General features: G+C 35.2%; 49 protein-coding genes (2 of these 49 cut by a window edge). 16 read left to right on the top strand and 33 right to left on the bottom strand.

Translation table 11 applies throughout. The features are described 5' to 3' along the window. The 12 genes from MHH59_RS03260 to MHH59_RS03205 form a co-directional block, all read right to left on the bottom strand. Positions 1 to 496, bottom strand: partial view of an amino acid permease gene (locus MHH59_RS03260; protein ID WP_059037711.1) — the 5' end (the start) only. Its footprint begins 932 nt before the window's first position; the window shows 496 of its 1428 coding nt (coding positions 1-496); the start codon lies at positions 494 to 496; its stop codon lies off the left edge, out of view. 205 nt (positions 497 to 701) lie between these two features. Then, positions 702 to 1346, bottom strand: a complete 645-nt coding sequence (locus tag MHH59_RS03255; protein ID WP_002134376.1) for an amino acid ABC transporter permease — start codon at positions 1344 to 1346, stop codon at positions 702 to 704. Beyond that, positions 1347 to 2003, bottom strand: a complete 657-nt coding sequence (locus MHH59_RS03250; RefSeq protein ID WP_002090963.1) for an amino acid ABC transporter permease — start codon at positions 2001 to 2003, stop codon at positions 1347 to 1349. 87 nt (positions 2004 to 2090) lie between these two features. Next, positions 2091 to 2921: a glutamine ABC transporter substrate-binding protein GlnH gene (gene glnH, locus MHH59_RS03245; RefSeq protein ID WP_002125212.1), complete on the bottom strand. Its 831-nt coding sequence runs from the start codon at positions 2919 to 2921 to the stop codon at positions 2091 to 2093. A 12-nt stretch (positions 2922 to 2933) separates the two neighbouring features. Beyond that, positions 2934 to 3788 (bottom strand): amino acid ABC transporter ATP-binding protein, encoded by an 855-nt coding sequence (locus MHH59_RS03240; RefSeq protein WP_307838809.1) that lies wholly within the window; start codon positions 3786 to 3788, stop codon positions 2934 to 2936. A gap of 10 nt (positions 3789 to 3798) precedes the next feature. After that, on the bottom strand, positions 3799 to 5259 hold the full coding sequence (locus tag MHH59_RS03235) for an alanine/glycine:cation symporter family protein (RefSeq protein WP_002125208.1): 1461 nt from the start codon (positions 5257 to 5259) through the stop codon (positions 3799 to 3801). Between the two features lie 159 nt (positions 5260 to 5418). Next, positions 5419 to 6390 (bottom strand): phosphotransferase enzyme family protein, encoded by a 972-nt coding sequence (locus MHH59_RS03230; protein WP_340850821.1) that lies wholly within the window; start codon positions 6388 to 6390, stop codon positions 5419 to 5421. Between the two features lie 23 nt (positions 6391 to 6413). Beyond that, positions 6414 to 7100, bottom strand: a complete 687-nt coding sequence (locus MHH59_RS03225; protein ID WP_016126548.1) for a CPBP family intramembrane glutamic endopeptidase — start codon at positions 7098 to 7100, stop codon at positions 6414 to 6416. A 200-nt stretch (positions 7101 to 7300) separates the two neighbouring features. Beyond that, complete coding sequence (locus tag MHH59_RS03220) at positions 7301 to 7900, bottom strand: TasA family protein (protein WP_340850820.1); 600 nt, start codon at positions 7898 to 7900, stop codon at positions 7301 to 7303. A 258-nt stretch (positions 7901 to 8158) separates the two neighbouring features. After that, positions 8159 to 12400: a S8 family serine peptidase gene (locus tag MHH59_RS03215; RefSeq protein ID WP_340850819.1), complete on the bottom strand. Its 4242-nt coding sequence runs from the start codon at positions 12398 to 12400 to the stop codon at positions 8159 to 8161. 370 nt (positions 12401 to 12770) lie between these two features. Then, complete coding sequence (locus tag MHH59_RS03210) at positions 12771 to 13412, bottom strand: response regulator (protein ID WP_002035350.1); 642 nt, start codon at positions 13410 to 13412, stop codon at positions 12771 to 12773. A 1-nt stretch (position 13413) separates the two neighbouring features. Further along, positions 13414 to 15246, bottom strand: coding sequence for a GAF domain-containing sensor histidine kinase (locus tag MHH59_RS03205; RefSeq protein WP_002125196.1), 1833 nt, complete (start codon positions 15244 to 15246; stop codon positions 13414 to 13416). 402 nt (positions 15247 to 15648) lie between these two features. Here MHH59_RS03205 and gerKA point away from each other — a divergent pair, with 402 nt between their 5' ends. The 3 genes from gerKA to gerKC are packed head-to-tail and all read left to right on the top strand — an operon-like array spanning position 15649 to position 19343. After that, entirely contained in the window at positions 15649 to 17151 is a 1503-nt protein-coding gene (gerKA, locus tag MHH59_RS03200) for a spore germination protein GerKA (RefSeq protein ID WP_002125193.1), read from the top strand. Further along, positions 17132 to 18238 carry a GerAB/ArcD/ProY family transporter gene (locus MHH59_RS03195; RefSeq protein ID WP_000185782.1) on the top strand — a complete coding sequence of 369 codons (1107 nt, stop codon included), beginning with the start codon at positions 17132 to 17134 and terminating at the stop codon, positions 18236 to 18238. Before gerKA ends, MHH59_RS03195 begins: the two co-directional genes overlap by 20 nt. Then, positions 18219 to 19343, top strand: a complete 1125-nt coding sequence (gene gerKC, locus MHH59_RS03190; RefSeq protein WP_088265497.1) for a spore germination protein GerKC — start codon at positions 18219 to 18221, stop codon at positions 19341 to 19343. The genes MHH59_RS03195 and gerKC overlap by 20 nt, the downstream gene beginning before the upstream one ends. Positions 19344 to 19374: 31 nt before the next feature. On the opposite strand, the gene treC is transcribed toward gerKC, so the two are convergent. The 3 genes from treC to treR form a co-directional block, all read right to left on the bottom strand. Then, positions 19375 to 21036: an alpha,alpha-phosphotrehalase gene (treC, locus tag MHH59_RS03185; RefSeq protein WP_340850818.1), complete on the bottom strand. Its 1662-nt coding sequence runs from the start codon at positions 21034 to 21036 to the stop codon at positions 19375 to 19377. Between the two features lie 13 nt (positions 21037 to 21049). Next, positions 21050 to 22477, bottom strand: a complete 1428-nt coding sequence (gene treP, locus MHH59_RS03180; RefSeq protein ID WP_002010521.1) for a PTS system trehalose-specific EIIBC component — start codon at positions 22475 to 22477, stop codon at positions 21050 to 21052. A 140-nt stretch (positions 22478 to 22617) separates the two neighbouring features. Further along, entirely contained in the window at positions 22618 to 23328 is a 711-nt protein-coding gene (treR, locus tag MHH59_RS03175; RefSeq protein ID WP_002125187.1) for a trehalose operon repressor, read from the bottom strand. A 441-nt stretch (positions 23329 to 23769) separates the two neighbouring features. On the opposite strand from treR, the gene MHH59_RS03170 reads away from it, so the two are divergent. Continuing rightward, on the top strand, positions 23770 to 25167 hold the full coding sequence (locus MHH59_RS03170) for an amino acid permease (protein ID WP_002010500.1): 1398 nt from the start codon (positions 23770 to 23772) through the stop codon (positions 25165 to 25167). A 31-nt stretch (positions 25168 to 25198) separates the two neighbouring features. Here MHH59_RS03170 and MHH59_RS03165 read toward each other — a convergent pair whose 3' ends face one another. Beyond that, positions 25199 to 26902, bottom strand: a complete 1704-nt coding sequence (locus MHH59_RS03165) for a putative bifunctional diguanylate cyclase/phosphodiesterase (protein ID WP_002125184.1) — start codon at positions 26900 to 26902, stop codon at positions 25199 to 25201. A gap of 823 nt (positions 26903 to 27725) precedes the next feature. Continuing rightward, positions 27726 to 28058, bottom strand: coding sequence for a hypothetical protein (locus MHH59_RS03160; protein ID WP_340850817.1), 333 nt, complete (start codon positions 28056 to 28058; stop codon positions 27726 to 27728). A 380-nt stretch (positions 28059 to 28438) separates the two neighbouring features. Between MHH59_RS03160 and MHH59_RS03155 the strand changes: the two genes are divergently transcribed. The 3 genes from MHH59_RS03155 (at position 28439) to MHH59_RS03145 (ending at position 32876) form a co-directional block, all read left to right on the top strand. Beyond that, on the top strand, positions 28439 to 29968 hold the full coding sequence (locus MHH59_RS03155; RefSeq protein ID WP_098632682.1) for a cardiolipin synthase: 1530 nt from the start codon (positions 28439 to 28441) through the stop codon (positions 29966 to 29968). Between the two features lie 127 nt (positions 29969 to 30095). Then, positions 30096 to 30989, top strand: coding sequence for an ATP-binding protein (locus MHH59_RS03150; protein ID WP_000892986.1), 894 nt, complete (start codon positions 30096 to 30098; stop codon positions 30987 to 30989). Positions 30990 to 30992: 3 nt separating this feature from the next. After that, a complete protein-coding gene (locus MHH59_RS03145; protein ID WP_002029726.1) occupies positions 30993 to 32876 on the top strand; it encodes a vWA domain-containing protein in 1884 nt (627 codons plus the stop codon). A 40-nt stretch (positions 32877 to 32916) separates the two neighbouring features. On the opposite strand, the gene MHH59_RS03140 is transcribed toward MHH59_RS03145, so the two are convergent. The 3 genes from MHH59_RS03140 to MHH59_RS03130 are packed head-to-tail and all read right to left on the bottom strand — an operon-like array spanning position 32917 to position 35600. Continuing rightward, positions 32917 to 33339 (bottom strand): NUDIX hydrolase, encoded by a 423-nt coding sequence (locus MHH59_RS03140; protein WP_016126543.1) that lies wholly within the window; start codon positions 33337 to 33339, stop codon positions 32917 to 32919. Between the two features lie 60 nt (positions 33340 to 33399). Continuing rightward, positions 33400 to 34365, bottom strand: a complete 966-nt coding sequence (locus MHH59_RS03135; RefSeq protein ID WP_002125175.1) for an L-threonine 3-dehydrogenase — start codon at positions 34363 to 34365, stop codon at positions 33400 to 33402. Between the two features lie 44 nt (positions 34366 to 34409). Next, positions 34410 to 35600, bottom strand: a complete 1191-nt coding sequence (locus tag MHH59_RS03130; protein WP_033730999.1) for a glycine C-acetyltransferase — start codon at positions 35598 to 35600, stop codon at positions 34410 to 34412. Positions 35601 to 35812: 212 nt separating this feature from the next. Between MHH59_RS03130 and MHH59_RS03125 the strand changes: the two genes are divergently transcribed. Beyond that, on the top strand, positions 35813 to 36544 hold the full coding sequence (locus MHH59_RS03125; RefSeq protein WP_340850815.1) for a class I SAM-dependent methyltransferase: 732 nt from the start codon (positions 35813 to 35815) through the stop codon (positions 36542 to 36544). Positions 36545 to 36727: 183 nt separating this feature from the next. Here the strand turns inward: MHH59_RS03125 and MHH59_RS03120 are convergent, their stop codons facing one another. Genes MHH59_RS03120 through MHH59_RS03110 form a run of 3 tightly spaced genes read right to left on the bottom strand, consistent with a single transcriptional unit; the run spans position 36728 to position 39621 of the window. Continuing rightward, the gene (locus tag MHH59_RS03120) at positions 36728 to 37549 is read right to left on the bottom strand and encodes an ABC transporter ATP-binding protein (protein ID WP_002167083.1); all 822 of its coding nucleotides are present in this window, start codon (positions 37547 to 37549) and stop codon (positions 36728 to 36730) included. 12 nt (positions 37550 to 37561) lie between these two features. Further along, complete coding sequence (locus MHH59_RS03115) at positions 37562 to 38620, bottom strand: FecCD family ABC transporter permease (RefSeq protein ID WP_002125167.1); 1059 nt, start codon at positions 38618 to 38620, stop codon at positions 37562 to 37564. Further along, complete coding sequence (locus tag MHH59_RS03110; RefSeq protein WP_002029732.1) at positions 38617 to 39621, bottom strand: FecCD family ABC transporter permease; 1005 nt, start codon at positions 39619 to 39621, stop codon at positions 38617 to 38619. The genes MHH59_RS03115 and MHH59_RS03110 overlap by 4 nt, the downstream gene beginning before the upstream one ends. Before the next feature lie 172 nt (positions 39622 to 39793). Between MHH59_RS03110 and MHH59_RS03105 the strand changes: the two genes are divergently transcribed. Both MHH59_RS03105 and MHH59_RS03100 read left to right on the top strand, forming a co-directional pair. Continuing rightward, the gene (locus MHH59_RS03105; protein WP_002125165.1) at positions 39794 to 40762 is read left to right on the top strand and encodes an ABC transporter substrate-binding protein; all 969 of its coding nucleotides are present in this window, start codon (positions 39794 to 39796) and stop codon (positions 40760 to 40762) included. A gap of 379 nt (positions 40763 to 41141) precedes the next feature. Continuing rightward, positions 41142 to 42527: a peptide MFS transporter gene (locus tag MHH59_RS03100; protein ID WP_003187347.1), complete on the top strand. Its 1386-nt coding sequence runs from the start codon at positions 41142 to 41144 to the stop codon at positions 42525 to 42527. A 41-nt stretch (positions 42528 to 42568) separates the two neighbouring features. Here the strand turns inward: MHH59_RS03100 and MHH59_RS03095 are convergent, their stop codons facing one another. Beyond that, positions 42569 to 42748 (bottom strand): acid-soluble spore protein H, encoded by a 180-nt coding sequence (locus MHH59_RS03095; protein ID WP_059037725.1) that lies wholly within the window; start codon positions 42746 to 42748, stop codon positions 42569 to 42571. 207 nt (positions 42749 to 42955) lie between these two features. Beyond that, a complete protein-coding gene (locus MHH59_RS03090) occupies positions 42956 to 43243 on the bottom strand; it encodes an ArsR/SmtB family transcription factor (protein ID WP_001075217.1) in 288 nt (95 codons plus the stop codon). Between the two features lie 387 nt (positions 43244 to 43630). On the opposite strand from MHH59_RS03090, the gene MHH59_RS03085 reads away from it, so the two are divergent. Together MHH59_RS03085 and MHH59_RS03080 are read left to right on the top strand one after the other, a co-directional pair. Further along, on the top strand, positions 43631 to 44167 hold the full coding sequence (locus MHH59_RS03085; protein ID WP_307838409.1) for a redoxin domain-containing protein: 537 nt from the start codon (positions 43631 to 43633) through the stop codon (positions 44165 to 44167). 203 nt (positions 44168 to 44370) lie between these two features. Beyond that, complete coding sequence (locus MHH59_RS03080) at positions 44371 to 45990, top strand: lactate permease LctP family transporter (protein ID WP_002029741.1); 1620 nt, start codon at positions 44371 to 44373, stop codon at positions 45988 to 45990. Between the two features lie 37 nt (positions 45991 to 46027). Here the strand turns inward: MHH59_RS03080 and aspA are convergent, their stop codons facing one another. The 3 genes from aspA to gloA2 all read right to left on the bottom strand — a co-directional run bounded on the left by aspA (position 46028) and on the right by gloA2 (position 49435). After that, positions 46028 to 47461: an aspartate ammonia-lyase gene (aspA, locus tag MHH59_RS03075; protein ID WP_002010496.1), complete on the bottom strand. Its 1434-nt coding sequence runs from the start codon at positions 47459 to 47461 to the stop codon at positions 46028 to 46030. A 181-nt stretch (positions 47462 to 47642) separates the two neighbouring features. Beyond that, positions 47643 to 48941, bottom strand: coding sequence for a hemolysin family protein (locus MHH59_RS03070; RefSeq protein WP_340850814.1), 1299 nt, complete (start codon positions 48939 to 48941; stop codon positions 47643 to 47645). A gap of 107 nt (positions 48942 to 49048) precedes the next feature. Next, positions 49049 to 49435 (bottom strand): SMU1112c/YaeR family gloxylase I-like metalloprotein, encoded by a 387-nt coding sequence (gene gloA2, locus MHH59_RS03065; RefSeq protein WP_001017670.1) that lies wholly within the window; start codon positions 49433 to 49435, stop codon positions 49049 to 49051. Positions 49436 to 49526: 91 nt separating this feature from the next. Here gloA2 and MHH59_RS03060 point away from each other — a divergent pair, with 91 nt between their 5' ends. The 3 genes from MHH59_RS03060 to MHH59_RS03050 all read left to right on the top strand — a co-directional run bounded on the left by MHH59_RS03060 (position 49527) and on the right by MHH59_RS03050 (position 53396). After that, on the top strand, positions 49527 to 50705 hold the full coding sequence (locus tag MHH59_RS03060; protein ID WP_000668860.1) for a NupC/NupG family nucleoside CNT transporter: 1179 nt from the start codon (positions 49527 to 49529) through the stop codon (positions 50703 to 50705). A 186-nt stretch (positions 50706 to 50891) separates the two neighbouring features. Further along, on the top strand, positions 50892 to 51908 hold the full coding sequence (locus tag MHH59_RS03055) for an LCP family glycopolymer transferase (RefSeq protein ID WP_002029713.1): 1017 nt from the start codon (positions 50892 to 50894) through the stop codon (positions 51906 to 51908). 234 nt (positions 51909 to 52142) lie between these two features. Then, positions 52143 to 53396, top strand: coding sequence for a VanW family protein (locus MHH59_RS03050; protein WP_340850813.1), 1254 nt, complete (start codon positions 52143 to 52145; stop codon positions 53394 to 53396). A 5-nt stretch (positions 53397 to 53401) separates the two neighbouring features. On the opposite strand, the gene MHH59_RS03045 is transcribed toward MHH59_RS03050, so the two are convergent. Together MHH59_RS03045 and MHH59_RS03040 are read right to left on the bottom strand one after the other, a co-directional pair. Then, positions 53402 to 53674, bottom strand: a complete 273-nt coding sequence (locus tag MHH59_RS03045) for a hypothetical protein (protein WP_002091014.1) — start codon at positions 53672 to 53674, stop codon at positions 53402 to 53404. A gap of 15 nt (positions 53675 to 53689) precedes the next feature. Further along, a complete protein-coding gene (locus tag MHH59_RS03040) occupies positions 53690 to 54208 on the bottom strand; it encodes an RNase A-like domain-containing lipoprotein (RefSeq protein ID WP_002125157.1) in 519 nt (172 codons plus the stop codon). Positions 54209 to 54607: 399 nt separating this feature from the next. Here MHH59_RS03040 and MHH59_RS03035 point away from each other — a divergent pair, with 399 nt between their 5' ends. Beyond that, on the top strand, positions 54608 to 55156 hold the full coding sequence (locus MHH59_RS03035; protein WP_002125156.1) for a TVP38/TMEM64 family protein: 549 nt from the start codon (positions 54608 to 54610) through the stop codon (positions 55154 to 55156). Between the two features lie 63 nt (positions 55157 to 55219). On the opposite strand, the gene MHH59_RS03030 is transcribed toward MHH59_RS03035, so the two are convergent. The 3 genes from MHH59_RS03030 to MHH59_RS03020 all read right to left on the bottom strand — a co-directional run. Continuing rightward, entirely contained in the window at positions 55220 to 56920 is a 1701-nt protein-coding gene (locus MHH59_RS03030; protein WP_078178066.1) for a M4 family metallopeptidase, read from the bottom strand. 168 nt (positions 56921 to 57088) lie between these two features. Beyond that, entirely contained in the window at positions 57089 to 57220 is a 132-nt protein-coding gene (gene nprX, locus MHH59_RS03025) for a quorum-signaling peptide NprX (protein WP_002174820.1), read from the bottom strand. Between the two features lie 2 nt (positions 57221 to 57222). Then, positions 57223 to 57671: the 3' portion of a tetratricopeptide repeat protein gene (locus MHH59_RS03020; protein ID WP_016101848.1), read on the bottom strand. It continues 823 nt past the right edge of the window; 449 of the gene's 1272 nt are visible here — the last part of the coding sequence; the start codon falls outside the window, past its right edge; the stop codon is at positions 57223 to 57225.

Genomic DNA, 57671 nt, shown 5'->3' with positions numbered 1-57671 from the left:
ATGCAATAATTGTAACTACTTTAATACTAGAGAACCAAAACTCTAATTCAGCATAACTCTTCGCTGATATTGCATTTGAAGCATATAAAATAACTCCGAATACGAGACACCATACCCAAACATCAACATTCGGAAACCATCTTTTCATCATTAAACCGATCGATGTTAATTCTAATCCTACTGTTACTGCCCATCCAATCCAGTATAGCCAACCGATCATAAATCCAGTTCCTGGTCCAATAAACTTCGTCGCATACTTTTGGAAAGATCCTGAAACTGGCATTGCTACCGTTAGCTCTCCAAGACAAAGCATTGTTAAATACATAATAAATCCGCCCACTAAATATGAAAGGATGGCTCCCCCTGGTCCAGCCTGATTAATGGTGTAACCTGAACCTAGAAAAAAACCAGTTCCGATTACACCACCTAGTGCGATCATAAATAAATGTCTACTCTTCATCGTACGATGTAATTGCTCATTCGTTGTTTGCTGCATCTTAATCCTCCCCCTACAAGTACCCCTATCTCTTTTTAAAATTTTCTGATAATAAAAATATACACGAAAGCGATTACAATTTCTATATAAAATTAAAACTTTTCTGATAAAACAATATAAAAATTCAAATATTAAGAGCTCACAATACTAATTTGAGGAAAAAAAGGATTTATAAGGAAAAAACTCTTACATTTTTTTGTAAGAGTTAACGTATTTCTAATCTTCTAGATAAAATTGATAAACCGTAGTTTACAACAAAATACATACAGGCTGCTAGTATAAATGTTGGAATCATATAATTTACATTCTGCCCGCTAATAATTTGAGCATTATGCATAAGCTCTGGCAATGATATAACAACCGCTAATGACGTATCTTTTAACAATGAAATAAATTGACTAACAAGCGGGGGGACCATTCTTCTTAATGCTTGCGGCAAAATAATATGCCAAAGCGCTTGCACATACGTTAATCCAGAAGACCTTGCAGCCTCAATCTGCCCTTTTTCGATAGATAATAGACCGCTTCGAACAATTTCAGATATCATTGCCGCTTCAAATATTGTTAAAGCAACAATTGCAGCTGTTATAATTTCTAACTTCAATCCCGCTTCCGGAAGTGCAAAATACGTAAAAAATATAATTAAAAGTAGCGGTAAATTTCGAATGACTTCCACGATAAAGCCTAATATTTGTGAGACGACAGGTATTTTCGTATAGCGCAATATTCCTATTACACTACCAATAATAAAGCTAAGTACAATTGCTATGAGCGCTACCTCTAACGTTATGAGTAATCCTTTTAATAAAAAGAGGATATGATCACCTGTTATCGCTCCTTTAAAATCCATTTATACCGCCTCCTTTGCCAAGCGTTTTTCTAAATAACGCACTAGCATACTTAGCGGAATTGTTAATACTAAATAAAACATCCCGACAAATATATATACATCAAACGTAACGAACGTCTTCGTTGAAATTAAGTCTCCTTGATACATTAAATCCGTTCCAGCAATAATTCCGAGTATTGAAGAGTTTTTTACTAAATTGAGAAATTGATTTCCTAGAGGAGGAATGACGATTTTCATCGCTTGAGGTAAGACGACATGATACATCGCTTGCGTATAAGTTAATCCTGAAGAACGTGCTGCTTCCATTTGACCTTTCGCGACTGATAAAATACCAGCACGAATTACTTCCGCAATAAAAGCCGCTGTATAAACTGTAAGCGCAACTGTCCCTGCTACAAAACCGTTGAAAGTAATTCCTATTACAGGCAAAGCAAAATAGAAAATGAATGCAATTAATACGAGTGGAATATTTCTAACAAACTCTACATAGGCAGAGCCAATCCAATTCAAAATACGAATAGGTGAAATTCGCATCACTGCCATAACAATTCCTAAAACAAAACTTCCTATTAGTGCAACTACACTAGACATAACCGTATATTTAAATCCTTCTAAATACATATCAATGTTATTCGTTAATATAGAAAAATCAGGCACATATTCTCCCCTCTTTCTTTACAAGAAGAGGATGAGTACTCTCATCCTCTCACTCTTACTATTTATCACGAGAAATAAAGTTTCATTTTACTTCTCTTGTTTTTGACCAATCCATTTTTCATACAATTTATCGTATTCTCCATTCGCTTTCATATCTTTTAATAAACTATTAATCTCTTTCGTTAAATCGTCTGCACCTTTTTGTACTGCAATTCCATACGGTTCATCCGTGAAAATTTTCCCTACAACTTCATAATTAGAATCTTGTTTTGCCATTCCGTAAAGAATCGCATTATCTGTAGTTAAAACATCGCCTTTACCTGCTTTTAACGCTGTAAATGCCTCACTATAATTCTCAAACTCTAATACTGTTGCTTCTGGTGATTTTTGGCGAATGTTATTTGTAGATGTTGATCCTTTTACAGCTAATACTTTAACGCCTTGTTTTATATCATCAATGCTCTTAATATTGCTTCCTTTTTTCACAAGTAACGATTGTCCTGCTTTAAAATATACATCTGAGAAATCTACTTCTTTTTTGCGTTCTTCCGTAATTGTCATTGTCGCAATAATTGCATCAATATCACCATTTTTCAGCATCGGAATACGTGTTTTAGACGTTACTTCTTTCAGCTCTAGTTTCTTTTCATCACCAAGAATTTTTTTCGCAAGTGCCTTCGCGATATCAATATCGAATCCTTCTACTTGCCCTGTTGAAGGGTTTTTCAATCCAAATAAATTCGTATCATTCTTCACTCCAACTACTAACTTCCCGCGCTTCTTAATTTGCTCAACAGCTCCGCCTTGCTTCGTATTCGTTTCTTTCGCCTCGTCTTTTTTCCCCCCGCACCCAGCAACAATAAACACGAATAAACATGAGAATACGATTAGGGTAAACAACTTTTTCATCTTAAGCATGAAATTCCTCCTTTAATGATTTAATACCCGGCTTAAAAATAGACGTGCTCTTTCTTGTTCAGGATTTGCAAAAAATTGTGATGGTGTTGTATCTTCGATAATTTGACCGTCATCCATAAATAAAATTCTATCTGCTACCTCACGTGCAAATCCCATCTCATGTGTGACGACGACCATCGTCATTCCTTCTTTAGCCAGCGCTTTCATAACATCAAGCACCTCTCCGATCATCTCTGGATCAAGAGCGGACGTAGGCTCATCAAATAGCATAATTTTCGGTTGCATCGCGAGCCCTCTAGCAATAGCTACCCTTTGCTGTTGACCTCCGGATAATTGATGAGGATATACACCTGCCTTCTCCGGGATTCCTACTTTCTCTAAATAAACCATCGCTGTTTTTTCTGCTTCTTCTTTTGAAGTTTTATTTACTTTAATTGGTGCTAGTGTAATATTTTGCAGAACTGTTTTATGTGGGTATAAGTAAAAATGCTGGAAGACCATACCAATATTTCGGCGTAATTCATTCATATCTGTTTTTTTATTGTGTACATCTGTATTTTGTACGATTAACTCTCCATCAGTAATCGCCTCTAACTGATTTATACACCGAAGCAATGTACTTTTTCCTGATCCTGAAGGACCAACAACTACTACCACTTCACCTTTTTTCACTTGCACATTAATATTTTTCAAAACTTGGAAGTTACCATAATATTTATTTACATTACGAAACTCTATCACCATACTCCCCCCTCTCCTAAACAAAGCATGTACATTCTTTTTATATTCAAAAATAGGCAAAAAAATAACTTTCATCTTCATTTTGTCCATAAAAAAGAGCAAAGGGATTTCCCTTTGCTCCTTCATTTCTATTCTCTTAAGATACTTCTTCTTTCTTGTCTTTCCCGTATTCATGCTCCCAGAAATCAGCATTTTTAATTCCTAATTTCTGCGGATCGAATACTGGATCTTTTCCTTCTTTTTTCTGCTTTTCATAATCCTTTAATGCGATCAATGCCGGTTTTTGTAATAATAGAATCGCAATAATGTTAACCCATGCCATAATTCCTACACCAATATCTCCTAAAGCCCACGCTGTTGCTGCTGTTTTTACACAACCGTAGAATACAACTCCTAAGAATACAAACTTTAGTACGATAGACATCCAAGGACGGTCTTTATCACGATTTAAGTAAGCTATATTCGTTTCTGCAATGTAGTAATAAGCCATAATTGTTGTAAATGCGAAGAATAGTAAAGAGATTGCTACGAAACCGTTTCCAAATCCAGGGAAAACAGATTCTACTGCTGCCTGTGTATAACCAGGACCTGGCTGTGCACCATTTAATTTATTGACGATAAAGTTTTTTCCGCTTGCATCAAATACGTTATACATGCCTGTAATAATCATCATAAATGCTGTTGCTGAACAAACAAATAATGTATCAATGTAAACGGAAAATGCTTGTACTAACCCTTGTTTAGCTGGATGCGATACTTCAGCTGCTGCTGCTGCATGGGCCCCAGTTCCTTGCCCTGCTTCGTTTGAATAAATACCACGTTTTACACCCCAAGAAATTGCTAAACCAATAATCCCGCCAAAAGCTGCTTCTAATGCAAATGCACTTTTTAAAATTAACATGAAAGCGTCTGGTAATTTTTCAATATTCATAGCTACAATTACACAAGCTACTAAAATATAGCCAAGTGCCATAAACGGTACTACAACTTGCGCTACGTTAACAATTCGCTTAACTCCACCAAAAATAATAAGTGCTAATGCCGCTACTAATACCGCCCCGGATACAGAAGTATTAATACCAAAAGCTGTTTCTAGACTTACAGCAATACTATTCGCCTGAACACCTGGAAGCAGCATTCCTGTTGCAAGAATTGTCGCTGCAACGAATACTAAAGCGTACCATTTAACACCTAGTCCTTTTTCAATGTAATAAGCAGGTCCACCGCGGAATTGTCCTTGATGTTTCGTCTTATATATTTGTGCTAATGTAGATTCTACATAAGCCGATCCTGCTCCTAAAAAGGCCACCGCCCACATCCAAAAGACAGCTCCTGGACCACCAAAGGCAACAGCCGTTGCAACACCTGCAATATTTCCTGTTCCAACGCGCCCTGATAATGAAAGTGCTAAAGCTTGGAATGAAGAAACACCCGCATCCGATTTTTCCCCTTGAAATGTAAGTTTCACCATTTCTCCTACATGTCTTACTTGTAAAAACCTTGTTCGAATGGAAAAATATAGACCTACTCCTAAACATAAATAGACAAGTGCTGGACTCCAAACAATATTATTTATCCAACTTACGATAGCTTCCAACTTTCCCCCTCCTTCTTTATAAAGAATATTCAGAATATATATAAAATTATAAGTGTATACCGAATCTATAACAATATTATTTTAATAAAGTAAACATATTTTTGTATAAAAAAACAAAGTATATATCTATTTTATATACTTTGTTCCCTTATCTCTGTATTATGTATTCACTATTGCCTCTTGCTTTATAATTCTTTCATACAACTCATCTGATAACTTTTGAAAATCCTCTGGCATATCTTTCCCCTTAAATTTCTTTTGAATCGTACCGTATAGGCCTATATCACGTAACCGTAAAAATAACGGTAACGATTCATACCAACTATCCACCAGCCTGTGCTCATATTCGTACCCCTTTCTTAACACTTGTAACTGTTTACGAGCAAATTCCGTCTTTTTCTCCAATGTCCACGGTGTAAAAAGAACAGAGTAATAAAGAACCATTGCCAAATCATGAATGAAGTAATTATAGGCAGCGTCATCAAAATCAAAGATTGTTAGCCCTTTTCCATCATAATGAAAATTACCTGGATGAATATCGCCATGCATAAGGCCAAACGTTTCTCTTTCGATTGGAAGAGCCTTTATTTCATCCATTAATACAGTGGCAATCCCTTTCACCTTCTCATCTTCTAATCCATTAACAATGCTACTTTCATCCTCTTCCCACGTATCACGGTAGTCTGTTTTAGGATAATCCATTGTAAGGCGGTGCAGTTGTCCAATCGCTTTTCCCCACGCTTCAAAGTAAGCATCTCCCCAATAAGGCGATCCTTCTCCTTTTACTTGCTCACCTTGTGCATATGTAAATAAAGACGCGAAAAAGAAAGTGCCATCTTCCGCTCCAATTTCTTCTACAAGGTTTTGAGATATTGAATTACGAGGTCCCGCCACTTTTGCCCCATGCTCTGCAACATACCGTAAAAAATCTAGTTCGGCCTCTACCTCTTTTTTAGACCGATGAGAAGAATGGGTTAAGCGTAATACGTAATCTTCATTATTTTTACCCTTCGCCTTAAAAATATAATTTTCAAAATCACCAAGTGGCTTTTCTTCCACCGTTACATGATATGCCTTTGCTGCTCTTGCTAAAATTTCATTCGTAAAAACACGTTCTACCGCTATTTCCATTTGTATCCCTCCTATATATCTTCTTAATTCGACATAAATGTAAGAAGTACTGCTATGAAATTAAATAGTGCGTGTGCAATCATAGCCGATAAAATAGAATTTGTTTTTTCATATAACCACGCAAATACTACACCGCTTAAAAAATTCACCGGTAATGTGTTATATGTTGGAATATGAACAACGGTAAATATTATTGAACTTATAATCACCCCGCCCAATATGCCATATCTATCACGAAAAAACGTATAAAAAACACCTCGATATAAAATTTCTTCATAGATTGGTGATATAACTGCTGCTCCAATTACCGCGATACAGAACGCATATATTGATTTATCATTTTGGATCGTCTCCGTTTTACTATTTTCGAAAGAAATCCCCAGTTTCTCCATTATCATTAATACTCCAACACTCACTACAATCAAAGAAATAACCGCTACAAATGTCCACAATAAATCTTTCCATGAAAGCTTCCGAATTCCAATATCTTTCCACGACAGTTTATATCTTTTTATGCAAAAAAGATAAACTAAAAATGTAAATATCACTGCCATTATAAGTCCCATTAATACTCCAGCATATAATGAGTTCCCTATTATTTTTAAAGCATAATCATAAAAAAGAGATTCAACCATTACTGGTACAATCAGAAATACAAAAACAAATAAATATAAAATTTCTTTCCATCCCCACATACATTTTAAAGTCATCTACACCATCCCCCTATATCCTATTTTCTTTAGTATAAAAGATGACGTAACGTAACTTTCAAGCTACTTTTTTTCAAATAATCTAAGCATAATTTTCTCACAAAATAAAAAAAGGTTGATTCACTCAATCAACCTTTACACTATTAAAAATTCTATTCCTCAATTCTTCATCAATTCATTCTCATATATAATATTTATCTTTATTTCTCTTCACCTTTTGTCTGCATTGAGTTGAAGGTCCAATTTAACTTCAATGAATCCCCTTGAAATACATTTTGCTCTTCATCGTTATCTACAAATGTGAACATTACGTAGAAAGTATCATCATCACCAGGAGCAAGTCCATTTCCTTCTCGGTCTACAACACCTTTTTGTACAAGATCAGGAATACTTCCGTTTTGCGTAGCTACCTTTAATTCAGATAATGTAGTAGACCAAATTGGAACCTCATTTTTATCCAAATTCCACAAGAAATCAACACGGATATGATCACCAAAATCAGCATTTCCATTATCTCCTTTAGCATCGATTACACTGTAATCTGTCAGAAGTTTCACATCTCCTATTGCTAAGGTTCCTTTGTTTACTAATTGAAAACCACGCTCCATTTCATCACCTGGTTTAATATTGTCGACATTAATAACAACTTCAGGATTAACACTCAAATCTAAAGTACCGGCTGCAAACGTGTTTTGTGATACTTCCTTATCACTAAAATACGCATATGTCCCCCCGCCAATTAAAGATACGCCAAGCGCTGCAGTTACAACACCCATACCAAGTTTTTTCTTAATACTCATTTCACAAGTCCCCCTATTTTTAAAGTTTAAACTACAAACCTTATTTCCAGCCCACAAACAATAATAATTAAGCAACTACCTTGTCCCACAACGAAAGCGAACTAACTTTAAGCTAGTTACTTCATGTACCCAAACGACTATTACTTTTAAAATAACCGGTAATGTTACCGTAAATCATTACCGGTTATTTGTTAGCCAATCTCATTTAATTTTATATTCATTGTCTTATTGCTTTATTTACTCTAGAAGTTTGTCCACTTATTTTTTTGGCTCTAATCCAATGGAACGTAAGATTTTATCTAACGTCACTGGCCCTACATTTTCTTTCGGTTTCTGATTTTCTTTGGCATCTGAACCCTTTTTCAAGAAATTCTTCTCAATAAAACGAATATCTGTTTCATTTACAACACCATCTTGATTGACATCTCCATCTTTTACAGCCACTTTTCCTTTTTCATATGAAAGAGCTGCTATTCTAGCATCTTGAATATCTACCATTTTATCGCCGTTTACATCACCTGCAAGGCTTTCATCCATATCAGCTCTAAAGTTTTGTCCCACTAATTCTCCATCCTGCATTTTCCCTATTTTTGTAGTTAATTTACTATTTAAATGACCTGGCATTTCTACGAAAATATTATATTCTGTATCACTTACTGGAACACTATGAATTTCAAATTGCCCATTATCATCAACCGTTCCTGTATATTTCTTTCCATCCTTACCAACTGCATACACTTTTGCTCCTAGTTTTGTGTAGTCATTCTTACCTAAATACCCCTCTTCAGTTAAGAAAGCTTCTGGTCCAATATATCCTGTAACCATTGCATGTTTCGAAATAATAGAAAAGGATTTATCTTTAAATACAGGAATCTCAACGCCTTCTGATGCACCTGTTTTTGTATAAGAGAATTTATCTACTCCAAATGCTGTTAAATTATTAAAATACTCGTCACTCGTCATCTCGAATGTAACATCTACAAATGGTGCGTCTCCATCTAGACCTTTAAATTCTGTTCCTTCTAAAGATGCACCAACTTTCACCTTGTTTTCCCAGTTTCCTTCTTCATTTATCACTGGATCTTCTAATTTAATATTTAATCCATTTTGTTTTGCATATTCTGCAAGTGCTGGATTTGGTTTAACATCTACAAATTTAAACAACTGTTTACTATAAGGAATCTCAAATGTACCTGACATAAGTTGTTTCACATTATTAAGATTTAAAGTTAATGTAATTTTTTCTCCTAGTTTAACTTTATCCTTGTCATAGCTTGGGACAGCGTATTCCGTTCCCTCTTTAACAAAGACATAATCTTTAAATCCATTTGCCATATTTGATGCAGTTGCAAGATCATATCCAAATAACCTTAAATTAAGCGGTTCATTGATTTCCTCTGGAAGTACACCAAATTTAAAATCACCATTGGCTTGAATTGTATTCAACCAACCTGACGGAAAAGCAGAGTTTTGGTAATATACAATTTCATTAGTTTTTTGGTCATACTGAAGGCCTTTTGCCTTTAATACATCTATCGTAGAATCATAAATGTTACCATGTACCCATAATGCACGCTGACCATCTTCTTCTTTGAACATAGATTCATTTACCTCATGAACGCCAGGTTTTACATCGGTAAATTTCATTTCAGGTTTGATATTATCAATAATTACGCTATCTCCTTTTGTATAAGGTTTCCCTTCTTTGTCATATCCAATGAAATCAAGTTGGTAATCTCCATCAGGCAACGTAACTCGCTTGTCTCCAATTGGATGATTTGGATCTCCTGTAAACGGGAATACATAGCCACCCATACCATCGAACATGATATATTCAATATTTGGTGTTAGACTGCTAGCATTAATTGTCCCCACAATTCCTAATGCCTTTCCTGTTTTTCGATCCTTCACCACTGCATCGATAGTTTCAAGTGGACTGTTCAATTGAAATGTCAGCGGTGAACTCGGCCTTTCCATAAATGGATGGAAGTTAGATGTATCTGTTGCCATTGCATCTCTCAGCAAATCTACAGATTCAATTCCTTTTTCTGTGAATTTAACTGCAAATGGCACTTGATATACTTCTTTTTCATTTTTTTTATTTGAAATATGAATATATCCCTCATATCTACCAAATTCAGCGTTTTCTGGAATGATAATTTCAGGGCTAATTTCCCCTGATGTACTAGGAGCTACTTTAATAGAATCTTGTACGTTCAGCTTCACACCATTCTTCGCTGCATCTTGCACACCTACACTTGTTGGTGAAAACTCTACTTCTAATTTAAACTCTTTCTCGTCTGTTTTATTGCTGTTCTTAATTAAGACTTTTCGACTATCTTTAATAGGTCCATTTCCCAATTGGTTTTTATACCCGAATGCAATAGACCCTGTTTTTTCTTCAATTTCTACTTCTTCATCATTTACAACGTTTGATGTTTTATCGATAACCTCGATAGCTGTATCTGCATGAACTGCACGATACGCATCAATTCGGCCTGATCCTACCTCAAATACAGAGCGTGCCTCTTTTAAGTCAACTGCAGTATTCATAAGCGCTTCTTTTACTTCAAACGGACTATAGTTTGGATGTTCTTGTAAAATGAGTGCCGCCACCCCCGCTGTATGAGGAGTTGCCATAGATGTACCTGACATACGTCCATACGCTACCGGATAATTTTCTCCATCCTTTGGATCATTAATATATTCAGGAACAGTTGAGAAAATAGAAACACCTGGCGCTACAATATCCGGCTTAATATCATCTGTTTTACTTGCAGGACCGCGAGAGCTGAAATCAGCTAAGTGATCTCCTTCTGTTTTTGTGTTACTCAGTTCTCCAAATGTTAAAGAGACATCTCCTTGGACAGCTTTTGCTTGCAATTTCTCACCATCTGCCTTTGTTAAGCGGAACGATGGAATAGATGAAGTACTTTCCCCAAGGTAACTTGTAATTTCACCATCTACATTGTTATATACAATTACCGCCTTTGCACCTGCTTCCTTAGCATTTTTAATTTTTTCATCGAATGTAATCTCACCGCGCTGGATGAGCGCTAACTTTCCTTGTACATCTTTCCCTTTAAAATCATCTATTTTCCCAAGACCTGTATATACAACAGATAATGATTGACCTTTCAAATCTTCAATCTTATCAGTAAAGCTTTTTCCAAGTAGCATCATTTTATCCACATGTAAATCAGCTGCATCGGTGGAAAATGTCGGGATAGTCATCGCAGCATCGCTTGCTCCAACTGTAATTGGAAGTGCTGCTGCACTAGGTGATCCAAGGGTACCTTCTTCTGGACCACTATTACCTGCCGCTACTACTGTAACAACACCAGCTAACATCGCATTGTTTACTGCAATAGAAGTAGGATATAAAGGATCATTAATAGACGCACCTAATGATAAATTGATAACGTCCATATCGTCTTTCACTGCTTTATCAATCGCAGCAAGAATACCGCTTGTTTGTCCACTTCCATATGGACCTAATACACGATATGAATATAAATCTACATCCGGAGCGACTCCCGTAACTGCATAATCCACACTATTCTTTTTGTCTGCAGCAATTGTCCCAGCTACATGAGTACCGTGGGATGTATAGTATGCACTTCCATCATAAATTTCAGGATATCCTCCAGAATTTTGCCAATCCTTATACGTTGTCTCCATTGGATCAGCATCATTATTAACAAAATCCCATCCTTTTATTGAGTTCGGATCTATTTTGCTTGCATCTTCACCTTGCTTTGCACGATACCCTTTATAAGCATCTTTTAAATCAGGGTGGTTATAATCAATACCTGTGTCCAGTACACCTACCTTAATTCCTTTTCCTGTTATTTTTTCATCATGCAGCTTGTCCACACCAATTTGTGGTACACTATCTGCCATTTTCGGTTCGGCAGCCGTCTTAGCTGTTTCTTTCGGTAAATCAATTTTGACCTCACTATCTTCCCATACGCGCTTAACAATACCAGTGCGAACTAAGTCTTCAATCATATTCGCAGGTAACGAAATCGCTACACCATTAAAAGCATTCTTATATTCTCTTGTTATTTTGGCAGATTTAAAATTCGTCCCTTTATCTTTATTCTTTTGAAGCTGCTCAAACTCTGATTTAAATTCTTTATGAGATGCTTCTACCTTTTGTTCCGCAGTTGAAAGGGCTATTTTTTTCCCCTTAGCTGCTTGTTTTAACATCTCGATTTTGCTAGGTGCTTGCTTAAACTCTACAATCACATTCACATTATCAGGACTTGCTGTATTGATGCCTGGTGAAATAACAAAACCTGGTTTTGTATTTAACGTTTTTAAGGCATTACGTTGTTCCTTTGTAAGACCTTTCAATATAGCATTTGCATCATCAATCCCAGTTAAAGTAGTTGTATTTACCTCTTCGGCCAATACGTTATATGGAATTCCTTGAGACATTAACATACCAACAGTTAGCGTTCCGATAAGTATTTTTCCGAATTTCCCCTTCTTCATAGCGCATCTCCTTATTATTAAAATTATTTTTTCTAAAATAAATCCTCTGATCTCCTATTTAGCATTGGCAATTCTATCAACCTTGAATCTATTTAAAACAATCGAGAATCTCCAACACTACTAATCTTCTTTCTATAAAAGCCCCCATAAATTGTTTCCAACTACAACGATTTACAACATGAATTATTAGTAGCGTTAAGCAATAATTCTATTTTTATTATTTCACATTTTGATTTTTCTGAATATTGAACAAAAGGAGTAATTTTTTTCTAATGATTCTATGCCCAAATAGTACAAAAGAACTACCTTGCCCTTTATTCTTTGTAATATAGAATAAAGAAACACGATAGTTCTTTTAAACATCTCTTATTTAATCCAACGGAACCAATTGATTTCGAACAGCATAAATCACCGCTTGCGATCGACTTTTTACATTTAGTTTTTTAAAAATTTTATTGATGTGAATTTTAACTGTTTTATCACTAATATATAGAGCTTCAGCAATTTCTTTATTACTAAGTCCTTTTACTAATTCAAAAAGAATTTCCTTTTCACGTTCCGTCAGTTCATTTTCATTTGATTCTAATTTCATTTTTTGCTGATGATATGTAATTAATTTTTTAGTCATACGCGGATGAATAACTGAATCGCCTCGATATAACATTCGAATTGCTGCTATTACCTGCTCCGATGATGAATCCTTCAATAAATAACCATCAGCACCAGCCTGAAGTGCATCCATTAAATACTCATCATGTTCATACATTGTAAACACAAGCACTCGGCAATTTGGATAATTTTTTTTTACTAACTCTGTGGCTTCAATCCCATTTTTCCCTGGAAGATTAATATCCATCAAAATACAATCTGGTCTGCATTCTTCTACTTTTCCCAATACTCCGTCCCCAGAGCTAGCTTCTCCAACCACTTTCATATCAGATTCATCCTCTAGTATGCTCCGAATTGCGTCTCGTAAAAAAGCATGATCATCCACTACTAATATTTTAATCATTTTACGCACCCCTTGTTTGTGAATCTGGAATTAATAGTGTAATTTCTGTCCCTTTCCCTACAGAACTATCAATCTGTAAAGTAGCCCCTAATTGTTCAGCTTGTTCATTCATATGTAATATACCATAGTGTGGCTCATTCTTCGTTTTAACCATAGACTCAAATAGTGAAAAGCCGACTCCATTATCCTTAACCCTTAAAAGCACGTGCTCACTTTGATAGCTAAGTAAAACATCAGTCTTTTCTGCTTGTGCATGTTTTACAATGTTTTGCAAACTCTCTTGTAATGTATCAAAAATAACTCTTTCTTTTGAAAAGCTGAGTGCACGTGCATGACCTCTTTCATGATATGTAATATCTAGTTCATATTCTTGTTTTAAAGATTTTATTTTACTTGCTATCGCCTGCTTAAGCCCTAATTGTTGTGTCGGATATGGTTTTAAAGCATAAATAGAATAACGAACTTCTCCTAGGCTTCCTCTTAAATCTTTTATACTTTTCTCTACTATTTGCTGCATATCTATTGGTTTATCACGGTATTTTTTCTGCGCGGATTCTAGTTGGTATATCACCCCGGCCAATGTTTGTGCAATACCATCGTGAATTTCGCGTGCGATTCTATTTCTTTCTTCTAAAATCATTCTTTTTTCCTGTTCAGAAATCAATATTCTTGTTTTAACTACGTTAGCTAATTGGTTAGAAAACGTAGCTAACGACTGTACATCTTCCGGAAAAAAACCCGCAGTTCTACTTTTCCCTGCAACAAACATTCCGACTAGTTCATCATTTACAATAAGAGGAAAATATACAAGCGAGCGTATGACGCTATCAAATATTTCATCTCCAGGAGCCGTACCAGTTTTCCAATCATGAAACACAAGATTTTTAGAGATTCCCTCAAACGCCTTGGATATTTCTGAATGATCAGAAATATCCAGACGAACTTTCCCATCTTTCAATAGAAGATTCCAGTTCCCATCATCTTTTGTCCATATTACATATGCTTGTATGCCAAAAAAGCCTTTAAGCGCTTGTTTAATATGTTTCAAGTTTCCTCCGGTTAGTCCACGACTAATTTCTGTCGTAATAAGAAACAGCTCATATAATCGTTCCTTCTCCATCCTTATCCGTACAGAAAAAGAACTAATAACTGAAATTGCTACAAGTGGAAAAAAGAAAAACAGTACTGTAATCTCGTTTATTTCCACACTATATGTACTAATTAATACATGCATCAGGGCCGCATAAGAGAAACCAAAAGTTTCGCAAAGAAATACCGTTACAGTTTTTTTATACCACTGATAGATTGAATATGGCTGCGGAAGAATTATCATTAACAAATCGTAAAAGCGGTTGTTGAAGAAGCCAAAAAACACGCAAAATAACAACAAAGATATTAAATTTTCATATAGAACTGACATATCTATCTTGTTAATTAATAAAGACATACATTTATTTGAAAACCATTCGGCCAAGATCAAACTAAGCGCATGCTGAGTACTATTAAATAACATTCTTTGTATCGGTGAACGACGATGCAGGTGAATAATTAGCGTTACGAGTACAATAGCAATAATAGTCATATGGATTCCAAACTGCCAACTCATAGCGTAAATTATCGGAAAGGTAAGCGAGCTAGTTCCTCTCCAAAATCGTACAGGAAAATACTCTGCAATCCCCATAAATATTAATAACAATATTAATATCGTTGGATAAGAAGGGATTTTAATATCAAGTAAAGATATGGTTATAGTAATCAAGCCAAGAAAAGAAATAAAATAAAGATAAGAACTAGCAATCTTTTCTCTCATAAAGATAGAATTTACATCCTTCAAAACAACCCCTTCTTTCTTTATAAAACTTCATTTTCTCTATTATCCAACAAAAAACCGGCACTGGCAAAATGGAAAAACCTCCACTAGCCAATCACCGGCTGTGTACTACACCTAAAAAGGCAAGACACAATATTAGTATAAATCGATTCTCATAAATTTCCTATTCATCAAACGATGTAATTATGCATACCGCTAGGCTTATCCTCTATAGTACAAAAGATATATATTAATATCGCTAATCTAATATACGCTTTCTTTCCATCCCTTATATCCTATTTTCTTTAGTATAAAAGATGATGTAACGTAACCTTCAAGCTACTTTTTTCAAATAATCCAAGCATAATTTTCTCACAAACAACAAAAATTAACAGAAACAATTTCAATGTAAAGGAGATGGAAATTATGGCCGAACAGAAAAATTCACAACAAGATAATAAAAAAAAGCATATGTTTCCATCACTTCCGGAAAATATTAATTACATTGAAAATAAGCTCTGTCATTCAGATGATATAAAAAAATTAGATGTCCCTTTCCAAAATGGAAAAGGAACAATTATATATATCGAATCTTTAGCAGACCCAAATTTAATTCATCAATTAGCTCTTGAACCATTATTAACTCGATCGGATCTGTCTTTAGATAAAGCTTTTGCCACATTAAATATGAAAAAAGAAACAAATTTAAATTATGGTGTGCAGCTTTTATTACAAGGTAAATCTTTATATTTTCATGAACACGTCGACAGTTTTTGTATTTTCGAAACAGCTCTATCTTTAAAGAGAGATATAACAGAACCTGATAATGAAGGGATTGTCCGTGGACCGCATACTGGTTTAGTAGAAGATTTAGCAACCAATTTAGCTTCTATTCGTAAACTCATAAAAAGTCCACATGTCGTCGTTAAATATTTCACACTCGGTGAAGAAATGCATACGAAAGTGGCAATTGCTTATATGCAAAACATAGCTAATGACGATCTAGTTACAGAAGTAAAAAGAAGGTTAGAAACGATTAAGACAGATGCACTTATGCCTCCAGGATATATACAAGAATTTATAGAGGATACGTCTTTCTCACCCTTTCCGCAACAATTAAATACAGAGCGTCCAGATAGAGTCGCAGCAAATTTAATGGAAGGACGAGTTGCTATTTTATCTGATGGAGATCCAACTGCACTTATCGTTCCTGTTACGTTATTTGCTTTCTATCAATCACCAGATGATTATAATAACCGCTGGATTGTCGGTTCTTTCATCCGAATGATTCGCTTAGTCAGTTTCTTGATTGCCTTTCTCTTGCCCGCTATATATATCGCAACAGTTGCTTTTCATCCTGATGTGTTGCCGCTCGAACTTGTTTATACGATTAAAGCTTCATTAGAAAAAGTGCCACTTCCTCCTATTTTTGAAGCTCTCTTAATGGAATTAATCTTTGAATTATTACGGGAAGCTGGTATTCGCTTGCCAAGCCGAGTTGGACAAACAATCGGTATTGTAGGTGGTTTAGTAATTGGTGATGCAATTGTAAAAGCCGGTCTCGTTTCTTATACAATGATTATCGTTGTAGCTTTAACTGCAATCTCATCTTTTCTTGTTCCATCAAATGATATGAGTTCCGCAGTTCGGATTCTTCGTTTTCCGTTAATGCTCCTTGCTGCCATATTCGGCTATGTAGGAATATCATTCGGTCTCATTATAACTTTCGTTCATTTATGCCAGTTACATTCATTTCATACCCCCTATCTTTCTCCTGTTGCTCCGATGCGGATAAAAGATATGAAAGACTCTTTTGTACGACTACCAATTTGGTCGTTTTGGGAACGACCACATGATTCAAAACCGAAAAAAATGCAACGACAACATGTAACGAGAGAGGATGAGAACGGTGACAAACACGCAAAGTAAAATTTCACTTGTTCAATTTACCTTTTTCGTTATTCAATGCCAAATCGGAGTTGGTATACTTTCTCTACCAAACCGTCTTCACCCAATAGCGAAAGGTGGCGGATGGATTTCTGCTCTCATCGCTGGTCTTGCAATTCAACTTATTATTTTACTTATGTGGCTTTTCTTAAAACGATTTCCTGATGCAGATATGTATGAAAGTGTTTGTATGCTATTTGGGAATAAGTTTGGAAAACTATTAGGTTTTGCTTATGTTTTTTATTTTACCCTTATCGGTATGACGGTTATGTTAAATGCTTGTAATGTCATTAAAGTTTGGATATTACAAGCAACTCCTTGGTATGCCACCCTCATGCTATTTACAATAGCTTGTTGTTACATAGCTTATAATACGTTCAAAGTCATCGTACGGTTTTACGTCATGGCTTCTATTCTCATTTTACCAATGGCTCTTTTAATTGCCCTAGGGCTTACACGAGCTGATTTTTCTTACATTTTTCCAATTACAGAAGCCGGATGGTGGAATATTATTCAAGCATCAAAAGAAACCATTACAGCTATGTATGGTTTTGAGATTATTCTTATCGCTTTCCCAAAAGTAAACGGGAGTTCTGTGGCAAAACTGAAAGCAATTTCTATCGCTAATGGATTTGTAACTCTTTTTTATACTTTTACTGTTTGGATTTGCTTTATCGTATTTAGTCCAAAACAAGTTGAACTTATTCCAGAGCCAGTTGCTTACTTATTGCGTTCTCTGCATATTGGTATTATAGACCGAACCGATTTACTATTCATCCCAATATGGATGATAACTGTTGTAGCTTCTATTGCTAGTTATTACTGTGCTGCTTCTATAGGAATTGGACATATCTTCAATCTGGCTAATCATAAAAAGGCTGTTCCAATCGTTGGTATTATTGCTTTTAGTGTAGCCCTATTTATAGATACACCTGAAGAATTAAAAGTAATTGCAACTTTTACTGATAAGTTCACGTATATTTTCATAGTTGTCCTCCCTCTTTTATTTCTACTTTATTCAGTAATAAGGAATAAGAAAGGAGAACAGTATGTTCCAAAAAAGAGTTAAATTACTTTTTATATTATGTACTAGTGCATTCCTTTCTGGCTGTTGGGATCAAGAACCATTAAGAGAAGCGAGATTAGCTTATAGCATTGGATATGATATTACGGAAGAAAATAAACTTCAGCAAACGCTTGAACTCGTAAAAAGTTCAAGCGGAGAGCAATCTTCATTCGAGAATGAAATACATTCAGCAAACGGGCATAACATAAGGGATACAAGCGATGCCCTAAAAAAAAATGTGACTGGGAATATTCGCTATTTTAAATATGGTGTTCAATTACTAGGAACCAAAATTCTAAAAAAAGGTATACTCCCCTATTTAGATGTCAGCTTTCGGGACCCAACAAACCCAACTGCTTTAGTAAAACTTATTGCAGTAGATGGTGAAACATCCGAGATACTAGAAAAAAAGAAGGTAGGAAATTTACTAATTGGAGATTTTCTAAAGAAAAAAGTGAAAAGCTTAGAAGATATGAGTGTATTTCCAAAAGAAACTTTAGAAACAGCTGCTACAAAAATGTTAGATCCCGGTAAAGACTTTACCCTCCCTTCTATAAAAATAAAAGGAAAAGAAGTAATTACAAACGGGTTAGCTTTATTTAACAATGATAAATTAACTGGGCATTTACCTTTGAAACAATCTGTTTTATTCGTATTATTAACCGGAAAAATGGGAACAAGTGCCCGTATAACCCAAAAACTTACTAGCGATGAATCAGAGAAGACATCTGATTATTTAACAATGGAAGTTAGTAATCGAAAGTTAAAGCGAGACTTAAAAATAACAACAGATAGAAAAGGAAATATATATGCTCACATTAAGCTTCAACTAAAAGTTATAGCCCTTGAGGCTCCAAGAGATAATATTTACAAAATGGAAGAAAGAAAAAAATTAAATGAAAAATTATCTAAACAACTTACAAAAGAAGCAAAACAAATAACGAACAGGTTACAAAAAGCAAATTGTGATGCTTTCGGTATAGGTAGAAATCTTATCGCTTATCATCCAGAGTTATGGAAGAAAAAGAATTGGAATAAAGATTATGCAAAGGTAAAATTTAAACCGGAAGTAGAAGTAAAGATTTTATATAGTGGCGTCTTAAAATAAAAAGGTTGGACGCCCGCCGGCATCCAACCTTTTATTTCATATAACGATATACAATTGACTCATACGGTCTTAAGTTAAGATTGGTAATATCTTTACTTGAATCTTTGTAATTTGATAATAATACTTCTTGTTTCATACCATCTAATTGAACATGAACTGGTACAGAATACGTTATTTCTTCTCCATAGAAGTTATTTATAACAAGTAATACTTCATTATTTACAGTACGTGTATACGCCCAAATGCTAGGATGATTTCCATCTAAAATAGCATATTTCCCTTCTGTAATTACATCATACGTTTTTCTAAGTTCTATTAACTTTTTATAATGATAAAATACAGACTCTTTATCTTCTAATGCTTTTTCTACGTTTATTTCTGTAAAGTTTTCAGCCACTGAAATCCAAGGTGTACTTGTTGTAAAACCACTGTTCATCTCTTCATTCCACTGCATCGGAGTACGGGAATTATCACGAGATTTTTGTTTTAAAATCCCGATAATATCTTCTTTTGATAATCCTTCTTCCAGCTTTATATCATATATATTTAACGATTCCACATCGCGATATTGCTCGATGGACTCGAATTTAGGATTCGTCATACCGATTTCTTCGCCTTGATAAATGTAAGGTGTGCCCTGCAACATATGCATAGCTGTCGCTAGCATTTTCGCAGATTCATTTCGGTACTTTCTATCATCACCGAAGCGTGACACAATACGAGGTTGGTCATGATTACACCAGAACAACGCATTCCATCCTCCGCCCTTTTGCATTTCAATTTGCCAATTAGACATAATCTCTTTTAATTTAATGAAATCAAAATTAGCTTGCGTCCACTTATCTCCATTCGGATAATCTACTTTTAAATGATGGAAACTAAACGTCATACTTAATTCATTACGCTCAGGGTTTGAATATTTGATACAATTATCAATTGTCGTAGATGACATTTCTCCAACTGTAATTACATCTTTCCCTTCAAAAACATTTCGGTTCATCTCTTGTAAATATTCATGAACGCGCGGGCCATCTGTATAATATTTACGGCCATCGCTTGTCGCCATACTTCCGTCATCATTTAAGAACTGCTGATCTTTTGAAATTAAGTTAATAACATCAAGGCGGAATCCTTTTACACCTTTCTCCAACCAAAAGCGCATCATATCGTACACTTCTTCACGAAGCTTTTCATTTTCCCAGTTTAAATCAGCTTGCGTCTCATCAAATAGATGTAAAAAATATTGCCCTGTTTTCTCATCATATTTCCAAGCAGATCCTCCAAATTTAGACTGCCAATTATTCTTTTCATCACGCCAAATATAATAATTTCGATACGGACTATTCTTATCTTCTTTTGCTTCTTTAAACCACTTATGCTCCGTTGAACTATGATTTACAACGATATCAAGCATGATTTCAATGTCACGTACTTTCGCTTCTTTTAAAAGCTCTTCAAACTCTTCCATCGTCCCGTAAGATGGATCAATGCTGTAATAATCACTTACATCGTATCCATTGTCATTTTGTGGTGATCGGTATATCGGTGTTAACCAAATATAATCCACTCCAAGTTCCTTTAAATAATCTAATTTCTCTGTAACTCCCTTTATATCACCGGTTTCTTTATTATAGTAACTATTAAAGCTCTTCGGATAAATTTGATAGACTACACTTTTATGCCAATCTTTCATGCTTAATTTCCTCCTACTTCTGTTTTACTCGTTTCGCAAATAACCATGTTAATGTAAATGGAATTACTACTGCGATTATCATCCCTACAATAAACATTGGAATCGATTTCGGAATGATAGAAATAAATGCTGGCAATCCGCCAATTCCGATTGCTGGTGCTAATACACCATTTAATGTAATAAATATCGCTGCTATAGCAGACCCAATAATCGCTGCATAGAACGGGAATTTATTTCTTAAATTCACACCGAACATCGCTGGCTCTGTAATACCGAAGTACGCTGAGATTGCTGATGTTGATGCCATACTTTTATCATTTTGATTTTTAGAAATCCAGAACATCGCTAGTGCCGCACTACCTTGTGCAATGTTAGAAAGAGCAATCATCGGCCAAATAAATGTACCGCCGTGCTGTGCAATTAGCTGTAAATCAATTGCAATAAACATATGATGCATTCCTGTAATTACGAGCGGTGCATATAATGCTCCAAATAATACTGCTCCAAGTACTGGTACCGTTTCATATACGCCAACTAATCCAGCCGTTAATAAATCGCCAATATGACGTGTAACTGGACCGATAATTCCTAACGCTAACACACCCGTTACAACGATTGTTGTAATTGGTACAACTAATAATTGAATTGCGTTTGGCACATGTTTCTTTAAGAAGATTTCAACTTTACTTAATACGAATGCTGCTACTAAAATGGGTAAAATTTGACCTTGATACCCTACCTTTTCAATTTGGAATAGCCCTAAAATATCGAAGTACTCAATCTTTTGTCCCTCTAAACCAGTCGCTGCTTTTCCATAATCCCACGCGTTTAATAAGGCCGGATGCACAAGCATTAATCCCATAACAATCCCTAGTATTGGACTACCACCAAAGCGCTTCGTTGCTGACCAACCAACAAGTGCCGGTAAGAATACGAATGCTGTATTGGCCATCATATTAATTAAATCCCAAAGCCCACCTAAGTTCGGATATACTTCTAATAAATTTTTCCCATCAAAAAATAAGTCCTTTGCCCCTAACAGGTTATTAATCCCCATTAGTAAACCTGCCGTAATAATTGCTGGCAAAATCGGCATAAATACATCTGAAAATACTTTTACAAACTTTTGAACTGGATTTAATTTTTTATCCCCTGAACCTTTTACGTCAGCTACTGTCGATTCTTCCATACCTGCAAGCGTTATCAATTCAGCGTATACTCGATCGACATCACCTGGACCAATTACAATTTGAAATACCCCAGCGTTATGAAACGCTCCCTTTACTAATGAAACAGACTGTAATTTATCATTATCTATTTTATTTTCATCTTTTAAAGCGATACGTAGCCTCGTTACACAGTGCGCAGCTTGTTCAATATTGTCTTTCCCACCAATATACTGCAACACTTCTTTTGCTGTTTTACGATAGTCTTTCCCCATATTCCCGTCCCTCTTTTCTTTTTTTGATACCGTTTACACTTACATATTAACTCGTATATATAAGTTAGTCAACACTCATATATATAAGTTGGTGATTTTTTATAAATAAAGAGATGGAACGATTATTTCGCTCCATCTCTTTATTTTCTTCGCGCCACATCCGAAAAGTGAAAAATATCTAAACGGTGACGTGATTCCGTATATTCGAACTGACTCCCATCGTATAAATAAGTAAAGTTTTTTACAACGACAACATAGTCTGTTCCATTTAAATCCAAATACTTTCGGTCATCCTCTGTACATGGTTGCACTTCAATTACCCGCTGTGAATAGCTAATATGTAGCCCTAATTCTTTCTCAATATATTTATAAATCGATGCAGTTGCAATTTCTCTCGTTAATCCTGGAATATATTCCGATACAAAATGGTTTATATCTAAAATTACTTTTTCTCCATCAATATTTCGTACACGTTTAATATGATTTATTTCCGTTTTTTCTTTCACGTTTAATAACTTTGCTACATCTTGTGTCGCTTTCATTTTCTCTATTTCCACGACTTCTGTAATACAATGACGTCCTAGACGTTCATTTTCTTCTTGGAAACTTACAATACCACCAAAGTTAAATTCAATGTTTTTGCGCTTTAATACAAAAACACCTTTTCCATGTATTTTTTGAACATATCCACGCTCTTGCAATAAATCTACAGCTTTTCTTACAGTACCCCTACTTGCCTCATACTGCTTCATTAATTCCGTTTCTGATGGGATTTTACATCCTTCTTTTAATTGTTTATTATCAATAGACTTGCTGATTTCTGTATAAATTTGTTCATACTTACTCATCATCTACAATAGCCCCTTGTCACCTTCTAGTTCTATATGTATTATACCACGCTATACTCTTCTGCCAATCTCTCACTTATTTTCCAGTACAAGAAAACTATAGGTAAATATTTAGTCTCTAAAACGTATTTTTATAAATTTTTCTTTTCTTTCAAAAAAACATGTAGTATACTAACTTCAAAATCAGAGGAGAAAGGGAGCAAAGAACTATGCTTACTTATACAACAATTGTAGTTACATTTGCACAAAAACATCATCATCATACTTAACCCTTGAAACCTAGCGGAAAAATTACGCGTAGGTACAAGGGTTATTCCCGTTGTACCTACGCTTTGGCAAAGAGCCATGTAGGTATTTTTTATCTACATGGCTCTTTTTTTATTGCCAAAAATGCTAGTAAAAAATGATGTTTAAGCAAAACTTACTACAAAGGAGTTAACAAAAATGGAAACGAAAAAATGGGGATTATGGATTTTAACAGCTTTTGTTATCGGGAATATGGTTGGCGGTGGCGTATTTATGCTCCCAGCAAATTTAGCACACGTATCAGGTCCAATGGGATCTACACTGGCATGGAGTATTACAGGACTTGGTGTATTTATGATTGCACTCGTATTTGGAAATTTAGCAATTCGTAAACCAGAATTAAAAGCAGGACCACAAAGTTACGCCCAAGCAATGTTTACTTCTCAAAAGACAGGTAAAGTTGCAGGATATAGTATGGCTTGGGGATACTGGGCTGCTAACTGGGCTGCTACAGCATCTGTAATTATTTCCTTTGCAGGATATTTATCAACATTCTTCCCAGTTTTACAAAGTAAGCAAATTCTCTTTTCAACAAACGGATTTTCATTAGAACTTGGAAAAGCTTTAACCTTCATAGTATGTAGTATGATGCTATGGGGAATTCAATATATTCTTTCTCAAAATATTGATAGAGCCGGAAATATGAACCTTCTTGCAACAATCGCAAAAATCATCGGATTTACAATGTTTATTGTAATCACATTATTCATTTTCAATGCCTCTAATTTCGGGGACGGTCAAACATTTATGAATGAAGCCGGACAACCTATTTCGTTGGGTGGACAAATAAATTCCGCTGCTATTGCAACACTTTGGGCGTTTATCGGTATTGAGTCAGCAGTTATGCTCTCTAACCGTGCAAAATCTCAGCACGATGTTAAGAAAGCTACGATTTTCGGATTAATCATCGCTCTTCTTATTTACATGGCAATTACTCTACTAACAATGGGCGCTCTTCCACAAGACGCTTTAAAAGAGTCTCAAAAACCATTAGTAGATGCATTAAATTTAGCAATTGGTACTAAAGGTGCTTATATAATGGCCTTACTTGCACTCGTATCTTTATTCGGCTCTACTGTAGGATGGATCGTTGTTAGCTCAGAAGTACCTTACCAGGCTGCTAAAAATGGACTTTTCCCTAAGTTTTTCAGTAAAACAAATAAAAAAGGTAGTCCTTCAAAATCATTATTTATTACAAATGTGATGACGCAAATTTTCTTATTCTCAACGATTTCTGGTACTGTTTCAGAAGCATATAATTTCGCTATTGTTGTAGCGACATTAGCATATTTAATCCCGTACCTTGTTTCTACCTTGTATCAGTTAAAATTAGTTATTACGGGGGAAACGTATGATATAATGCCGGGATCTCGAATAAAAGATGGAATCATTACTGCATTAGCATTTTTATATTCCATATGGGTTATTAAAACGGGAACTGCTGATTTAAAAACATTCTTCTTAGGCATTGGTTTGTTTGTATTAGGTCTTATTCTTTATCCAGTTTTAATGAAAGATTCACAAAAAAAACAATAAAAAAGAGAAGCTTTTCGCTTCTCTTTTTTTATTAAAAATCAGTTAATAACTTTTCTTTTAGTTCCCCTATATCTAACGGTTTCGCATAATAAAAACCTTGTACAAAGTCGCAACTCATTGATTTTAATAAACTTTCTTGTTCTACTGTTTCTACCCCTTCAGCAACCACTAATAAATTTAAACTATGGGCGATTTCAATAACCGATTTTACAATCGTTCGCTCTGGTTGTGCATGATCATAATGAAACTCACGAATAAAATTACGATCAATTTTCACAATATCAAGTGGTAGTTGTTTTAAATAATATAATGAGGAATACCCTGTTCCGAAATCGTCTAAAGCGATTAAAATTCCCATACTTCTTAATTCTTGTAATGTAGCGATAATATAATCAAAATGGCGAACAGCAATACTTTCCGTTATTTCTAAAATTAAACGATTCGGAGGAAAACCAGTTCTCCTTAAGATGCTACGTACAGACAAAATAAAACGCTTCTGCATTAATTGTTGTATGGATAAATTCACAGATAACCTTAATCCTTCTTGGTAATCCGGTAATGTTTTAAACAGGCGACACGATTTTTCTAATACCCAATCTCCTAATTTTATAATAAGTCCAGATTCTTCAGCTATTGGAATAAATTCGCTTGGTGAAATAGGCCCTTCTTCTGTCATACAGCGCACTAAAGCCTCAATGCCAGTATATTTCTTCGTTTTCAAATCAATGATAGGTTGTAATGCCACATCTAATTCTTCATCACGAATTGCCTTTTGCAAAGCAAACTCGATTTTCATTCTACGATTTATTTTTGCACGTAACTCATCTGTAAAGAAACACGCCGCATTTCTTCCCTGTTCTTTCGCACTATACATAGCTAAATCCGAATTTTTCAATAGTGTTTCCACGTCTTGTCCATCTTGCGGATAGGAACAAAGTCCTAGACTAGCTGAAATGTATACTTCATGACCTTCAAGCATAAATGGTGCCTGAAAACATGACAATACCGATGTCGCTAACTGCCGCATCTCATCTTGTGTATGTTCTTTTGTTAACAGCACAAATTCGTCGCCACCTAGCCTAGCCAGAACATCTTTCTCTCCTAACACATAATGCAACCGTGAAGCAACTTCGCTTAAAAGTAAATCTCCTATCATATGACCTAACGTATCATTCACTAATTTAAAACGATCTAAATCAAAGTAAATCATGCCAAACTCTATTTTTTCTGCAATCATCTTATTTACAGTCGTAATTAACTGTAAACGGTTCGGTAAACTTGTTAACGCATCATGATAAGCAAGTTCCCTATAACGACTTTCGCTTAATCGTAATCTTTGTTCTGCTTCTTTCCTACTACTTATATCATTTCGAATTGCAATAAATTGATAAGGTTCTCCCTTTTCATTTAAAAATGGAACAATTGTTGTTTTAACCCAATAATACGTACCATCTTTTGCTTGATTTCGAATTTCCCCCGTCCAGACTTTTCCACTCAAAATACGCTTCCATAGGATTTGAAAAAATGCTTTCGGATGATATCCAGAATTTAAAATGCGGTGATCTTTTCCTATTAGCTCTTCTCTTTTATATTTTGAGATTTTACAAAATTTATCATTCACATATGTAATAAGACCATTTCGGTCTGTAATAGCAACAATTGAAGACTCATCTAATGCTAATTTTAAATCTTGCAATGAAGAGTCATATAATGCATGACCTCTTTGTTCTAGCATGCGCACCTCTCCTTGCTTCCTATCTGACTAAAACACAACTCGTTTCTCTTCATAGAAATAGAGATATTTCATTTTCTAACAATACGCCTTTATATAAAATGAAACTTTAATCAGTGGGGGGGTTGTCCATCCCCCAATGATTATTAGCCTTCACCAATCGGGCTTTTATCTCCCACCTAACTTCCTCACATTCACCGAATTTTGAGGTGGGAGTCTTACTGCCCGTTAATGCGGGATAAATCACAATTTTTTTCTAAATAGGCCGATTAAAATAACATAATATTATTTATAAAAAAAAGCAATATGGTGCTGTTTTAATTATAGTAGAAGCTTCTCATCTCTCTACTTATCTAAGCTTATTATACAGTATTCTCTTACATTCTTTGAATTTGTAAAGTGACAACTTCATCACTATTAGCCTCTGCTCCCTACTAATACGACCTCACACCTAACCTCTTTTATTTCATTAAATGTTAAGATGCAAATCTAACTGCCGATACATAATGAAATAGAGATTAATATACAAAATGCAACGATTCACGCATAATAATATAAAGTGAAACTTTAATCAGTGGGGGTTTTGTTCACCCCAACTGATCACCAATCGGGCTTTTACGGGTAGCAGGGCTTCCACCTAACTTCTTTGTTCCAGCTGAATTTTGAGGTGGGGGTTTTACTGCCCACAAATAGCGGGATAAAGCCAAAATTTGCATTTAACATATTGAATCATAATAACAAAATATTAACATATTTTCACCTTGTTTTTGGAAATATTTTATAAATAAATTATTAAACTAAAAAAGAGGATATCCTCTTTTTTAGTTTAATACTGATATGGTATTTGCTGATAACCCGGGTATGGCATTGGATATGGTGCTGGGTATGTTACTGGGTACGGTGCTGGATAGTAGCCTCCACCTGCCGCACCCGTTAATGCGCCAGCTGTAAGCCCACCTAACATGCCTCCAGCAAAACTTCCTGGGAAAAATCCTCCGCCCCACGAGCCGCCACCCCAGCCCCATCCACCACCGTGATGATGATGATGATCATCATAATGATTGTGTCCTCCATGGTGATTATGCCCTCCATGGTGATTATGCCATCCCCCACCATGATGATTACGATAATATCCTCCGTGATTTAGCATATAGTTCATTTCTCTTCCTCTCCTTTTCAATTTCCCTACTTTAATATGTGTTGTATGAATAGTAAGGATACTGTTAATAATCCGTATAGTATGGATAGCAATATCCGCCATAACCAAACGCAGGACTAAGTAAAGCCCCTTCCAGGAAAGAATCCTCCTCCTAAAAATGGAGAATGTACAAACCCACCAAATGGAAGATCGTACATTTTATTCATCCCCTTTTCTATATAAAAATGTAATAATATACTGTATGTAGGACAAATGCGGAAAGCATGGGGAAAATGTCTATATTTTGTAAAAAAAACAAAACACTTTATAATAAGAATGTCAGATTACACCTTTTATATAAGAAGTCTATATTTAAGAAAGATTTGAGGAATTTTATAGAAATGAAGAAACCTATCGTTCAATTATTATTAATATTTACAATCGTATCTATCGTTCTTTTCCTATTAAATACATCGGTTATTTCGTTATATACGTTTGTTGGTGCTCTATGGTCCATCACAATCGTAGGAATTTCATTCGTTATTTTTATCGAAAATAGATCACCCCAAAGTACCTTAGCGTGGTTTTTAGTATTAGCACTTCTTCCTGTTATAGGTGTACTTTTATACTCTATTTTCGGGCGTAGCCGTTGGAGAAGAAAAAAACATCTTCATCGTTCAGAAGAACAAAGAAAGTTATTCCGCGAAATATTAGAAGGAAGACGACTAGAATTATCACTCACAGTCCCATTACATGAACGTTCTATACATTTAACAGAAGTCCTACAAAAATTCGGAGGCGGGCCTGCCGCAGATAGAACGACAACAAAACTTTTAACAAACGGTGATCAAACCTTTTCAGAAATTTTGAACGCAATCGAGAATGCAAAACATCACATACATATTCAATACTATATTTATAAATCTGATGAGATTGGTACAAAAGTACGAGATGCTTTAATACAAAAAGCAAAAGATGGTGTTATTGTACGCTTCCTTTATGATGGACTCGGAAGTAATACGTTAAGACGACGATTTTTACAACCTATGAAAAAAGCTGGAATTAAAATTGTCGAATTTGACCCTATTTTTTCAGCTTGGTTACTCGAGACAGTTAATTATCGTAATCACCGTAAAATCGTCATTGTAGATGGAGAAATTGGTTTTACCGGAGGGCTCAACGTCGGTGATGAATATCTTGGTCGCTCAAAAAAATTCCCTGTTTGGCGTGATAGTCATTTAAAAATAGAAGGAAAAGCATTGTATAAATTACAAGCCATCTTTCTAGAAGATTGGCTTTATGCGTCTAGTGGATTGAATACTTATTCTTGGGATCAATTTATGAATAGACACTACTTCCCAGGAAAAGAAATTCCGGATGCAGAAGGTGCGGTGCAAATTGTAGCAAGTGGACCAAGCTCAGATGATAAAAGTATTCGTAATACATTACTAGCTGTTATGGGCTCAGCCAAAAAATCTATTTGGATCGCTACACCATACTTTATTCCGGATCAAGAAACTTTAACATTATTACGCTTAAGTGCAATATCTGGCATAGATGTACGCATTTTATATCCTGGTAAGAGTGATAGTATTATTAGCGATCAAGCATCTCAATCCTATTTCACTCCACTTTTAAAAGCTGGTGCTTCTATTTACAGTTATAAAGATGGATTTATGCACGCAAAGATTGTACTCGTTGACGATAAAATTGCAACAATCGGAACAGCAAATATGGATGTACGTAGCTTTGAATTGAATTATGAAATTATTAGCGTACTATATGAATCAGAAACCGTTCATGATATTAAACGCGATTTTGAAGAAGACTTTAAACACTCCACTGAAATTAAATGGAACTCGTTCCAAAAAAGAAGTATCAAAAAACGAATATTAGAGTCCTTTATGCGACTCATTTCTCCTTTACTATAAGCAATCAATGTGATATTGATTGCTTTTTCTTTTATATTTCCCCCTTCTCCTTTTCTTTGCATACCATATTAAAACAAGTTATCATAAGATGTATTACTTTATGAAAATAATGTTAGGTGGGAAATACATGTTAGAACAATTTCATATACATTCTGATTTAAAACAGCAGCTTTCTACAATTCATGAAAAGAATAAACAAGAAGCTGGTGAAAATGCACATTTAATTGGCAAGAAAATATATAAAGCATCTGATAATAGCATTATTGAAGATGCCATTACAGCACTTTTACTTGGTAAAAACATTCTATTAAAAGGGCCAACTGGTAGTGGTAAAACAGTACTAGCGGAAACTCTTTCTTCTTTATTCCAAAAACCAATGCATAGCATTAACTGTTCTGTCGACTTAGATGTAGAAGGTATTTTAGGATACAACACATTACAAACAAAAGACGGCGCATCTGAAGTTACGTTCGTTAACGGTCCTCTTATGAAGGCAATGAAAAACGGTCATTTCCTTTATATTGATGAAATCAATATGGCAAAACCTGAAACGTTACCACTTCTTCATGGTGCGTTAGATTACCGTAAAATGATTACAAACCCATTTACACAAGAAGTTGTATACGGTGATGACGAATATCGCGTAATTGCTGCGATTAACGAAGGTTATGTTGGGACAAGTGAACTAAACGAAGCGTTAAAAAACCGTTTCGTTATTATTGAAGTTCCTTACATTCAAGGTGATACATTAAAAGAACTATTACTATCTGAATCAAAATTAAATGATGTTGCAACAATTGAAAAGTTCGTTGCATTCGCAAGCGATCTTATGCCTTTAGCTCGTGATGGGCGCGTAAGTGAAGAAGCAGCTAGTATTCGTGGCATTATCGATGCATGTGATTTAGGTGTATATATTCCTGTTATGCGTGCAATTGAACGTAGTATTATCGCAAAATTAAACGATGAAACAGAACAAATGACTGTCCGTGAATTAGCAGAAAGTTATTTCTTTGAGGGATAATTCATGAGACAAATTTTTAGTGACAAAAAAATTGATGCGTCGCTGTTTCTACAAATGGAAAACTTAATGTATGCTCTTCTAAAAGAAGACGATGCCTATCTTGAGTATGGCTATAAAGCATACTACGACGAAATTGAAAAAAAGGTTGTCATTAGTCACTTTTGGGATGATCGAAAAGAAGAGGATACAGTAATCGGATTAAAAAGCGAAGTGTTCTTAAAGGCACTTGGTAATAAACATTACTCGGACATGACTTTAATTCGTTCTTATGCGATTGAGTTACAAGAATCGCCGCTAAAAAAGTTTTTAACACAATTATTTGTTCTATTAGAAGATTTACGTGTTGAGGAAATCGTCAAAAATTTACGTCCTGGCACAAAACATATTTTTAAACGCCGAAAAGAAATGTATCGCAATTACTTTGGCTCACAAAATGAAATAAATCGTGTTCGTAACTATCACGGTGATCGTCTATTTTGTCTATGCTATCTTTCATTAACGAGTGATAAATATGAAATGTTTAATAATGAATATTTCGAGCAAATTGAATCAATTTTGCATGAAACATTCCAAGCTCGTAATACGGAAGATATTATGTATATTGTTGAGAAAATTCGCTATCGTTTAGAAGGACTTCTTGAAAGTGATATGCTTAATAATTATTTCGGACATGCACCGCTTTATTTATCTGTGATTGCAGATGAGAAAGACAGTCGCGCTGAAAAATTAGCAAATGATGATACGCAGCTCCTAGATGACGATGATAACAAAAACAAAATGGATGAAAGCTTCTCGACATGGCACCGTGAAAATAAAAACAATGAAAACGAGAACTTTTTACGCTTTGATTTAGAAAGCGGAACAAAAACAAATATGATGGGTGATACTGCTCGTGAATCAGAAGATGGTGACCAAGCACTTGGTTCTGTACAAGGTACTTCCCAAAAAAGTACACAATCTAACTTTGATGGTGCTGATACAGAGGAAGCAAGAGCGTCTCATGCTTCTAGCCAAAACGACGGTGCATACGGCAAGTATAATGTGGGAGCTTCTCATACATTTAAAGAAGCTCGCAAATCGAATCCTGATGAGAAAAAAGATTACCAAGCTATCAAATCAGTCGTTAATAAAGATGTAAAAGAATTAAAGAAAATTATCGAAAAAACAATTGAAAACAAAACGAATGCAAACAGTGATAAATATTACGGAAGGCTTCGTAAGAAATTCCTTCGTATTTATACTGAAAAGCAGCCGCGTATGTTTTATAAAAAAGGACAAGAATCACAAGAGCTCGACGTTGCATTCCAACTATTAGTGGACTGCTCTGGTTCTATGTATAACAAAATGGAAGAAACGAAGAAGAGTGTGGTCCTATTCCATGAAGCTTTAAAATCTTTAAAAATCCCGCACGCTATTAGTGGATTTTGGGAAGATGCTTCTAGTGCTAAACCTGAAGATAAACCGAACGTTATCCATGAAGTTGTTACGTATAAAAACTCAACGTTACCAAACGTCGGTCCAGAAATTATGCAACTTCGCGAAGAAGAAGATAACCGCGACGGGTATATTATTCGTATCGTTTCCGAAAAGCTTGCGAAAAGACCAGAAAAACATAAATTCTTACTTGTCTTTACAGACGGTGAACCTTCTGCACTAGACTATCAACAAGACGGAATTTTAGATACGCACGAAGCAGTCAAACTTGCTCGTAAAAGTGGTATGGAAGTAATCGGCATCTTTATCGAAGAAGGCGAAGCGAAAGAAGCGACTTATCAACTAATGAAAAACATTTATAACCATCACTTCTTAGTTGCAAATCATGCTGAAGATTTACGCCTGAAGATTAAACCATTGTTGAAGAAACTATTACTGAAGACGATTGAATAGAAAAACAGGAGCCCCGAGGCTCCTGTTTTTCTTCGTTAACTTACTTTGTTTCTGGTTGAAACTTGTATGGAATGGAAACTTCTAATAATAATTCGAACCCTCCATCGTAGTATGGGAATCGCTCATTCGCGATTTTTCTATCTACCCACTCGATTGCGGAAATTTCTCCTTCATCTTCTGCACGAAGTTCACCTTTTACTACATTTGCTCGGAATGTAAAAAATAATGCATGATGTCCTTTCTCTTCAAAAAACTTCTCATTTAATGCGACAAGTCCACTGAGTGCGGCAGTTAAACCTGTCTCTTCTTTCACTTCTCTTACTAGTGCTTCCTCTAGTATTTCACCTTTTTCAACAGCCCCGCCTGGCAATGACCAAACGTTTTGTTCTATATTATGTACCATTAATATTTTATCTTTTTCGCTATCGTGTATTAATGCATATACAACATCAACTCTTTGCATGTTGCTTTTCTCCCTTCCTAAAATAATTAAGAGCCAATTCCTAAGAATCGGCTCTTCCTATTAATTCATTACTAACTCAGATGCGAGCTTTTTTTTTAACTTAGCCAGCATATCAGTTGTCATTCTGTCTAAATCATATTCTGCTTTAAAGCCCCACTCTTTCATTGCTGCTGTTGCATCAATAGAGTTCGGCCAGCTATCAGCGATTGTTTGACGAGCTGGATCTACTGCGTAATCCATTGTAAAGTTCGGAATGTGTTTACGGATTGATGCTGCAATTTGCTCTGGTTCAAAGCTCATTGCTGTAATGTTAAACGCATTTCTATGAACTAGTTTATTTGGATCAGCTTCCATTAATGAGATGATTGCTTGTAAAGCATCTGGCATATACATCATGTCCATGTATGTTCCTTCTGCAATGTATGAGGTGTATGTACCTTTTTTAATCGCCTCATAATAAATTTCAACTGCATAGTCAGTTGTTCCGCCTCCTGGAGGAGCTACGTAAGAAATTAAGCCTGGGAAACGTACACCGCGCGTATCAACGCCAAACTTTTGATGATAATAATCACATAGTAATTCTCCTGCTACTTTGTTTACCCCATACATCGTAGTAGGACGCTGAATTGTATCTTGTGGTGTATTATCTTTTGGCGTTGATGGACCAAATGCACCGATAGAACTTGGCGTGAAAAACTTACAGTTTAATTCACGTGCTGCTTCTAATGCATTTACAAGTCCGCCCATATTTAAATTCCAAGCAAATAACGGATTTTTTTCTGCAGTTGCTGAAAGTAAAGCCGCTAAATGAATAATTGTATCTACTTCATTACGCTTTGCAATATCATGTAATTTTTGTCCATCCGTTACATCTAACGTTTCAAATGGACCAGACGTTACTACTTCACTGTCTGTTTCACGAATATCTGTTGCAATAACATTTGATGCGCCGTATACATCACGAAGTTTCATTACTAGTTCAGAACCAATTTGCCCTAAAGAACCGGTTACTAGAATTTTTTTCATTTTTCCCACTCCCCATTTGCAAGCTATTCAAAAGATGTCGTTACTTAAATGATACCCATTTCTTTCCCTACTTTTTCATACTTACGAATTGCTTCATCTAGCATTTCTTTCGTATGAGCTGCTGTAGGCATATTACGAACGCGTCCCATTCCTTTTGCTACGGTTGGGAATACGATAGATTTTGCGTAAACGCCTTCTTCATTTAGACGTTTACTAAATTCTTGTGTTAATACTTCATCACCAATAATACAAGGTGTAATTGGTGTTTCACTTTCTCCAATGTTAAAGCCAAGTTCTTTTAACCCTTGTTTTAAATAGCGACCATTTTCCCATAAACGATCGTGTAACTCTGTGCTTTCCATTAGAATTTCAATTGATCTCATACAAGCAGCTGCATCAGCTGGTGTTAAAGCTGTTGAGAATAAGAATGGACGTGAACGCACTTTTAACCAATCGATTAAGTTTTGTTTCCCAGCTACATATCCACCAATTACCCCAATTGCTTTTGATAATGTACCAATTTGAAAATCAACTTTATCAGAAAGGCCGAAATGTTTTACAGTACCTGCACCTTTGCCAAGTACACCTGAACCGTGTGCATCATCTACATATGTCATTAAATCCAGCTCTTCTGCAATTTCAACAATCTCTGGTAATTTTGCAATATCTCCATCCATTGAGAAAACACCGTCTGTAATAACCATTAATTTATTATAAAGACCTGATTCTTTTGCCTCGATTGCTTTTTTGCGTAAATCTTCCATATCAGAATGCTTATAAACGATGATTTTCGCTCTTGATAGACGACTACCATCAATAATAGATGCATGGTTTAATTCATCTGAAAGAATCGCATCATTTTTATCCATAACAGCTGAAATCGCTGCCATATTACAGTTAAATCCTGATTGATAAGCAATTGCTGCTTCTGTATGTTTAAACTTTGCAATTGTTTCTTCTAATTTAATATGCAAATCTAAAGTACCGTTAATTGTACGAACAGCTCCTGCTCCAACACCGTACTTATGAATTGCATCAATTGCTGCTTCTTGTAAGCGATTATCAGTCGCTAATCCAAGGTAGTTGTTTGAAGATAAGTTAATATATTCTTTTCCGCCAATTGTAATAATCGGTCCATTTGGACTTTCAAGCGGATCAATTACGTTATAAAGCCCCTTTGATTTTAAATCCTCTAAATTTTCTTCTAAAAAGTTTGCAAGTGTTTTACTAGACATCGTGAAGCCTCCCATCGTTCATGTAAGCGGATTATTATCTTAATAGTTCTAATAATCCCTCTACTAGCTTAACACGTTTTCAGAATTTATTATAGAAAAATAGTTTAAAGAAACCGCTTACAATTTTAAATTATAAATGATTCATTACAAGAAATCTATCATTTACTTTTCATATTTGATAGAATTAAAAAAATATTTAGGAGGCTTTTAAAATGGCATTTACTGAATCTGATGTATATAATAACGAATCGTTTTTAGAGCAATATATGCAGCGAAGATATCGAGAAAATAGTCCAAACGAATCCCTTGAAAAACCAGCATTCTTTCAGCTCATTGGCAATGTAACAGGAAAACAAATCCTCGATTTAGGTTGTGGTGATGCTAAATTCGACGAAAAATTATTAGAACATGGATGCCACTCTTACACTGGTATTGAAGGCTCCGAGCTTATGTATGAAAAAGCTAAAAAACAACTAGAAAATAAAAATGGCACCGTTCATTTTTTAAACCTCAAAGACTACACATACCCTCCTTCTACTTTTGATTTAGTAACATCTAGACTCGCCTTACATTATATTGAACACCTTGATATCATTTTTCAAAATGTGTTTCAAACTTTAAAAACAAACGGAACCTTCACCTTTAGCGTTCAACATCCCGTTATTACCTCTTCATTTGAAAGCTTGCAAACGAGTGGTAAAAGAACTAGTTGGCTCGTCGATGATTATTTCGAAACAGGAAAACGAGTTGAGCCATGGATTGATCAAGAAGTTATTAAATATCACCGGACTACGGAAGAATATTTTACATTATTACAACAAGCCGGATTTACGATTACAAGCTTAAAAGAAGCTACACCAAATCGAAACTGTTTTCAAGATGAAGAAGAATATGAACGACGTTTACGTATTCCCCTTTTTCTATTATTTTCTTGCCGAAAATAAAGTGAAACTTTAATCAGTGGGGGATGTTCATCCCCCACTGATTATTAGCCCGCACCAATCGGGCTTTTACGGGCAGTTGATCCCCCAACCAGCTTCTTTGCTTTCGCTGGATTTTGAGATGGGGATCTTACTGCCCGTTAATGCGGGGTAAAAAAGACGATGAATCCTCATCGTCTTTTTTCGTTATCTCATCGCCTGAACAGCCTCTTTAAGTACACGTCTTCCTCTTCCATGCGGGATACAGAGCGGTGTCCCAAATAACGGATCAGCGCTTATTTGACACTCCATACGGAATACATCCCGAACTAACTTCTGGTCAATAACTTCTTCTGGTTTACCTTGCGCATATATTTGTTTATCTTGAATAGCTACAATGTTGTCTGCATAACGACATGCCAAATTTAAATCGTGCAATACCATAACAATCGTTCTTTGCTCTGTTTCATTTAATTCGAATAATAAATCTAACACTTCAATTTGGTGCGTCATATCTAAATATGTAGTCGGCTCATCAAGCAAAATAATATCTGTATCTTGTGCAAGGGTCATTGCAATCCAAGCACGTTGACGTTGTCCACCTGAAAGGGCATGAACATCACGCTCAGCAAATTCTGTCATACCCGTTGCAGCAAGCGCTTTTTGTACCATTTCCTCATCTTTTTCGGACCATTGCTTCAGCCATGTTTGATATGGATAACGTCCTTGCTTTACAAGTTGTAATACCGTAAGTCCTTCCGGTGCTTGTGGCCCTTGCGGTAAAATCGCCATTTGACGAGCGATTTGCTTCGTTTGCATACTTTGAATTGCTTGATTATCTAACAAAATGTCACCGGTTGTTGGCTTTAATAATCTAGCTAGTGAACGTAATAAAGTTGATTTCCCACAACCGTTAGAACCGATGAAGATTGTAATTTCCCCTTTTGGAATTTCTAAATTCAGCTCATCAATAATAATCGTTTCACCATACGACAGCGTCAAGCGTTTCGTCTCCAATGCTTTTTGCATATTCATCTCCCTTTATGAATTCCGACTTTTATAAAGTAAATAAATAAAATAAGGTGCACCAATTGCTGATGTAAATACCCCTGCTGGAATTTCAAGTGGTGTGAAAACTGTACGCCCAATTAAATCTGCAGCGAGTACTAGAATTGCACCGATAATCGCCGCAACTGGGAGCAATGCACCGTAGAAAGAACCAACTAATCTTCGCGAAATATGAGGTGCCATTAAACCAACAAATCCAATTCCTCCTGCAAAGGCAACTGCCCCGCCAATTAAAGCTGTACTAAGTAACAACATAAATACACGCGACTTCGTTAAAGGAACACCAAGTCCCACTGCTATATCATCCCCTAGCTCTTGTGCATTTAAATGTCTCGCAGCGATAAATGATATTGTCGTTAAAATGAGAACCCACGGCGCAAGTACCATAACATTTTGCCACGAAGAGCCATAAACAGTACCTGTGATCCATACATTCGCTTGACTTGCTTGATAAATTGGTGCTAACAACATAAATAAAGTTGTTGCTGCTTTCGTTAATGCCCAAAATCCAACACCAATTAAAACAAGACTAATCGGTGATAATCCATCATTTTTCCAGGCAAATAAATATACAAAAAACGCTACAATTGTTGCCCCAGCAAAAGCTGCTAGCGGCATATAATGAATGCTTACTGTTAACGCATTGTTTTTATCACTAAATATAGCTAAAAAGAGTACAACTGCAACACTTGCCCCGCCCGTAATTCCGATGATATCAGGAGAAGCAAGTGGGTTTCGAACGAGCCCTTGTAAAATACAGCCCGCTACCGCAAGCGCAATTCCTACGAGGATAGCAATTAAAATACGCGGCATACGAAATTTATTTACAACCATATTTGACATCGCATCACCATTTCCGGTAATCGCTTGCCATACGTCATAAGGAGCAATTTTCATATCCCCCATACCTGCACTCGCAAAAAATAATCCTATTAAAACAACTAGTAAACTCAATAAGACGAGACAAGCTCGTTTATACATTAAAAACGAGAGCTCGCCTTTTCCAATACGAAACGGAATATACTTCTTCATTTGCTAAGCCCTCTCTTACGTGCAATATAAATAAAGAATGGGGCCCCGATAAATGCTGTCATAACCCCTACTGGTACTTCTTGTGGCATAATGACATATCTTGCTGCTATATCAGCCAAAATTAATAGTATTGCACCTAACAATCCGCTATAGGGTACTCTCCATCTGTGATCTACCCCAACAAGAGCTCTTGCGAAATGAGGAGTAACGATGCCAATAAATCCAATTGGACCAGCAACCGCAACTGAACCACCAGACAACAGTACAATAATAAGTAACACGAATGATTTCATTAAAATCGTTCGTTGTCCGAGCCCCTTTGCAACATCTTCCCCCATCATTAATGTATTTACTTTCCCTGCCATCATAAAAGATGCAATCCAGCCTATTAATAAATACGGGAATACTGATTGTAAAATCTCTAACTTTCTTCCTTGCACAGATCCGGCAAGCCAAAATAACACTTCTTCAAATGCTTTTTCATTTAATACAAGTAACCCTTGTGTTAATGATGAAAATAAAGCGCTTATCGCTACACCTGCTAATGTTAACTTAAGAGGCGTTGTCCCTTCTTTTCCTAAAGAACTAGAGGCAAATACAAGTACTGCTGCAACTGCCGCTCCTAAAAAGGCAATCCATGTGAAAGCTGATAATGATGTCACGGAAAAGAGTACAATTGCTACAACTATAAAGAACGCAGCGCCTGAATTTAATCCAATAAAATCTGGAGAAGCAAGCGGATTCTTTGTTAAAGTTTGCATTAAACAACCTGCAATGGCTAAACTAGCACCAACACTTGCTGCAATTAACGCCCTTGGTAGACGCACATTTTGAATAATAATATGCTCATTTGAACCATTAAAATGGAAAAAAGCATCTAAAGCTAATTTCCAGCTCGTATTTGTATATCCGAAAATAATGCTTCCCCAAATACAAATAACGACTGCAATGATTCCAACAAGTAATCCAATCCATTTTGCTTGATTTGTTTTTAATAACATGCAGCGTTTCCCCTTCAATGTATAATGATACGTTGTAAGTGTATTTCAACTTAATTCTCATTGTCAACGATAATGAGAACTATTTTCAGTAATATATATTGACAATCCAAAGATAAAGGCTTAACATCATGCTTGCTATTGAAAAATATTCTCAACATGTAGGGGGTACATAATGAATTTCATGCAAAAGAAATCGTTTACAGTATTTGTATTTTTACTAGCTTTTTCACTTCTTTTAAGTGCTTGTGGAAAATCAAATAACAAAGAAGAATCAACAAAAGAAGATAATAAAAAAGAAATGATTACGGTTGAGCACGCAATGGGTAAAACAGAAGTTCCTGCCAATCCAAAACGTGTAGTTATTTTAACTAATGAAGGAACTGAAGCTTTACTCGAATTAGGTGTAAAACCAGTTGGGGCTGTAAAGTCTTGGACGGGTGACCCATGGTATCCGCATATTAAGGATAAAATGAAAGATGTAAAAGTTGTTGGCGATGAAGGACAAGTTAACGTTGAAACTATCGCTTCTTTAAAACCAGACTTAATTATCGGTAACAAAATGCGCCACGAAAAAGTGTATGAGCAATTAAAAGCTATTGCACCTACTGTTTTCTCGGAAACATTACGTGGTGAATGGAAAGATAACTTCAAATTTTATGCAAAAGCTTTAAATAAGGAAAAAGAAGGTCAAAAAGTTTTAGCTGATTACGGAAAACGTATGGAAGATTTAAAAGGCAAACTTGGTGATACAGTAAATCAAGAAATTTCTATGGTACGCTTTATGCCTGGTGATGTTCGTATTTATCATGGCGATACATTCTCTGGTGTTATTTTAAAAGAACTTGGATTTAAACGTCCTGGAGATCAAAACAAAGATGATTTCGCAGAACGTAACGTATCTAAAGAGCGTATTTCGGCAATGGATGGCGATGTATTATTCTACTTCACATTCGATAAAGGCAATGAGAAAAAAGGTTCTGAACTAGAAAAAGAATATATAAACGACCCTCTCTTTAAAAACTTAAATGCAGTAAAGAACGGAAAAGCATACAAAGTTGACGACGTTATTTGGAATACAGCTGGCGGTGTAATGGCTGCTAACTTACTACTAGACGACATTGAAAAACGCTTTGTTAAATAATTTCATTGTAACCAGCTCCCTCTTTTATGGAGCTGGTTTTTTCATTTCACTGAAGTGTCACATTATTTCATTTTGTATTTTTATTCCCGATATGTTATATTATAAAAGTAAATATAGTATATTTTCTCTATATCAGAATAAATATTTTAATCTAAATTTTCTGATTTATCACTATTTTACTTTATTTTAGAATTCAATTACTACATTTGAAAACGCTTATTATCTTGTTTTCAGGGAAAAATATAATAACGGTTGAAGAAAAATAGATTTTTTCATAAATTTTCTTGCTATTTCCATATAATTCTATTGACTTCTAAATATTTTGTGAATTAAAATAATTACATAAATATCCGTTATACAGGATTAGGGGGAAACAAAAATGGATACAGCTTTAAAATTAGACAAAGCTGGAGAACAACAATCACCAAAAAAACATCCACCAGGATTATATTTGTTGTTCTTAACAGAAATGTGGGAAAGATTTAGTTATTATGGAATGCGCGGCCTTTTAGTTCTTTATTTAACAACTGCTGCTGTTAGTGGCGGGTTAGGATTTGATAAGGCAGTCGCAGTGCAATTATATGGTACTTTTACAGCGGCAGTATATTTCATGCCAATTATAGGCGGATGGCTAACGGATCATTATATTACAAGACGTCATGCCATTACTCTCGGCGGAATTATTATGGCAATCGGCAACTTTGTACTATTCTCAATGAATACAAAAACAGGACTATTCCTTGGATTAATACTATTAGTTATTGGTAATGGATTCTTCAAACCAAATATTTCTACACTGTTAGGTGAATTGTATGGTGAAAATGATTCACGTCGTGACAGTGCATTTACTATCTTCTATATGGGTATTAACGTAGGTGCTTTCTTCGCTCCACTTATTTGTGGATTTTTAGCAGAAGATTTCTTTAAAACAAGCGCTAATGGCGTTATTGTTATGGGATATAAATACGGATTCTTAGCAGCTTGTATCGGTATGATTATTGGACAAATTGTTTTCAACTTATTAGCTCCTCGTTACCTTGGTAAAGCAGGAACAACAGTTGTCGGTAAAAGATCAAAAAATCAGCCTGTAGTCGAAAAGAAACCTTTAACAAAACAAGAGAAAAATCGTACTTGGGCAATTGTAATTTTAACTTGTTTCGTAGTATTCTTCTGGGCAGGATTTGAACAAGCTGGTAGTTCTCTAACACTTTATACAAATAAATTTGTTGATCGTACAATTTTCGGTTGGGAAGTGCCAACATCTTGGTTCCAATCCGTTAACCCAGCATTCATCGTACTACTTGCACCATTTGTATCTATGCTATGGTTAAAACTTTCTAAAACAAAACGCGGTGATTTAAAAGTGCCAACAAAAATGGCATTTGGTATGATTTTACTAGGTATAGGTTATCTTGTTTTAACATTAGCAGTTCTAAAAACTGGAAGTAGTGAAGCAGATATAACTGTAAAAGCAAATTTATTATTCATCGTTATCACTTATCTCTTCCATACAATTGGTGAGCTATTCTTATCACCAATCGGTCTATCAATGGTAAGTGCAATCGCTCCTGTAAAATTAGCATCATTACTAATGGGGGTATGGTTAGCTGGTACGGGTATGGCTAACTGGTTAGCAGGTAAACTTGCTTCCTTTACACAATCATTAGGATACCTTGAAGTATTTGCAAGTATCGGTATTATCGTTATCATCTTAGGCTTTGTACTTCTTCTCTTCTCTAAAAAAGTTGCAAGTATGATGGAATAACACACAAAAAGACGCTTCTAAAATTAGAAGCGTCTTTTCTATTACATCTCTTCTAAAGCCGTCACATCCACGTGAACCCTCTCTCCTGGGTTGGATACGTCATACACTTGAGCACTCCCCTTCTGCTCATCACAGCTCTCAATCCATACGGGGACTCCCTCGTATGTAACATCAATTCTACTTGAAGAAGATAATATCTGTTTCACACGTTTTACATCCATTATATTATTCCTCCTTTGGCTTACAACACTCCTTTCTATCTTTTCATATCCCTTCAGAATATATTCCGTCAATTTAGCACTTCAACCGATAGTTTGTTTCTTTCTAACACGCTAATATATACGCTCTCAAATCTTCCTATTATTAGATCCTTTCCAAATAAAAAAAGACGTATATTTCACACGTCTTCTTTCCATAATATTCAAAAATTAAGAAAATAATGTTTTTACTACTTCACTTACTTTATCGTTATGAATTTGATAGTACACTTCTAACCCGCGTCTCTCAAAGCGTACTACTTTATTTTGTTTTAATTTCGTTAAATGCTGCGAAACAGTTGATTGCGGAATTTCTAATACCTCTTGTAATTGTGTTACATTACATGTTCCACGCTGCATCAGTTCCATTACTAAACGTAGACGAAGTGGATGAGCTAATGCTCTTAACATCTGTACGTCTTCTTCTGAAATACGACAGTCAAATTGGTTTTGGTTCATAAAATTCCCCTCATTTTCATTTTTTATTTTCTCTTTATTTATTTATATATCTGTTCTTATATTTCCTGTTACGACATAACTTTATCAACCTATAATGCTGAGAAAATTTTCCGACTTTTATCAGCACACAGTTCAAGAAAAAATCCCACCTGATTTTGAATATTATACTATATGATACAATAAAAAAGCAAAACAAAGGGCTAGCAATACTTTGCTTACAAACGTTGTTTTATCAGGATTTTTGTTATATTTTCACCTTACTGAAATGTACAGTAATGATATTGTAAAATATCGTCCATAATTGATAACCTATCGTAAAGTAATTTGACCATATTTAACCACTTTGTTACGATAAAAAGGAAATTTAAGTAAGGAGGATGATGTAATATTAAAAAATGGTTTATTTTTGCGTTAATTAGCATTGCGGTTGGCTGGACCATTATCAATCACTTCCTATACAAAAAAGAAGATATAGCTTCAAAATCAAACATCCCCATTGGAACTGAAGTTGGCAATGCTGCCCTCGATTTCCTTCTGGAAACAACCACTGGTCAAGAAGTTCGTCTTACAGACTATAAAGGAAAAAAAGTAATATTGAATTTTTGGGCAAGCTGGTGTGGTCCATGCAAAATAGAAATGCCTGATATGGAAAAGTTTTATCACGATACTAAAGATATGGGGATTGAAATTGTTGCTGTAAATGCGACAGCTACTGAAAAAGACCCGAATAATGTAAAACAATTTCTTGAAGAAAACAAATATACCTTCCCCGTCCTATTAGATCAGAAAGGCCAGGCAAGTGCCACATATCAAATCATCAGCATTCCAACATCTTTTGTCATCGATACAAACGGTGTCATTCAATATAAGCATGTAGGACCAATGACATATGAAAAAATGAAAGAATATGTAAATAATTTATAGAAGCGTAATCAAATCAATTTGATTACGCTTTTTGTCTACTTTATGAACAAAATGTTACTTTTAATACTATTATGGAATAATTATACTTTTTCACGTTGACAATAGTGTTGAAGGAGAATATACTAAGCATGTAAGTTGATTGTGAATAGTTTCACAAATAATGTGAATTTCTTCACATATAATAGATAGGAGTTGTCATTATTATGAGTACTTGGACACAAATTTATGACCCATTAAACAATATTTGGTTATCTGCACTAATCGCAGCACTCCCAATTTTTTGCTTCATTATTTGTTTAGTGGGATTCAAAATGAAAGGTTACATGGCTGGGCTTTATAGTGTGATCGTCGCTATTATTCTTGCTATATTTGTTTATAAAATGCCCGCAACTGTAGCTGTAGCATCTGCCGGATTCGGTGTTTTATCTGGATTTTATCCAATTTGTACTATCGTTATCGCAGCTATCTTCCTTTACAAATTAACTGTTAAAACAGAACAATTCAATGTCATTCGTGATAGCATTTCAAGTATTACAAATGATCAGCGTTTACAAGTATTATTAATCGCTTATTCTTTCGGTGCTTTCTTAGAAGGCGCAGCTGGTTTCGGTGTTCCAGTTGCTATTACAGCTGCATTACTTGTAGGTATGGGCTTTAATCCATTAAAAGCAGCAGGTATTTGCTTAGTAGCTAATATCGCTGGTGGTGCTATGGGTGCTATGGGTATTCCAGTTACAGTACCTGCACAATTAACTGGGCTAGATGCATTAACTGTCGGTCGTCAAGCTGTTTACATTTTGCCATTCATTAGCATTGTTTTACCGTTCTTACTTGTTTCAATGGTAGATGGATTTAAAGGCATTAAAGAAACTTGGCAAGGTATTCTTGTAAGTGGTGTTTCTTTCGCAATTACTCAGTTCCTTGTGACTTACTTCTTAGGCGCTGAACTTACTAATATTTTCGCAGCAGTCGTAAGTATGGTCGCTCTTACATTATTCTTACGTGTTTGGCAACCAAAATCTTCTGCTAAAGAAGAAAAACAAGAAGAAAAAGAATCTCATACATTCAATCAAATTTTATATGCTTGGTCCCCATTCGTATTCTTAACTGCATTTGTAACAATCTTTAATTTAAAACCAATTAAAGCTTTATTTGCTCCGGATGGTCCATTGGCAAACTTAGTATTTAACATTCAATTCCCTGGTCTTCATAATGCGGTTATGAAAACTGCACCAATTACAAAGGCTGATACACCTTTCGCAGCGATTTTCAAACTAGATGTATTCTCTTCTACAACTACTGCGATTGTATTAGCAATCATCGTTTCACTTATCGTCTACCGTGTAAACGGCAAAATGATTAAAGAATTAATGATCGAAACAATAAAAGAACTAAAAGTTCCAGTATATACAATTTGTAGCGTTATCGCTTTAGCTTACGTAGAAAACTACTCTGGTATGTCATCTACACTTGGACTTGCATTCTCTTCTACAGGAAATGCATTCCCAGTTCTTTCTCCAATCTTAGGATGGATTGGCGTATTCATTACAGGTTCAGTCGTATCAAGTGGTTCATTATTCGCACCACTTCAAGCAGTAACTGCCGATCAGTTAAACATCGTACCATCTACTCTCGTTTCATTAAACGTAGTTGGTGGTACAATCGCAAAAATGGTTTCACCACAATCTGTAGCAGTTGCTTGTGCAGCAGTTGGACTAGTTGGTCAAGAATCTGCTCTATTTAAAATAGTAATGAAATATAGTTTAATCTTCTTAGCTATTATTAGCTTACTTCAACTTAACTCTGTATTTAATATCTTCTAAAAAAAGCACCGATCCAAATGGATCGGTGCTTTTTACATTACATTTTTTTATTCTTTAATAAAGAAGCACCAGCAATTTCAGGATGCGTCATTTCATATGGATCCAAAATAATATCAAGCTCTTCTGCTGTAAGTACACCATGTTCTAAACATAGCTCCCTAACAGATTTTCCTGTCGCAATTGCTTCACGTGCAATGCGAGAAGCTGCTTCATAACCAATATGAGGATTCACTGCTGTAATAACTCCAACACTTTTTTCAACATATTGCTTAAGCAACTCTTCATTCGCTGTAATTCCTTTAATACAATATTCACGAAATACACGGAATCCATTGTTCATAATACTGATGGATTGAATTAAATTAAATACTAATACCGGTTCCATTACATTTAACTCTAATTGGCCAGCTTCTGACGCTAAGCAAATTGTATGATCATTTCCAATTACTTGGAAAGCAACTTGGTTAATTACTTCTGCCATAACTGGATTTACTTTACCCGGCATAATAGATGAACCTGGTTGACGAGCTGGTAATTGAATTTCCGCCAACCCAACACGTGGACCAGACGCCATAATACGAAGGTCATTTGCAATTTTAGACATATTCATCATACATACTTTTAGTGCTGCAGATACTTCTGTATATGCATCTGTGTTTTGCGTCGCATCAACTAAGTGCTCTGCACCAACAAGAGGGAAACCACTAAAAGTTCGTAAATGCTTCACAACTTGTTCTATATAAGTAGGGTTTGCATTTAATCCCGTACCAACAGCTGTCGCACCCATATTAACTTCGTATAAATGTTGACGAGACTGTTTAATTCTTTTTATATCACGCTCTAGCACTCTGCTATATGCTTCAAATTCTTGCCCAAGGCGAATTGGAACTGCATCTTGCAAATGCGTACGCCCCATTTTAATAACGTGATCAAACTCTTTTGCTTTATCATGAAAAGCAGAGTGAAGTTCTTCCATTGTAACAAGAAGTTCTTCCAGCATCATAAGAGTTGCTATATGAATCCCAGTTGGGAACGCATCATTTGTTGATTGGGCCATGTTCACATGAGTGTTTGGGCTAATTTTCGCATATTCACCTTTTTCGTATCCCATACGTTCCAAGGCTCTATTTGCAATTACTTCATTAGTATTCATATTAATTGAAGTACCTGCTCCGCCTTGAATCGGGTCTACGATAAATTGATCATGGAACTTTCCATCAACAATCTCTTGTGCCGCTTCTGCAATTTCTTGTCCGATATCTTTAGCTAAGTAACCTGTATCTATATTCGCAAGCGCTGCCGCTTTTTTTACAATTGCCATTGCCGTAATGAGTGACGGATGAATGCGGTATCCTGTAATAGGAAAGTTTTCTACGGCACGTAATGTTTGTACACCATAATAAGCTACACTCGGTACTTCCTTTTCACCTAAAAAATCTTTTTCTATACGTATATCCTTCGTTGCTATCATTTTTCATCACCTATACTTTTCATTCTAAATCCTTATCTAAAGAATTCGCCCTATAAAATACGAGTATCATTAAATGAATTCTTCAGTATCCACTTTCACTATATAGCACCTTTTTTGAAAGCGCAAACATTTATTTTTCTATATATACTTTTTATTAAAGTTTATATAATAGAAAATCCATTCATTCTTCTACTTTCTTTATTTCAACTCGCTTAATTTGATGCATATCCTTTTCAAGAACTTTAAAAGAAAAGCCGTGTTTTTCAGTAATATCTCCTTCAGCAACGATTTGCTTTTGTACCATAATCCAGCCACCAATTGTATCTACATCATCAGCGATTAAGTGTATGCCAAATAAATCATTTACTTCACTAATAAGCACTTTTCCCTCTACGATTTTACACCCTTCACTTATATGCTCTATAGGCGGGTGTTCATCTTCATCGTATTCATCTCGGATTTCTCCAACAATTTCTTCTAAAATATCTTCTAGTGTAACGATCCCCGCTGTACCACCATATTCATCATATAATACAGCTAATGGAATTCGTTTTCTTTGCATTTGTAATAGCAAATCATGAATAGGGATATTTTCTAACACTTCAATAACTGGCCTTGTATATGGCGTAATCGAGCACCCCTCTTCTCGATTACCATCCATATAACGAATAAATAAATCCTTTACATTAACCATCCCAATAATTTCATCTTTATCTTCACCAAATACGGGATATCTCGTGTACTTTTCTTGTGCGATTATTTTAATATGTGTTTCAAATGGTTCGTCCTCATATAAACCTACAACTTCCGTACGAGGTACCATAATTTCCTTTGCGACTCTATTATCGAATTCAAAAATATTATTTACATATTTAAATTCCCTTTGATTAATCTCTCCACTCTCATAACTCTCAGATAAGATTAATCGTAATTCTTCCTCCGAATGAGCTACTTCATGTTCAGAAGCCGGATGTAATCCGAATACCCCTGTTACAAGCCTTGCAGAACCATTTAAAGCCCAAATAAACGGATACATTACTCGGTAAAAGTAAATAATTGGCTTCGATAATAATAAGCTAACTTGCTCTGCCCTTTGTATAGCGAGCGTCTTCGGAGCAAGTTCACCAATGACAACATGTAAAAACGTAATAACTGCAAAGGCAATAATAAATGAAACTGTACTTGCAATTGCAGGAGATAGGTGTAGTTTTAAAAACAACGGCTCGAGTATATGTTTTATAGTGGGCTCTCCTAACCACCCAAGCCCTAAAGCAGTAATTGTAATACCTAACTGACATGCTGATAAATACTCATCTAAATTCGAAGTTACTTTTTTAGCTGCCAATGCTCCTCGTCGTTTTTCACTAACGAGTTGATCAATACGACTGCTACGCACCTTAATAATTGCAAACTCAACAGCCACAAAAAATGCTGTTAACGCAATAAGGATGGCTACCATCAGTAATTTTAAAATATCCACATATGTCCTTTAGCTTTCTTAGCTAAAGTTACACCTCCTTTAAAAAAGAAGTTTCACTTTAGTTTCTTCATTTATTTGAAAGCAACCCTATATAAAATTCACCAATTTCAAGCCTCATACAATTCTAAAGGCAAGCCATCAGGATCTTGGAAAAAGACAAATTTTTTATCCGTAATTTCATCCATACGTATCGCTTCAGTCTCCACACCGCATTGTTTTAAATGGTTTACAGCTTCTTCTATATTTGTAACAGCAAATGCTAAATGTCTAAGTCCAGCTGCTTCTGGAAAACTTGGGCGCTCAGGTGGACTAGGAAATGAAAATAATTCAATTTGATACTCTTCCCCTACACATAAATCTAACTTATAAGAATCTCGTTCTTTTCTATATACTTCATTTATCGCTTTAAAACCTAATATCCGAGTATAAAAATCCTTTGACAGTTCATAATTCGAACAAATAATTGCAACGTGGTGCACTCTACATATATTCATGCTCTCGCTATTCCTTTCTTTACCAAAGATGCATATTCTCCCTTGAAATGAAAAACATATATAGCAGAATATCTCTTTTAGGGGGCTTACTATGAAATTTATTACTTTTTTCGTGGGACTTATCGTTGTTTTCTTCCTTGCTTATATTGCTAGCAACAATAAGAAACATATTAAATTTAAACCAATTTTTATCATGCTTATTATACAATTAATTTTAACCTATTTATTATTAAATACAGAAATTGGTCTCATACTTATTACGGTAATTTCTAGCCTGTTTACGAGGCTACTTGAGTATGCTGCCAGTGGTATAAACTTTGTATTTGGCGGTCTTGCAAATAAAGGGGAAATGCCATTTTTCCTTAACGTATTATTACCGATTGTCTTTATCTCCGTCTTAATTGGTATATTACAACATTTCAAAATACTACCATTCTTTATTCGTTGGATTGGTTTCTTTCTTAGTAAAATAAACGGTCTTGGGAAATTAGAATCTTACAACGCCATCGCTTCCGCTATTGTCGGCCAATCAGAAGTTTTTATTACGGTTAAAAAACAATTAGCCCAAATTCCAAAACATCGACTATATACACTTTGCGCCTCTGCTATGTCAACAGTATCTATGTCCATTGTCGGTGCCTATATGACAATGATTGAACCAAAATATGTAGTAACCGCACTCGTTCTCAATTTATTTAGTGGTTTTATTATCGTACTCATTATTAACCCTTACGACGTTAACGATGATGAAGACATTTTGGTAATAAAAGGGGAAAAACAAAGTTTCTTTGAAATGCTTGGAGAATACATTCTTGATGGTTTTCGTGTAGCAATTGTCGTCGGTGCTATGCTCATTGGATTCGTCGCATTAATGAGTTGCATTAATGACCTATTCCTCATTATATTCGGCATTACTTTCCAACAATTAATAGGCTATGTATTCGCCCCTATTGCATTTCTTATCGGCGTACCAAGTTCTGAAATTGTCACAGCGGGTAGCATTATGGCAACAAAGCTTGTAACAAATGAATTTGTAGCAATGATGGATCTTAGTAAAATTTCCAGCACTCTCTCTATCCGTACAGTTGGTATTATTTCTGTCTTCCTCGTTTCTTTTGCCAACTTTTCTTCCATTGGAATTATTTCCGGTGCGGTAAAAGGGTTAAACGAAGAACAAGGAAATGTTGTTGCCCGCTTCGGCCTAAAATTACTATACGGCGCTACTCTTGTTAGTATTTTATCTGCGATTATTGTAAGTATTATGCTTTAATTAGGTAAAATTTTATCATTTTCTTATCCCTGTCTTTTGTATACAATAACGAATAGATGTCTTATAAATAATCAATACATCTATTTTTTATACATGTACAATACCTTTTATTTAGCGTAAAATATTTTTTATGTGTTTTAATACGCTTCTAAATGTATACACTTTGATTGTTTTAAAGGAGAAAAAATGATGAAATCCGACATTAACAACGAAACTCGAGCCAAAAAAGGACGCTCAAAGAAAAAGCGCCTACTTTGGTTCATTCTTATTCCCTTACTTATTGTAGCAATGGGAGCAGGAGGCTATTCCTTCCATATATACAGTAAAGCAAAATCCGTCTTAAGCAACGCTTATTCTGAACTCGGCCGAGGAGATAAATCCAGCAAACGTGAAAAAGCTGTTAAACCTATGACTGATAATATTTCTGTCCTGATCATGGGTGTTGATGAAAGTGATATCAGGGAAAAAGGTTACGGAAAAGCGACTCGTACAGATGCATTACTACTTGCAACAATTAATAAAAATGATAAATCTGTTAAACTAGTCAGCATTCCACGTGATTCACGCGTCTTCATTAAATCACGTGATAAATATGATAAAATTACACATGCACATGTATTTGGTGGTGTAGACAGCACAATTGATACAGTAGAAAAATTTTTAGATGTACCAGTTGATTACTATGTAAAGTTTAATTTCAAATCCTTTATCAAGATTGTTGATTCTCTAGGTGGTATAACTGTCGACGTTCCAGTTGAGTTCACAGAACAAAATAGTAGCGACGAAGCAGATGCAATTCACCTAAAAAAAGGGCGTCAACATTTAAATGGAGAAGAAGCACTTGCACTAGCTAGAACGCGTCATATTGATAGTGATTATATGCGTGGTCAACGACAACAACTTGTTTTAGAGGCTATTGCTGAAAAAGCCCTATCTCTCAATTCCATTAATAAAATCGGAAGCCTATTAGATGCTGTCGATACAGACTTAAAAACAAATTTAACTTTTGATGATATGATGACTATTGCAAAAAATTCAATGGATTCAAATTTAAAAATGGATAAATTGCAAGTGGAAGGTACTGATAAATATATAGGTGGTATTTATTATTACGTTCCAAACGAAAAGAGTGTTAATGATATATCGACAACACTTCAAGAACATCTCGGTGTTACGAATAAAAATGAGCATAAAAAATTATAATAAAAAGGCTGCTAGATTTTTCTAAGCAGCCTTTTTATTATAATTTTCAACATATTTCTCATGCATATTGTGACAAAAAGAGACAATTATTACAGCAGTGTAACATTTTTTATGAAAACATTACACACGTAGTGAAAATAATAGTATACTAGGACGTACATAATGTTATTTTCATCATTTTTATACAAAAAATGTAATACATATATTTATAAAAATTTTTCTGGGGGGAAATAAATGAAGCTAAGCAAAATACTGATTGGTTCCGCTATTGCTGGTGGCATATTACTTTGTGTTGGTGGTATTGGTGGATATCAATATGTATCCAAATTAAATAATCAACTAAATACAACTGCACTACCAAACACTACATTTGAAGGTATTTCTCTTGATGGAAAAAATAAAGCAGATATTCAAGCCCTTGTTAATCAAAAGATGAATGAATTAAATCAAAAATCTCTTAACTACGTATTCCAAAATGATAAGCAAAATTACACGTGGAAAGATTTAGGAGTAGATTATAAAGAGAGGGATATTGTCGACAATATCTTTAAAGAACAAGAAGGGAACGTAATGAATCGTTACAACATGCGTAAGCAAGCTGAAAACGGTGAAGTAAAACGTGACTATAAATTAACACCACAATTAAATACAACAACTTATGAAACCTTTATAAAGGATAAATATAATGAAACATTAAAAAATCCTGTCAACGCCGAATTAAGTGTTGAAGGCTCCACAGTAAATATTAGCCAAAGTCAAAATGGAGAAAAAATTGATAAAGGAAAATTAACCGATTTAACAAGCGCAGCTATTACTTCTGGCACACCCGATGTTGTATTACCAGTTACACTAATAAAACCTGAACGTTCTACAGAAGATATACAACAAATGGGGATTAAAGAAGTGATTGCTGAATATTCTACCCCAATGGCTGGCCGTAATGGAAATCAATCCTATAACGTAAATAAGTCAGCTAATACGTTAAGTGGAGTTATTGTAGCACCTGATGAAACGTTTAGTTTTAATGGCCGTGTTGGCGTAACTGATGCTGCACATGGTTATAAATCCGCAGCAGTATATTCACAAGGTAAAGTTATACAAAGTGCAGGCGGAGGCGTTTGCCAAGTAAGTAGTACTTTATACAGCGCAGCTTTAAGGGCAGATTTAGGAATTGTTTCTCGAAGCAATCATTCTATGCCCGTAAATTATTTACCACTTGGGCAGGATGCAGCAGTGGCAGATTATGGTCCGGATTTAAAATTTAAAAACAATACAGGTAAGCATATTTACATTCAAGCATTTTCAAATGGCGGTAGTATTACTACACGTATTTTCGGTACAAATACTGGTAAAAATGTTGAAGTTTCTTCTCAAGTAATTAGTAATACTGGTGATAAAATAACAGCGGTTACGTATAAAAAAGTAACACAAAACGGTGAAGTACTCTCAAATGGACAAATTTCAAAAAGCGTATACAAAAAGGCGTGATCTACTCACGCCTTTTTCTTTTGCAATAATAGTAAAAAAATTTCCAGATGATCTTTCGTTTCTTCTAAAGACCACACACGATTGCCTTGCTTCGCAGCTAATACGCACGCTTCTTCCCACGCGTTCTTTTTCTTCATATTTACTAATTCATCGCGTAATTTCAAAACAATCTCTTCGTCCTCTTGCTCTATAAACTCTTCCATTACGCTTACTATTTCATCCTCATGAATACTTAACGTACAGTACGATTTAAGAAAGTATTGTAATGTTGGATACATATATACTCCCCCCCTTTATTTATCTGATGGATAAGAAGTAATAATCTTAAATCCTAGATTTCCTGATTTATCTCTCGCTAAAACAGTAACAGTCTTTACTAGTTTGTCTTTTACATTCATATTTTTCTTTATTACTGTTTTTCCAACTGGGAATGAATGAGTTGTATTCAATACAAGACGAGCCTCTTTAGAGTTTTTCAACCAATCCTGAATTTCTTTATCATGTTGTTTTAAACTATCTTTCACAGCCTTTGTCGCTGTTTCCTTATCATAGTATGTACTTGCCGCTGAAACTTTATCTGTCTTCAAACGATTCTTCAAATCCTCTTCTGATTTGCCTACATGCCTTTCAATCGTATGACCATTTTTAGGTGGCCCTTCCATTTCATCTAAAATATTATCACTAATTTTTTCTACTGATGTAGAATGATCCTCTTTTGGTTTTTCTGTTTTTTGTTCTTTTCCTGCACATCCACTTAAAATCAGCATTAGTGCCAATAAACTACTCAAGAAAAGACTACTTAATCGTTTCATCGTATCACCTCTTCCATGATTATTATCGTAACTCCACTAAAAGTCAATTTCACAAAGAAAAAATGTATACAGTTTTAAAATCCTCATTCATTTTGCTATATTTTCCACCCCCCTTTCATCAAATCACTGTTTTTCGCCCTTTTTAAAATATACCCCCATGTTTTTATAATTATTTCCCAGATGAAAACACCAATCAAAACACTCCATAAACCCTTTAAATACAGGATTTATGGAGTGTTTTTTAAACAAACTAAATATACCCCTACTTTCATATACCTAATACCTATATAAGGTATACAAATCGCTTTCTATCAACTGTTTTCTACATTATGTAAATTTGCACTTGCCTATACAATGTAAATATGGTGTAATGCAAAAAAAGATAAAGGATTTTAAAGAATGGCTGAAACAATTCAAAACTTCTTAACAGACTATTATTCAATCGCAATTCCACTTAGTATCTTAATCAACATCATCATCAGTCTTTTAGGTTTTATCCCTAGTATTTTTTTGACCGCCATTAATATACAGCTCTTCGGTGTAACAAATGGCACAATCATTTCGATCGCAGGTGAGGCATTAGGGGCTATTATCTCGTTTTATATTTATCGTATAGGCCTTCAAAAGTTCACTCACGATAAAGTAAATACGTATCCAAAGGTAGAACGCCTTCTTTACGTAGAAGGCAGAGAGGCATTTCTACTCGTCCTATCTTTTCGTTTTATTCCTTTCATTCCGTCCAGTATCGTTACTTTATTTGCAGCTCTAGGCAAAATGTCATTACTCTCTTTCAGTATTGCCAGCACAATAGGGAAAATACCGGCTTTATTGATTGAAGTATATTCTGCATATCATGTCATTAACGGAACAAATGAAGCGAAATGGATTATTACAATCGCAGGTTGTGTTGGATTATTTTATTTGTGGAAAAAATGGAGAAAAAAATAAAGAAGGAGCATAGGCTCCTTCTTTATTTTTGAGGTATTTTATTAATAACTATCCCTTAAAGCCTTAGTTTACACCAACAGCACTAAATGATTGCTTAACTGCTGCTACTTCTGCAGAGCTAGCACCATATAAATCAGCTGCAGCTTGTACTGCACCAGCACGAGCTTGACTAAATGTAGTAGATTGCGTGAAATACTGTGTATTTGCACGGTAGTAAATCGCACCTAATTTATCTTTACCGATACCAGTTACAGTTACACCAGAATGCGTACCACCATTTGCTAATAAATAAGCTTGTTTGTTAATAATACCACTGTTTGTATGAACGCCACCGTTATCACTTGAACCAGTGTAACGCTTAGAATAATGGTCTGGGTCACCATATTTCGCTGGATCACTCATAGAACGAAGTGCATCTCCCGCCTGACCAGGTGTATAAATATCTTCACCAATCTCCCAATCTGGGTTACGGTTATCATAGAATTCTACTAAAGTACCAAAAATATCAGAAATTGCTTCATTTAACGCTCCTGATTCATTTTGATAAATTAAATCCGAGCTATTTTCCGTAACAGCATGTGTTAATTCATGGCCAATTACATCAATGCCACCAGATAATGAAGTGAATGTTACACCATCACCATCTCCGTATACCATTTGTGAGCCGTTCCAGAATGCATTATTATACTTACTTCCGTAATGAACTGTTGATTTTAATGGTGCTCCTGCATCATTAATAGAGTTTCTGTTAAATGTAGCTTTATAGTAATCATATGTTTTACCTGCATAGTAATGAGCATCTACTGCCGCTGCATCATACGCTGCATTGAAAACATTATCTGCATCTGCCCATAATGTTCCTGGTAATGTTGAGCGGTTTTTCGCATCATATGTGAAAATTGTTGCTCCGCGCGTATTATCTTGTAAATAGTAAGACGATCCAGATAACGTTGTATTAAGCGATTTCGTATCTCCTAATACACCTTTACCAGTTCCAACTTTATTCGTCCCTGTTACAGGCTTTACAACCGCTTTCGCTTCCTGTTTAGGAGCATCTTGTTTAACTGGGGACTTATCATCATTTGTTACATGATCAATTGTATTAAACTTATTTAATACTTTACCGCTTTCCGCCTCAATGAAATAGTAGTAATTTCCTGGGCTTGGATCTAAGAAGTTTAAATTCACAACATATGCATATGTCGTTTCTTCACCGTTTTGATATACATATAAGTCCGCTTTTGGTTCTACCTCATATTTAGGTGTTACTCCTAAATCTTGCTGCGCGATTTCAATTGCTTTTGCGCCTTCAATCTTATTTTTGTTTTTTAACTTTTCCTTTTTGTCTAAATCAGGCGCAACTGTTCCAGACAATACCTTTAAAGAACCATCTTTACTTACGTGAGCTACTTGAGTAGATCCCCATACAGGTACTCCCTCGTAAACTTGTTGCATACGTACTACTGTTGAATCAGTTACAGCGTCTTTTTTCACTTGTTTCACTTTGAAAGAATCTTGCGCACTCTTTTCCCCTAACTTATAATCACCTTTTGCCGCGTTTAAGTAATCAAACACAACAGATTCCGCTTTCTTACCAGTCGCTCCAGTTAGATCACCAGAAATAAACTCAGGTGACTGTACCGTCTCATTGTACTTCTTAGTAGAGAGTACATTTTTAGAATCCGCAAATGCAGAGCCTGTCCCTCCGAACGTAGTAACTGCCATTCCTGCCGCTAACACTAACGCTAAACTCTTCTTTTTCATCTAACATTCCCCCTAATAAAAAATTTTTGAAAAAGAGTAGTTTCATATTATCATTATGTTTCCACTATTAATATACTAAAAATTCAAATAATTGTTTTCTCAAGTTTTGTAGAATTTTCGGGAGCAAATATTGAGAAACCCCTTTCCGTTTGGAAAGGGGTTTTTTGGTTATGAATTAATTTGTTGAACCGTTTTAGCTTGTTGACCAACGATATCAGGTTTACTACTATACTGATGTATTCCTCCAGCAACTGTAAGAGTTACTATAAACGCCAATACTCCAAATACCATCTTTTTCATTTTCACTCCTCCTTATTATCATTCATCAAATCAATAACTAACCTATAATATCGATTACTTTCCTCAAATCTCGATAAACTAGCGAAATGTTCTGCGAGTTCAACGTATACTTTCTTTAATTCTATTTTATTTCCCGCAGATTTATACAAAGGAATAGCCTCATTTTCCAAAAATACTTTATAATCTTTTGCTTCTTCAAAATGTTTATATCTAAGAATTAAAAGCAAATATAACTTTGCATTAAATCTCTCTTCTTGTTTTGCTGCAACAATTCCCTTATCAATCCATTCCTTTGCCTCTTCTAATTCTTCTAATTTAATGCATACTAATGCCAGTTCATATATTGTATCTAGATAGTTTAAATCTACTTGTTTTTGAAGTTGCAGACTATCCAAATAATATTTCTTCGCCTGCTGATATTTGCTTTTTTTATAATATATACTTCCCATAT

The sequence above is a fragment of the Bacillus sp. FSL E2-0195 genome (assembly GCF_038003645.1).
Classification (GTDB): Bacteria; Bacillota; Bacilli; order Bacillales; family Bacillaceae_G; genus Bacillus_A; species Bacillus_A mycoides.
Note: the sequence above shows the minus strand (reverse complement) of the source record. Positions and strands in the feature narration are given on the sequence as shown.

Bases quoted from the DNA above. Each gene is read 5' to 3' on its own strand.
- MHH59_RS03255 (WP_002134376.1), bottom strand. From the start codon at position 1,346: ATGGATTTTAAAGGAGCGATAACAGGTGATCATATCCTCTTTTTATTA.
- glnH (WP_002125212.1), bottom strand. From the start codon at position 2,921: ATGCTTAAGATGAAAAAGTTGTTTACCCTAATCGTATTCTCATGTTTA.
- MHH59_RS03240 (WP_307838809.1), bottom strand. From the start codon at position 3,788: ATGAAGGAGCAAAGGGAAATCCCTTTGCTCTTTTTTATGGACAAAATG.
- MHH59_RS03230 (WP_340850821.1), bottom strand. From the start codon at position 6,390: ATGGAAATAGCGGTAGAACGTGTTTTTACGAATGAAATTTTAGCAAGA.
- MHH59_RS03225 (WP_016126548.1), bottom strand. From the start codon at position 7,100: ATGACTTTAAAATGTATGTGGGGATGGAAAGAAATTTTATATTTATTT.
- MHH59_RS03220 (WP_340850820.1), bottom strand. From the start codon at position 7,900: ATGAGTATTAAGAAAAAACTTGGTATGGGTGTTGTAACTGCAGCGCTT.
- MHH59_RS03215 (WP_340850819.1), bottom strand. From the start codon at position 12,400: ATGAAGAAGGGGAAATTCGGAAAAATACTTATCGGAACGCTAACTGTT.
- MHH59_RS03210 (WP_002035350.1), bottom strand. From the start codon at position 13,412: ATGATTAAAATATTAGTAGTGGATGATCATGCTTTTTTACGAGACGCA.
- gerKA (WP_002125193.1), top strand. From the start codon at position 15,649: ATGGCCGAACAGAAAAATTCACAACAAGATAATAAAAAAAAGCATATG.
- gerKC (WP_088265497.1), top strand. From the start codon at position 18,219: ATGTTCCAAAAAAGAGTTAAATTACTTTTTATATTATGTACTAGTGCA.
- treC (WP_340850818.1), bottom strand. From the start codon at position 21,036: ATGAAAGATTGGCATAAAAGTGTAGTCTATCAAATTTATCCGAAGAGC.
- treP (WP_002010521.1), bottom strand. From the start codon at position 22,477: ATGGGGAAAGACTATCGTAAAACAGCAAAAGAAGTGTTGCAGTATATT.
- treR (WP_002125187.1), bottom strand. From the start codon at position 23,328: ATGATGAGTAAGTATGAACAAATTTATACAGAAATCAGCAAGTCTATT.
- MHH59_RS03170 (WP_002010500.1), top strand. From the start codon at position 23,770: ATGGAAACGAAAAAATGGGGATTATGGATTTTAACAGCTTTTGTTATC.
- MHH59_RS03165 (WP_002125184.1), bottom strand. From the start codon at position 26,902: ATGCTAGAACAAAGAGGTCATGCATTATATGACTCTTCATTGCAAGAT.
- MHH59_RS03160 (WP_340850817.1), bottom strand. From the start codon at position 28,058: ATGAACTATATGCTAAATCACGGAGGATATTATCGTAATCATCATGGT.
- MHH59_RS03155 (WP_098632682.1), top strand. From the start codon at position 28,439: ATGAAGAAACCTATCGTTCAATTATTATTAATATTTACAATCGTATCT.
- MHH59_RS03150 (WP_000892986.1), top strand. From the start codon at position 30,096: ATGTTAGAACAATTTCATATACATTCTGATTTAAAACAGCAGCTTTCT.
- MHH59_RS03145 (WP_002029726.1), top strand. From the start codon at position 30,993: ATGAGACAAATTTTTAGTGACAAAAAAATTGATGCGTCGCTGTTTCTA.
- MHH59_RS03140 (WP_016126543.1), bottom strand. From the start codon at position 33,339: ATGCAAAGAGTTGATGTTGTATATGCATTAATACACGATAGCGAAAAA.
- MHH59_RS03135 (WP_002125175.1), bottom strand. From the start codon at position 34,365: ATGAAAAAAATTCTAGTAACCGGTTCTTTAGGGCAAATTGGTTCTGAA.
- MHH59_RS03130 (WP_033730999.1), bottom strand. From the start codon at position 35,600: ATGTCTAGTAAAACACTTGCAAACTTTTTAGAAGAAAATTTAGAGGAT.
- MHH59_RS03125 (WP_340850815.1), top strand. From the start codon at position 35,813: ATGGCATTTACTGAATCTGATGTATATAATAACGAATCGTTTTTAGAG.
- MHH59_RS03120 (WP_002167083.1), bottom strand. From the start codon at position 37,549: ATGCAAAAAGCATTGGAGACGAAACGCTTGACGCTGTCGTATGGTGAA.
- MHH59_RS03115 (WP_002125167.1), bottom strand. From the start codon at position 38,620: ATGAAGAAGTATATTCCGTTTCGTATTGGAAAAGGCGAGCTCTCGTTT.
- MHH59_RS03110 (WP_002029732.1), bottom strand. From the start codon at position 39,621: ATGTTATTAAAAACAAATCAAGCAAAATGGATTGGATTACTTGTTGGA.
- MHH59_RS03105 (WP_002125165.1), top strand. From the start codon at position 39,794: ATGAATTTCATGCAAAAGAAATCGTTTACAGTATTTGTATTTTTACTA.
- MHH59_RS03100 (WP_003187347.1), top strand. From the start codon at position 41,142: ATGGATACAGCTTTAAAATTAGACAAAGCTGGAGAACAACAATCACCA.
- MHH59_RS03095 (WP_059037725.1), bottom strand. From the start codon at position 42,748: ATGGATGTAAAACGTGTGAAACAGATATTATCTTCTTCAAGTAGAATT.
- MHH59_RS03090 (WP_001075217.1), bottom strand. From the start codon at position 43,243: ATGAACCAAAACCAATTTGACTGTCGTATTTCAGAAGAAGACGTACAG.
- MHH59_RS03080 (WP_002029741.1), top strand. From the start codon at position 44,371: ATGAGTACTTGGACACAAATTTATGACCCATTAAACAATATTTGGTTA.
- aspA (WP_002010496.1), bottom strand. From the start codon at position 47,461: ATGATAGCAACGAAGGATATACGTATAGAAAAAGATTTTTTAGGTGAA.
- gloA2 (WP_001017670.1), bottom strand. From the start codon at position 49,435: ATGAATATATGTAGAGTGCACCACGTTGCAATTATTTGTTCGAATTAT.
- MHH59_RS03060 (WP_000668860.1), top strand. From the start codon at position 49,527: ATGAAATTTATTACTTTTTTCGTGGGACTTATCGTTGTTTTCTTCCTT.
- MHH59_RS03055 (WP_002029713.1), top strand. From the start codon at position 50,892: ATGATGAAATCCGACATTAACAACGAAACTCGAGCCAAAAAAGGACGC.
- MHH59_RS03050 (WP_340850813.1), top strand. From the start codon at position 52,143: ATGAAGCTAAGCAAAATACTGATTGGTTCCGCTATTGCTGGTGGCATA.
- MHH59_RS03045 (WP_002091014.1), bottom strand. From the start codon at position 53,674: ATGTATCCAACATTACAATACTTTCTTAAATCGTACTGTACGTTAAGT.
- MHH59_RS03040 (WP_002125157.1), bottom strand. From the start codon at position 54,208: ATGAAACGATTAAGTAGTCTTTTCTTGAGTAGTTTATTGGCACTAATG.
- MHH59_RS03035 (WP_002125156.1), top strand. From the start codon at position 54,608: ATGGCTGAAACAATTCAAAACTTCTTAACAGACTATTATTCAATCGCA.
- MHH59_RS03030 (WP_078178066.1), bottom strand. From the start codon at position 56,920: ATGAAAAAGAAGAGTTTAGCGTTAGTGTTAGCGGCAGGAATGGCAGTT.
- nprX (WP_002174820.1), bottom strand. From the start codon at position 57,220: ATGAAAAAGATGGTATTTGGAGTATTGGCGTTTATAGTAACTCTTACA.